This is a genomic window from Bacillus sp. ABR (assembly GCF_056172715.1).
In genome coordinates this window covers 862,205-919,875 of record NZ_JAOYSL010000001.1, presented here as the reverse complement: position 1 = coordinate 919,875, position 57,671 = coordinate 862,205, and the positions used below count along the sequence as shown (strand labels likewise).

The 57,671-nt window shown below is 41.2% G+C and carries 60 protein-coding genes and 1 pseudogene (2 of these 61 running past the window's edge); 12 read left to right on the top strand and 49 right to left on the bottom strand.

What is annotated here, in order from left to right; translation table 11 throughout:
* The 4 genes from OIT90_RS04670 to degQ all read right to left on the bottom strand — a co-directional run.
* A protein-coding gene (locus tag OIT90_RS04670; protein ID WP_474892300.1) for a sensor histidine kinase crosses the window boundary here: on the bottom strand, window positions 1-625 show its start. It extends 1,688 nt beyond the left edge of the window; 625 of the gene's 2,313 nt are visible here — the first part of the coding sequence; the start codon lies at window positions 623-625; the stop codon falls past the left edge of the window.
* A gap of 57 nt (window positions 626-682) precedes the next feature.
* The gene (locus OIT90_RS04665) at window positions 683-850 is read right to left on the bottom strand and encodes a competence pheromone ComX (RefSeq protein ID WP_080696376.1); all 168 of its coding nucleotides are present in this window, start codon (window positions 848-850) and stop codon (window positions 683-685) included.
* On the bottom strand, window positions 847-1,761 hold the full coding sequence (locus OIT90_RS04660) for a polyprenyl synthetase family protein (protein WP_474892299.1): 915 nt from the start codon (window positions 1,759-1,761) through the stop codon (window positions 847-849). Before OIT90_RS04660 ends, OIT90_RS04665 begins: the two co-directional genes overlap by 4 nt.
* Window positions 1,762-1,912: 151 nt before the next feature.
* A complete protein-coding gene (gene degQ, locus OIT90_RS04655) occupies window positions 1,913-2,053 on the bottom strand; it encodes a degradation enzyme regulation protein DegQ (protein ID WP_003213123.1) in 141 nt (46 codons plus the stop codon).
* Between the two features lie 505 nt (window positions 2,054-2,558).
* Here degQ and OIT90_RS04650 point away from each other — a divergent pair.
* Complete coding sequence (locus OIT90_RS04650; RefSeq protein WP_039181132.1) at window positions 2,559-2,915, top strand: YuzC family spore coat inner layer protein; 357 nt, start codon at window positions 2,559-2,561, stop codon at window positions 2,913-2,915.
* 35 nt (window positions 2,916-2,950) lie between these two features.
* Here the strand turns inward: OIT90_RS04650 and OIT90_RS04645 are convergent, their stop codons facing one another.
* The 9 genes from OIT90_RS04645 to OIT90_RS04605 form a co-directional block, all read right to left on the bottom strand.
* Window positions 2,951-4,177 (bottom strand): EAL and HDOD domain-containing protein, encoded by a 1,227-nt coding sequence (locus OIT90_RS04645; RefSeq protein ID WP_047203313.1) that lies wholly within the window; start codon window positions 4,175-4,177, stop codon window positions 2,951-2,953.
* A 137-nt stretch (window positions 4,178-4,314) separates the two neighbouring features.
* Window positions 4,315-5,787 (bottom strand): nicotinate phosphoribosyltransferase, encoded by a 1,473-nt coding sequence (locus OIT90_RS04640; protein WP_341084369.1) that lies wholly within the window; start codon window positions 5,785-5,787, stop codon window positions 4,315-4,317.
* Between the two features lie 17 nt (window positions 5,788-5,804).
* Entirely contained in the window at window positions 5,805-6,356 is a 552-nt protein-coding gene (locus OIT90_RS04635; protein WP_024425949.1) for a cysteine hydrolase family protein, read from the bottom strand.
* Window positions 6,357-6,416: 60 nt separating this feature from the next.
* Window positions 6,417-6,824 (bottom strand): YueI family protein, encoded by a 408-nt coding sequence (locus OIT90_RS04630; RefSeq protein ID WP_474892298.1) that lies wholly within the window; start codon window positions 6,822-6,824, stop codon window positions 6,417-6,419.
* 27 nt (window positions 6,825-6,851) lie between these two features.
* Complete coding sequence (locus OIT90_RS04625; RefSeq protein WP_098677647.1) at window positions 6,852-7,100, bottom strand: YueH family protein; 249 nt, start codon at window positions 7,098-7,100, stop codon at window positions 6,852-6,854.
* Window positions 7,101-7,196: 96 nt separating this feature from the next.
* Window positions 7,197-7,418, bottom strand: coding sequence for a spore germination protein (locus tag OIT90_RS04620; protein ID WP_024425952.1), 222 nt, complete (start codon window positions 7,416-7,418; stop codon window positions 7,197-7,199).
* A 98-nt stretch (window positions 7,419-7,516) separates the two neighbouring features.
* Complete coding sequence (locus OIT90_RS04615; RefSeq protein ID WP_003213446.1) at window positions 7,517-7,738, bottom strand: spore germination protein; 222 nt, start codon at window positions 7,736-7,738, stop codon at window positions 7,517-7,519.
* Window positions 7,739-7,804: 66 nt separating this feature from the next.
* A complete protein-coding gene (locus OIT90_RS04610) occupies window positions 7,805-8,908 on the bottom strand; it encodes an AI-2E family transporter (protein ID WP_039181146.1) in 1,104 nt (367 codons plus the stop codon).
* Between the two features lie 183 nt (window positions 8,909-9,091).
* Window positions 9,092-9,328, bottom strand: coding sequence for a YuzF family protein (locus OIT90_RS04605; protein WP_034282580.1), 237 nt, complete (start codon window positions 9,326-9,328; stop codon window positions 9,092-9,094).
* Window positions 9,329-9,504: 176 nt separating this feature from the next.
* Between OIT90_RS04605 and OIT90_RS04600 the strand changes: the two genes are divergently transcribed.
* Window positions 9,505-10,992 (top strand): esterase/lipase family protein, encoded by a 1,488-nt coding sequence (locus tag OIT90_RS04600; RefSeq protein ID WP_338592519.1) that lies wholly within the window; start codon window positions 9,505-9,507, stop codon window positions 10,990-10,992.
* On the opposite strand, the gene OIT90_RS04595 is transcribed toward OIT90_RS04600, so the two are convergent.
* From OIT90_RS04595 to OIT90_RS04560, 8 genes are all read right to left on the bottom strand, one after another.
* Complete coding sequence (locus tag OIT90_RS04595; protein WP_024423336.1) at window positions 10,989-11,522, bottom strand: HD domain-containing protein; 534 nt, start codon at window positions 11,520-11,522, stop codon at window positions 10,989-10,991. The two genes, OIT90_RS04600 and OIT90_RS04595, sit on opposite strands and share 4 nt — an antisense overlap.
* 299 nt (window positions 11,523-11,821) lie before the next feature.
* On the bottom strand, window positions 11,822-12,565 hold the full coding sequence (locus OIT90_RS04590; RefSeq protein WP_342503261.1) for a (S)-benzoin forming benzil reductase: 744 nt from the start codon (window positions 12,563-12,565) through the stop codon (window positions 11,822-11,824).
* Between the two features lie 99 nt (window positions 12,566-12,664).
* Entirely contained in the window at window positions 12,665-13,150 is a 486-nt protein-coding gene (gene essA / locus OIT90_RS04585; protein ID WP_039181152.1) for a type VII secretion protein EssA, read from the bottom strand.
* Complete coding sequence (esaA, locus tag OIT90_RS04580) at window positions 13,140-16,037, bottom strand: type VII secretion protein EsaA (protein ID WP_474892297.1); 2,898 nt, start codon at window positions 16,035-16,037, stop codon at window positions 13,140-13,142. Before esaA ends, essA begins: the two co-directional genes overlap by 11 nt.
* Window positions 16,034-20,509: a type VII secretion protein EssC gene (gene essC / locus OIT90_RS04575; protein WP_474892296.1), complete on the bottom strand. Its 4,476-nt coding sequence runs from the start codon at window positions 20,507-20,509 to the stop codon at window positions 16,034-16,036. Before essC ends, esaA begins: the two co-directional genes overlap by 4 nt.
* A gap of 51 nt (window positions 20,510-20,560) precedes the next feature.
* On the bottom strand, window positions 20,561-21,874 hold the full coding sequence (gene essB / locus OIT90_RS04570; protein ID WP_024425959.1) for a type VII secretion protein EssB: 1,314 nt from the start codon (window positions 21,872-21,874) through the stop codon (window positions 20,561-20,563).
* A gap of 14 nt (window positions 21,875-21,888) precedes the next feature.
* A complete protein-coding gene (gene yukD / locus OIT90_RS04565) occupies window positions 21,889-22,128 on the bottom strand; it encodes an ESX secretion system protein YukD (protein WP_003213579.1) in 240 nt (79 codons plus the stop codon).
* A 95-nt stretch (window positions 22,129-22,223) separates the two neighbouring features.
* Window positions 22,224-22,517 carry a WXG100 family type VII secretion target gene (locus OIT90_RS04560; protein ID WP_003213769.1) on the bottom strand — a complete coding sequence of 98 codons (294 nt, stop codon included), beginning with the start codon at window positions 22,515-22,517 and terminating at the stop codon, window positions 22,224-22,226.
* A gap of 406 nt (window positions 22,518-22,923) precedes the next feature.
* Here OIT90_RS04560 and OIT90_RS04555 point away from each other — a divergent pair, with 406 nt between their 5' ends.
* From OIT90_RS04555 to OIT90_RS04545, 3 genes are all read left to right on the top strand, one after another.
* Window positions 22,924-24,153, top strand: a complete 1,230-nt coding sequence (locus OIT90_RS04555) for a PucR family transcriptional regulator (RefSeq protein WP_039181162.1) — start codon at window positions 22,924-22,926, stop codon at window positions 24,151-24,153.
* Window positions 24,154-24,263: 110 nt separating this feature from the next.
* Entirely contained in the window at window positions 24,264-25,400 is a 1,137-nt protein-coding gene (gene ald, locus OIT90_RS04550) for an alanine dehydrogenase (protein WP_034282594.1), read from the top strand.
* 117 nt (window positions 25,401-25,517) lie between these two features.
* Window positions 25,518-26,114, top strand: a complete 597-nt coding sequence (locus tag OIT90_RS04545) for a biotin transporter BioY (protein ID WP_034282595.1) — start codon at window positions 25,518-25,520, stop codon at window positions 26,112-26,114.
* A 39-nt stretch (window positions 26,115-26,153) separates the two neighbouring features.
* On the opposite strand, the gene OIT90_RS04540 is transcribed toward OIT90_RS04545, so the two are convergent.
* From OIT90_RS04540 to OIT90_RS04530, 3 genes are all read right to left on the bottom strand, one after another.
* The gene (locus tag OIT90_RS04540) at window positions 26,154-26,930 is read right to left on the bottom strand and encodes a sporulation protein (RefSeq protein ID WP_039181164.1); all 777 of its coding nucleotides are present in this window, start codon (window positions 26,928-26,930) and stop codon (window positions 26,154-26,156) included.
* Between the two features lie 159 nt (window positions 26,931-27,089).
* A complete protein-coding gene (locus OIT90_RS04535; RefSeq protein WP_024425962.1) occupies window positions 27,090-28,418 on the bottom strand; it encodes a Na+/H+ antiporter family protein in 1,329 nt (442 codons plus the stop codon).
* A gap of 140 nt (window positions 28,419-28,558) precedes the next feature.
* A complete protein-coding gene (locus OIT90_RS04530; RefSeq protein WP_474892295.1) occupies window positions 28,559-30,049 on the bottom strand; it encodes a leucyl aminopeptidase in 1,491 nt (496 codons plus the stop codon).
* 324 nt (window positions 30,050-30,373) lie between these two features.
* Here OIT90_RS04530 and OIT90_RS04525 point away from each other — a divergent pair, with 324 nt between their 5' ends.
* Complete coding sequence (locus OIT90_RS04525) at window positions 30,374-30,850, top strand: divergent PAP2 family protein (RefSeq protein ID WP_474892294.1); 477 nt, start codon at window positions 30,374-30,376, stop codon at window positions 30,848-30,850.
* A gap of 40 nt (window positions 30,851-30,890) precedes the next feature.
* Here the strand turns inward: OIT90_RS04525 and OIT90_RS04520 are convergent, their stop codons facing one another.
* The 4 genes from OIT90_RS04520 to OIT90_RS04505 all read right to left on the bottom strand — a co-directional run bounded on the left by OIT90_RS04520 (window position 30,891) and on the right by OIT90_RS04505 (window position 33,515).
* Window positions 30,891-31,535 (bottom strand): 3D domain-containing protein, encoded by a 645-nt coding sequence (locus OIT90_RS04520; RefSeq protein WP_474892293.1) that lies wholly within the window; start codon window positions 31,533-31,535, stop codon window positions 30,891-30,893.
* Between the two features lie 99 nt (window positions 31,536-31,634).
* Window positions 31,635-31,955, bottom strand: a complete 321-nt coding sequence (locus tag OIT90_RS04515; RefSeq protein WP_039181171.1) for a YuiB family protein — start codon at window positions 31,953-31,955, stop codon at window positions 31,635-31,637.
* 81 nt (window positions 31,956-32,036) lie between these two features.
* Window positions 32,037-32,162: a YuiA family protein gene (locus tag OIT90_RS04510; RefSeq protein ID WP_158333015.1), complete on the bottom strand. Its 126-nt coding sequence runs from the start codon at window positions 32,160-32,162 to the stop codon at window positions 32,037-32,039.
* Between the two features lie 135 nt (window positions 32,163-32,297).
* The gene (locus OIT90_RS04505) at window positions 32,298-33,515 is read right to left on the bottom strand and encodes an NAD(P)/FAD-dependent oxidoreductase (protein WP_200900219.1); all 1,218 of its coding nucleotides are present in this window, start codon (window positions 33,513-33,515) and stop codon (window positions 32,298-32,300) included.
* 391 nt (window positions 33,516-33,906) lie between these two features.
* Between OIT90_RS04505 and yumC the strand changes: the two genes are divergently transcribed.
* Complete coding sequence (yumC, locus tag OIT90_RS04500) at window positions 33,907-34,905, top strand: ferredoxin--NADP reductase 2 (protein ID WP_039181175.1); 999 nt, start codon at window positions 33,907-33,909, stop codon at window positions 34,903-34,905.
* A gap of 46 nt (window positions 34,906-34,951) precedes the next feature.
* Here yumC and OIT90_RS04495 read toward each other — a convergent pair whose 3' ends face one another.
* The 6 genes from OIT90_RS04495 to OIT90_RS04470 all read right to left on the bottom strand — a co-directional run bounded on the left by OIT90_RS04495 (window position 34,952) and on the right by OIT90_RS04470 (window position 39,419).
* Window positions 34,952-35,158: a hypothetical protein gene (locus OIT90_RS04495; protein WP_024423352.1), complete on the bottom strand. Its 207-nt coding sequence runs from the start codon at window positions 35,156-35,158 to the stop codon at window positions 34,952-34,954.
* A gap of 177 nt (window positions 35,159-35,335) precedes the next feature.
* Entirely contained in the window at window positions 35,336-36,706 is a 1,371-nt protein-coding gene (locus OIT90_RS04490; protein ID WP_474892292.1) for a reverse transcriptase domain-containing protein, read from the bottom strand.
* Between the two features lie 12 nt (window positions 36,707-36,718).
* Window positions 36,719-37,315 (bottom strand): SLATT domain-containing protein, encoded by a 597-nt coding sequence (locus OIT90_RS04485; RefSeq protein ID WP_474892291.1) that lies wholly within the window; start codon window positions 37,313-37,315, stop codon window positions 36,719-36,721.
* A 305-nt stretch (window positions 37,316-37,620) separates the two neighbouring features.
* Entirely contained in the window at window positions 37,621-37,983 is a 363-nt protein-coding gene (locus tag OIT90_RS04480; protein ID WP_024425967.1) for a HesB/IscA family protein, read from the bottom strand.
* 74 nt (window positions 37,984-38,057) lie between these two features.
* Window positions 38,058-38,912: a diaminopimelate epimerase gene (gene dapF / locus OIT90_RS04475; protein ID WP_039181179.1), complete on the bottom strand. Its 855-nt coding sequence runs from the start codon at window positions 38,910-38,912 to the stop codon at window positions 38,058-38,060.
* A 270-nt stretch (window positions 38,913-39,182) separates the two neighbouring features.
* Window positions 39,183-39,419, bottom strand: coding sequence for a YuzB family protein (locus tag OIT90_RS04470; protein ID WP_008346813.1), 237 nt, complete (start codon window positions 39,417-39,419; stop codon window positions 39,183-39,185).
* A 255-nt stretch (window positions 39,420-39,674) separates the two neighbouring features.
* On the opposite strand from OIT90_RS04470, the gene OIT90_RS04465 reads away from it, so the two are divergent.
* Window positions 39,675-40,742, top strand: coding sequence for an NAD(P)/FAD-dependent oxidoreductase (locus OIT90_RS04465; RefSeq protein WP_034282611.1), 1,068 nt, complete (start codon window positions 39,675-39,677; stop codon window positions 40,740-40,742).
* A gap of 50 nt (window positions 40,743-40,792) precedes the next feature.
* Here OIT90_RS04465 and OIT90_RS04460 read toward each other — a convergent pair whose 3' ends face one another.
* Window positions 40,793-41,023, bottom strand: coding sequence for a hypothetical protein (locus OIT90_RS04460; RefSeq protein WP_039181181.1), 231 nt, complete (start codon window positions 41,021-41,023; stop codon window positions 40,793-40,795).
* Window positions 41,024-41,122: 99 nt separating this feature from the next.
* Window positions 41,123-41,452 carry a YuzD family protein gene (locus OIT90_RS04455; protein ID WP_047203329.1) on the bottom strand — a complete coding sequence of 110 codons (330 nt, stop codon included), beginning with the start codon at window positions 41,450-41,452 and terminating at the stop codon, window positions 41,123-41,125.
* A gap of 121 nt (window positions 41,453-41,573) precedes the next feature.
* On the opposite strand from OIT90_RS04455, the pseudogene OIT90_RS04450 reads away from it, so the two are divergent.
* Window positions 41,574-41,873: pseudogene (locus tag OIT90_RS04450) on the top strand (NifU family protein).
* A gap of 199 nt (window positions 41,874-42,072) precedes the next feature.
* Here OIT90_RS04450 and OIT90_RS04445 read toward each other — a convergent pair.
* The 6 genes from OIT90_RS04445 to yutH all read right to left on the bottom strand — a co-directional run bounded on the left by OIT90_RS04445 (window position 42,073) and on the right by yutH (window position 49,927).
* On the bottom strand, window positions 42,073-44,043 hold the full coding sequence (locus OIT90_RS04445; RefSeq protein WP_144490164.1) for a S9 family peptidase: 1,971 nt from the start codon (window positions 44,041-44,043) through the stop codon (window positions 42,073-42,075).
* Window positions 44,044-44,346: 303 nt separating this feature from the next.
* Complete coding sequence (thrB, locus tag OIT90_RS04440; RefSeq protein ID WP_024423360.1) at window positions 44,347-45,279, bottom strand: homoserine kinase; 933 nt, start codon at window positions 45,277-45,279, stop codon at window positions 44,347-44,349.
* Window positions 45,276-46,337: a threonine synthase gene (gene thrC / locus OIT90_RS04435; RefSeq protein ID WP_024423361.1), complete on the bottom strand. Its 1,062-nt coding sequence runs from the start codon at window positions 46,335-46,337 to the stop codon at window positions 45,276-45,278. The genes thrB and thrC overlap by 4 nt, the downstream gene beginning before the upstream one ends.
* Window positions 46,337-47,638 carry a homoserine dehydrogenase gene (locus tag OIT90_RS04430; protein WP_047202460.1) on the bottom strand — a complete coding sequence of 434 codons (1,302 nt, stop codon included), beginning with the start codon at window positions 47,636-47,638 and terminating at the stop codon, window positions 46,337-46,339. Before OIT90_RS04430 ends, thrC begins: the two co-directional genes overlap by 1 nt.
* Before the next feature lie 223 nt (window positions 47,639-47,861).
* Complete coding sequence (locus OIT90_RS04425; protein WP_144490158.1) at window positions 47,862-48,830, bottom strand: 2-hydroxyacid dehydrogenase; 969 nt, start codon at window positions 48,828-48,830, stop codon at window positions 47,862-47,864.
* Window positions 48,831-48,904: 74 nt separating this feature from the next.
* Window positions 48,905-49,927, bottom strand: coding sequence for a spore coat putative kinase YutH (yutH, locus tag OIT90_RS04420; RefSeq protein ID WP_330545505.1), 1,023 nt, complete (start codon window positions 49,925-49,927; stop codon window positions 48,905-48,907).
* A 132-nt stretch (window positions 49,928-50,059) separates the two neighbouring features.
* Between yutH and OIT90_RS04415 the strand changes: the two genes are divergently transcribed.
* The gene (locus tag OIT90_RS04415) at window positions 50,060-50,560 is read left to right on the top strand and encodes a phosphatidylglycerophosphatase A family protein (protein WP_025094161.1); all 501 of its coding nucleotides are present in this window, start codon (window positions 50,060-50,062) and stop codon (window positions 50,558-50,560) included.
* A gap of 39 nt (window positions 50,561-50,599) precedes the next feature.
* Here the strand turns inward: OIT90_RS04415 and OIT90_RS04410 are convergent, their stop codons facing one another.
* From OIT90_RS04410 to OIT90_RS04400, 3 genes are read right to left on the bottom strand one after another with little or no spacing between them, the layout of a single operon-like run.
* On the bottom strand, window positions 50,600-51,373 hold the full coding sequence (locus OIT90_RS04410; RefSeq protein WP_099663641.1) for a TIGR01457 family HAD-type hydrolase: 774 nt from the start codon (window positions 51,371-51,373) through the stop codon (window positions 50,600-50,602).
* An 18-nt stretch (window positions 51,374-51,391) separates the two neighbouring features.
* Window positions 51,392-51,826, bottom strand: a complete 435-nt coding sequence (locus OIT90_RS04405) for a DUF86 domain-containing protein (RefSeq protein ID WP_039181197.1) — start codon at window positions 51,824-51,826, stop codon at window positions 51,392-51,394.
* Window positions 51,827-51,845: 19 nt separating this feature from the next.
* Window positions 51,846-52,121 (bottom strand): YutD family protein, encoded by a 276-nt coding sequence (locus tag OIT90_RS04400; RefSeq protein WP_039181199.1) that lies wholly within the window; start codon window positions 52,119-52,121, stop codon window positions 51,846-51,848.
* Window positions 52,122-52,241: 120 nt separating this feature from the next.
* Here OIT90_RS04400 and OIT90_RS04395 point away from each other — a divergent pair, with 120 nt between their 5' ends.
* Window positions 52,242-52,877: a YhcN/YlaJ family sporulation lipoprotein gene (locus OIT90_RS04395; protein ID WP_034659879.1), complete on the top strand. Its 636-nt coding sequence runs from the start codon at window positions 52,242-52,244 to the stop codon at window positions 52,875-52,877.
* A 39-nt stretch (window positions 52,878-52,916) separates the two neighbouring features.
* On the opposite strand, the gene lipA is transcribed toward OIT90_RS04395, so the two are convergent.
* Window positions 52,917-53,813 (bottom strand): lipoyl synthase, encoded by an 897-nt coding sequence (gene lipA, locus OIT90_RS04390; RefSeq protein ID WP_008360456.1) that lies wholly within the window; start codon window positions 53,811-53,813, stop codon window positions 52,917-52,919.
* Between the two features lie 325 nt (window positions 53,814-54,138).
* Here lipA and OIT90_RS04385 point away from each other — a divergent pair, with 325 nt between their 5' ends.
* Window positions 54,139-55,086, top strand: a complete 948-nt coding sequence (locus OIT90_RS04385) for a M23 family metallopeptidase (RefSeq protein ID WP_228280212.1) — start codon at window positions 54,139-54,141, stop codon at window positions 55,084-55,086.
* A gap of 27 nt (window positions 55,087-55,113) precedes the next feature.
* On the opposite strand, the gene yunB is transcribed toward OIT90_RS04385, so the two are convergent.
* The 3 genes from yunB to OIT90_RS04370 form a co-directional block, all read right to left on the bottom strand.
* Window positions 55,114-55,884 (bottom strand): sporulation protein YunB, encoded by a 771-nt coding sequence (yunB, locus tag OIT90_RS04380; protein WP_082672222.1) that lies wholly within the window; start codon window positions 55,882-55,884, stop codon window positions 55,114-55,116.
* Between the two features lie 69 nt (window positions 55,885-55,953).
* Window positions 55,954-56,259, bottom strand: a complete 306-nt coding sequence (locus tag OIT90_RS04375; protein ID WP_024425980.1) for a YunC family protein — start codon at window positions 56,257-56,259, stop codon at window positions 55,954-55,956.
* Between the two features lie 67 nt (window positions 56,260-56,326).
* Window positions 56,327-57,671 carry the 3' portion of a bifunctional metallophosphatase/5'-nucleotidase gene (locus tag OIT90_RS04370; RefSeq protein ID WP_474892290.1) on the bottom strand. It continues 29 nt past the right edge of the window, so the window shows 1,345 of its 1,374 coding nt (coding positions 30-1,374); the start codon falls outside the window, past its right edge; its stop codon occupies window positions 56,327-56,329.

Below are 57,671 nucleotides of genomic sequence, written 5' to 3'. Positions count from 1 at the left end.
TTAGTTTTGGGTTCGTTAAGTGCACATCAAATTCTTTGAAGTATTGATAGATAAAATGAATATATAAGATGGATACACTCGATAAACACAATAAGAGAACATAATGGCTAAATCTATCACCAATTCCTGAAGTACCTGCACTCAGATATCCAACACAAATTGACAATAAGAATAAAATTAATAAAAATGCAGATTTTCGTTGCGGCTCTTTGTTGATTTTAATAATAAAAAAGATACAAAATAAGCATATTGAATATAGAAGAAGAGGGATTAAATAGATAAATAAGCTTTCTCGACCAATCAATGTTTTATTTTTAAGTGATATAATTTGGTTTCCTCTTTGAATATCAATTCTTTGTACATTTCTAAGCTTACCATTAATCATATGATCTTGAATTAAATTAGATTGTCCGTTTATTTTTAAAATAATATCTCCTTCTTTTAACCCTGACGAATAAGCTAAAGAAAGATATTCAACGTCAACAACTTCCGTTTGACCATTTTCATTCTTTTCTACACGTGCACCATTAAAAATATCAAATACATAGATATATGAAATATAGATCACAAATAAAAAAGACAAAAACACAAGAAATGTGGACAATTTTGTATAGGTAAGCTTCATGTTTAAAACATCCTTAAGAAAAGATCATTAAATAATCATACAGGTTGGATCTTAAAATTAATACTCCCAGATGTATTTCGCACTCATGTATCCTTTTTCTACACCTTTTATAATGGCTGCGGTTGTTTGTGCATCTGCATGAATTAAACTTGCATTTCCAGATTTCAATTCATCGATCACAACTGGGTTCTTCATTAGATGTGCAATGATATTTTGAATGTTCAATCATTGCCCTCCTTTGTCATAAATGCATATAATTGTTCCTTCTTCGTTTTAGGTAAATCAAGTTGTTCAATTCCTCGCTTCATTTTTAACAGCATAATCTCTCTCATCGATACCATGTACTGAGTCAAACCAGCTTCAAGTAATTTCTGCTTCAGTTGAAACGGCTTTTGCTCTGACTCATCCAGCCGGTTAGAAAAGAAGGAAAGAAGCTCTTGACTGGCATCGTTAAAACGTCTTTGTAAATAACTGAATGCCAGCGTTTGTTTTTTTTGAAAATCTCCGTTTGATTTTGAAAATAACGCAAAAAAATCGTTACTGATCTGTTCAGCAACACCATAATATATTGAATAAGATTCCACAGTGGCGCTTATTTTTCCTGTCGCTAAATAAACACCCAGTACGCTAGAAAGAGCTGTTAAAGATCCTGATTTTCTCCTTAAAACCTCTACACACTCTTCTTCTGTTCCATGCAAATGACGCAAATCCTCGTGCTGCCCTTCCATTGACATTTTGATGAAATGGAACAATTTCTCTATTAGTTGAGCATTATTTTCACATATTGATGTGATGAATTGGATACTCACCGTATACAAATACGTAGATGCATTGATGGCCACTCCTTGGTCGACGTTCATCCAAGGATACGAATCATTGTCCTGATCTTCAATATCATCTAATATATCGGCAGATAAAATGAGAAGTTCAATCCCTGCTGCCAGTTTTGAAATCGCTTGCTTGTCTTGTCCGCCAAATGCCTCATAATGCTGGTAAGCCAATTGACCAAGAGGAAATTCTTTTTTTCTATCTGTAAATTTCAGAAGCAGCTTTTGTAAATCATTCTGCCTGACTGCATGTTGAATAAAATCAGACATATTCTGCTTGATTTTTGTATTCTCTAGATAGTTTAGCATACTCGATCTTGTACCTCACCCTTTCGTCTTTTATTTTACTAAAAAGACATAAGCAAATGTCCAATGACATCGCTATTTAACAATTATATAATAATATATCCTTTTTTTGTATGTATTTGGATAAAAAAAAGACTTGATGATTATCAAGTCTTTAAGAAATTTTCACATATTCATATTTGTCGTATTGATCAATGCTTTTGTTAATGTTATGAAGAGAAGCCGTTGTTTCTCTGATTTCGTTTTCAAGTTTCCATAATAATTGTTTAAGTTCTTCGATTTCATACTTTTCCATCGATTCCACTCTCCTTTTTTGGAAGATCAATGTATTTGTGTATGGTGATTGGGTCATAAGTATTTGATCTGTTACTAACAGTGTAAATGTAATTGAGTATTTTTTCACCGAAAAGTATGCACAAAACGTGTGCGCGATACCGCAAAATTCAATAGGTCTTTTTTCATCATTTTCTGACTTTTCAAATCATACTTTTATCTCAATTTCAAAGGAATTGCGTCATTTTTGCGACAGGAATAGGCATCATTCGTCACACTTCTCTCCTGACAGAACGTACGATCCCCTCTATATCTTCGGTTTTGCGTGTCATAGGTCAGACGACAGACGCTATTGTGGACACCGCAATTTTTTGGCGACATTCACCGAAATTGACCGCAAAAGTACCTATTTTTATGCTGGAATTACAAAGATAGAAAGATCATTTTGATTCTTTATTCTGATTTTCTACATACATTTAGAACAGATATCCGTCCAATTTCACGCCAATGAGAGAAGAGGTGACCATGTGTTTTACTATGTACCTTATCCTGCTTTGCAGGTTCCCGCAATGAACAACGCATACCCGCCGCGCACGCCAATGACTTTTCCTCCAGTTGATGCCCACTCATTTCAACGAGCTGCAAAGGAATCAGCCCGTCTCGTTGCTGATGCTTCACTCATCACGCAGCAAATTTCCAGCTCCCTTCCGTTTGCGCAGCGCATCATGGAGGCTGCTGAGCGCTCTGATTCGACAAGTGTCATCCGAATGCTGAAGCAAATCGGGGTGAAAAGCGGCATTGATATCCGCTTTAGTCCAGAAGGTATTCGAATCTACTTGTCTCTTGCCTCCAGCAGACTTTTTCTTCTTTTACAGTGGGCATGACAAAGAAAAAGCCACTCTCACGCGAGCGGCTTTTCTTAAGATTCAAACATTTTATGGCACCATTCAATGGCTTCTATATAACAGCCATAGGCTTCCTGTTTCGGGAGATTTCCATCGAACATTTCATCATCCCATTCATTTCGTTCAATACGTTTGGCCACACCTAGCACAAAAGAATAATCATTTTCATAGCCAAGCAGTGCCTCGCCAACTTCATCAGAAAGCGGCAGCTCCTTCACAAGTTCTGTAATATCTGCCCTGACAAGTGTATCAATGAGAGAAAACATGCCTGTCAGCATATAAGAGGCAGGGTGCTCCCGTTCAGTCCGATAGGCAATCAGTTCACACGTTTTGGCACGAATGAATGACATTTTGATAATTTCTTTTTGGCTTGAGTTAGCTTGGACATTCAGTTCTTTAAACGAAAGGATAAAGATCCAGCGCCGAATTTCATTAAACCCAAGCAGGATAATCGCCTGCCGGATACTCTTAATTTGATATAGACGTCTCATGCCGCCTGAATTCAGCATTTTTAATAATTGATATGATAGCGAAAGGTCACTTTCAATAAAATGGGTCACGGTCTGGATATTCGGCTGGTCCTTGCTTAACTCATTTAAAAGCTGATGGTACGCATGGAAGCTGGTCGATAATGCTCGTCCTGATATCACATGCGGCTCACTAAAGAAATACCCTTGAAACAGGTGGAAACCTGCTTCTAGCGCTTCTTCATATTCTCTTCTCGTTTCTACTTTTTCTGCTAGAAATCGAAGGCGATACTTTTTATACGTATTCAGAATAGCTCTTCGTTCTTGCGTTGTCGTTTTCAGAAAGTCAATTTTTAAAATATCAATGCAATAGAGGAGTTCCTCAAGCAGCTTGTCACTATAATGTGTTCCGTTTAGGAAGAAATCATCGAGTGCAATCGTATATCCCCATTTTTTTAACTGCTTACATCTCATAATAAGTGCCGGGGTAATCGGTACATTTTCTAATATCTCAATCACAAGCTGATGCGGATCAAAATAGGTGAGCAGATCAGATGAAAGCAAGCTTTCGGTGAAATTAATGTAGCATCGTTTTCCTTCTGTCAGTGTTTCGATGCCGATATTTAGAAAACTGTTGATAATGAGGTCCGTTGTCGCTTGATCACCGTCTTCAGCGCTATATGTATTGGTTTCACTATCTCTATAAAGCAGCTCATATGATACGACTTGTTCTTTTCTGTTAAAAATAGGCTGTCTCGCAACAAACACCCTCAACTGCTCCAATCCTCCTTTATGCCATGACAAACAAGATGTGCTTTCAGTATACCAAATGATTGCGCTTTTAGTTCATTTTCAATCGGTCAAAATAAAAAAAAGAGACCATCTGGCTTGATGATCTCCCTTTCTTCTAATCATTCGCTTTCATAAAGCTCTTTTTTGATTTTATTTTTCACATCATGGATAAACTGCATTTTATTATCCCAGCATTTTTGACTCAAATCGACTGGATATTCTTCTGGTTTGCTGATTCGTTTGTATTCCTCCCAGAAGAGTCCAAGACTGTCCTGCACGTAGGCTTGAATCGTTTGAATATCTGGATTGTCATAGACAAGTTTACCTTGTTCAAAAATCGGTACGTGAAGATCTTTCGCCACAAAGTTTGTCACGAATTTACTAATAAATGTATGCACGGGATGGAACATTTTTAGTTTATCCTCACTATGAACATCTTCCTCTTCAAGTGCAATGTAGTCACCTTCAGAATGATGGTTCAATTGATTAATAATGCGGTACACCCGTTTACGGCCTGGTGTTGTCACTTTCTCTGGGTTAGATGAAATTTTGATGGTATCATTCATTTTGCCGTTTTCTTCAATGGACACCAGCTTATACACTGCACCGAGGGCTGGCTGATCGAATGCTGTGATCAGTTTTGTCCCAACACCCCACACATCAATTTTGGCGCCCTGTGCTTTTAAATTCATAATGGTGTGTTCATCAAGATCGCTTGATGCAATGACTTTTGCCTCATGGAATCCTGCTTCATCCAGCATTGTTCTAGCTTTTTTAGACAAGTATGCAAGGTCCCCGCTATCAAGTCTGACACCAATGAAGTTAATTTTGTCTCCAAATTCTTTCGCTACCTTAATCGCATTCGGTATACCTGATCTGACAGTATCATACGTATCAACTAAAAAGACACAGTCTGTATGTGTTTCAGCATATTTTTTAAATGCTGTATATTCATCACGGTATGCTTGTACAAGTGCGTGAGCATGTGTTCCTGATACAGGGATGTTGAAGCGTTTCCCAGCACGAACATTACTTGTTGCCTGGAAGCCGCCGATGAGTGCCGCTCTTGCTCCCCACATCGCCGCATCCATTTCATGTGCACGTCTTGTTCCGAATTCTAAAGCTGTCTCATCTTCAATGATTCCTTTAATCCGAGCCGCTTTTGTTGCAATCAGCGTCTGGAAATTCACGATATTGAGCAATGCCGTTTCGATTAACTGAGCTTCAACAAGCGTTGCCTCAATGCGCATAATCGGTTCATTCGCAAAGACAATTTCCCCTTCTCGCATTGAATGAAGTGTACCTGTAAAGGACAATCCGCTTAAATAGTCAATGAAATCGCTTTTATAACCAAGTTCATCTTTTAAATATGCGAGATCGCTTTCAGTAAAGGAAAAGTCCGATAAATATTCAATCGCTTTCTCTAAGCCAGCAAATACAGCGAAGCCATTGTCAAATGGAAGCTTTCTAAAGAAGAGTTCAAAGACTGCCTTCTTCTCATGTATGCCGTCTCTCCAATACGTTTCTGCCATGTTAATTTGATAAAGATCTGTATGTAGTGATAAACTGTCGTCATTAAACCGATGCTCCAACTTCCATTCTCCTTCCCTTACTTAACCACTTTCGCACCAAGCGACTGCTCAAAGTGAGAAAGTGCCCACTCGTGCCCCGCTTCATTAAAACTCGCCACAGCATTTTGGTGAATTACAAGTTCAAAGCCTTTATTGTACGCATCAACAGCTGTATGAAGTACACAAATATCGGTACATACGCCGGCTAAGTGAAGTTCCGTGATGCCGCGCTCGCGCAGTTTCATTTCTAATTGAGTGCCTGCAAAAGCAGAGTATCTTGTTTTTTCCATATAGTAGACATGTTTTAAATGTTTTGACGTGTGAAATAGTGAACTTAGTTGTCCATAAAGTTCAATACCCTCTGTTCCGCGAATATTATGGGGCGGAAATAACTTTGTCTCTGGATGATAAGGGTCCTCTTCTTCATGATGATCGACAGCAAAGACGACAAAGTGGCCTTCATCAATAAATGAAGAAGTGATCTCTGTGATCTTAGACTCAATCGCCTGTCCAGGCTTTCCGCATGTCAGTTTTCCATCGTCTGCAACAAAATCAACTGTATAATCAATACAAATCAACGCTTTGCCCATCCGCATCTCTCCCATATGCTCTTTTGAATCATTATATCTTATTCATTTCACTAGGGAAACCTATTCAACAGATTCATGAGAAAAAGCTTTTTGAAACAGTTCATCCTCTATATAAATGTGCTCCTGATTCACCGCACTTGGCATCTCTATGACAAGACCAAATGGAGAGTGCGCTTCATGATGATTCACCACTTTAAACGAACATCCAGCGGCATTTGCCATTTTCACATATTGAGAATAAGAAGCATAGGACAGTTCACCATTTAAAAGAAGGGAGGCCTGTCGATTGGCCTTCAATACTTGCTCCACCTCTTGATACGGTTTATTTCTTGATACCTGTCCCTTTGTGAGGGCGAGAAGCGCTCGTTCCCTTAATGAACCAAGAAACATCCTTCGTTCATCGGGTTTTGTTTCAGCATGTCCAAATATCCCCTGCTGCAAATAAAAGTCTACGGATTCTTCTTTCATCGCTGTGTTCACTCCTGGTTTCTATTTTTACATTTCTGTGACCCAGTGCACAATCTTGAGTGCGAGGTCACGGGCTTCGTCTGTTTCTACTCTTTCCATTAAAGATTGTTCAAGCGAATGGATGAGCTGCTCTTTTTCGTCCTCATACGCAATGGAAATACTCCATTCAATGTCAGGTACGGCTACAAGCGTTTTATATTCTTTTTTATTTTCATGTAAATATACATTGTAGGTCTTTGGTTGTCCGCTTGTGATGTGTGCTTTTCTAATTTTCATTTGACTCTGTTCACACCTCTTTTTTCTTCTTACATCCATATCCATTGTACCATAAAAAAAGACAGCTTCTGAAAAGGAATTCCCTTTCAAAGCTGGCTACGCATTAAAGCTCTTTTGCTGGCTGATCAGGTCTATATCCCACATAAACGTAACGTTTGGACTGCTAAAAAATTGGACAAAGTCCCCTGCATTATAGGTACCTGAACCACCGGCGGAGTGATCGACACTTTTTGGCGAAATGGCAAAAACATCACCGAAATGTGCAGAACCATTTCCAATCACACGGTCAATATGAATAGGTCCAACAATCGCTGGCATCTTTCCACCACCTTTTCTCCCCACATCATATGCCCAGCTTAAAAATACGTGTATGAAAAATAAAAAAGACAGCTGATCTGTAATCATCAGCTGTCTTTCTATGCGTTAAATGATTGAGGCTGGCCAAACAATGTGAAGTCCCAAAGCATTGTGGCATTCGGATCACTTGTAAGTGACATATAATCACCTGAATTAAAGGCTCCCGCTCCGCCAGTAGAGTGGTCTACAGCCAAAGGGGCAATGGCCAGGACATCACCGAAAGTAGCTGCACCGTTTCCTCCTAATGACTCGATATGAATAGGTCCAACGATTGCAGGCATCAGAATCTCCCCCTATCTGCTTATCTCAATCATCTTATGCAAAAAGGGAAAAGGTGTGCATCTGTCCTAGACGTTTAAATGCTGTTCCTTACGAGATCGCTGACGCAGCTGCACCAATCTGACAATATTCAAGGTGATGGCTTTGAGCAGTGCATAAACAGGAACCGCAAAGATCATACCAAGAATTCCGCCAAAGCTTCCTGCCCCAATTAATAGCAGGATAATGGTCAAAGGATGTGTGTTGAGGCGTTTACCAATAATCAATGGAGAAATGACATTTCCATCAACTTGCTGAACGACAAGAATCACAATCACTGTCACCACAGCTTTTCCAGGCGAATCAAGAAACGCAATAAGCACAGCTGGTGCCGCGCCAAGATATGGCCCAAGGTAAGGAATCACATTCGTGACCGCAATGATAATACCGAGAATGAGCGCATATTTCACACCAATTAATAAGTACCCGATAAAACAAGCCACTCCAACAAATAAACAGACAACAATCTGCCCTTGTATGTAAGCCGCAAGCGTATCGTTTAATTCTTTAAAGATTTTCAATCCTTCTTTACGGTAAGGCATTGGCAAAAATTGAACAAGCTTGTCCGGAAACTTATGTCCGTCTTTCAACATATAAAACAAAATGAACGGAACTGTGATCACAGCTAAAGCAATATTGGCAATCACGCCAAACACAGCAGACATACTTGAAGCAATATTTTCCGGCAAATCTTTTAATGTCGAAACAATTGTCTGTTCAAACTTCGAGACGGAGACATAATCTTGGTTCATCATCCAAGTAAATGTTTTAGAATGCGAGAAGTCATTCATAAATTTCTGCATATCCGTCACATAACCAGGGAAGCTTTTGACAAGTCCACCGACCTGCGTGACAATAATCGGTCCCGCAGCATTCACAATGAACGTGATGAGTCCGATGAACAAAAGATAAATGATCAGGATAGCCAGTGTCCTAGGAATTTTCTTGGACAAAAATCGAACAATTGGATTAAAGATGAAAAAGAGAATTCCAGCCAGCAAGATGGGAACAAACAAGGTTGAAGCAAATAAAATAATCGGCTGAAATAAAAACGAAACCTTTGTTGATACATAAACAATGAGTAAAACAAGTAATATTTGGAATGTCCAAAAATGAACTTTAGATTTTAACAAAGATGCTCCTCCTGTTACGTATTGATCTTATTAAAAAACTACTATTCAACCCACCTTCTGTCAACTGCTTCTTGTTTTAGAACCTTATTTTTTGTAAAAAAAAGAACAATTGGTATATCATGCACTTTTTCCAGATATACATTCTGTAAGCATGAAAAAAGCAGACACCTTTGCGTCTGCTTGTTACACTCTTTCACTGTGATCAGGCATCACCGATACAATTTGCTGGATCCGCACATAAAAAACTGATTTTGTCCCCGCCTCAATGACAATATGATCCGGCATGACTTCTTTCAATTTTCCACGCACCGTATCTTTCACTGTTTGAACAATTAATCTCATACCGATTACTTTTTGCAATGTTTGATAAACATATGGATCAACTAATGAAACAAGCTGTGGACTTCCTTGTTGTGCCATCCTACCTGCCCCTTTACTTGTGTATTTACCCACAGCGTATGCAATGACCCATGTGAATGTCACTCAGGGCAAACCCACAACATAAATACCATATTTTAACATTTTATGTTATTTTACATCTTTTGGAAGTATAATAGATTGGTGCTGCCAACAACTTAAATCATTTGAAGAGGTGAATGATCTTGAAAAAACTCATCTGTCTCGCTGCTGTCATGCTCTTTTTTTCCTTTGCAAGTTATGCGTATGCAGGATCAATTGGAGATGAACCTGGGACACCGGGGAAGTGGTTTAAAGGAGAAGCGCCAGTTCAAAAAGACGAGTCAAAACCGCCACTTGTTTTTGTTCACGGCATTAACAGCTCCTCCTCCACATGGTTCGACCGAAACGACATGGCAAAGCAAGCTGTTCTGAACGGATACGAAAGCGCATTCATAGATTTGTATCCAGATCAGGATACGAAAAAGAATGGCAAACTATTAGCAGAAAAGCTAAAAGAAATCTATGATGTGTTCGGTCGAAAACTCATTGTGATTGGTCATAGTAAAGGCGGGGTGGATACACAGTCCGCACTCGTGTATCACAATGCCCATCCATATGTAGAGAAGGTCATCACACTTGGCTCCCCTCATTACGGGACGCCGCTTGCAGATTTAGCGTATAGCAAGGGCGGAAGCTGGCTCGCGGAAATTCTTGGACAAAAAAGCGATGCGCTCTATTCTTTGCAAACGGGGCTCATGGCGGCTTTTCGAAGTGAAACCGACAAGCTGGAGAAGTTTCCTCAAAAATACATCACTTATTCGGGATCGGAATGGGGCACATTTGGCGGGGTGCTGTACTTAGGCGGCATGTATTTAAAGAGCTTTGGTGCAAACGATGGCGCCGTCACGGTAAGCAGCACAAGACTATCATATGCAAACAATATTTTAACAGGGAAATGGGATCACAACTCCATTAAAAACGGCACAAGCATGTTCCCTGTGTTCCAGCATCAGCTGCTGGCAAATGCCGCAAGCACTGGAAGTGAAAATATAGAGAGCCCGAACTCTACTGAGCTGAATACAGATGTTTATGTGAAAGGCGGAGAAAGTGAAAAGGATAAAACAGAAGCGTTCTATGTAGAGGAAGGAACGAATGGCTTATCGATTCAGTGGTTAAATGAAAGGCAGGAGGCGCGACCGGAAATCATCGCCCCAAATGGAGACGTCTTAACAAATCTGAAGACATCGGAAGCATCTTTCCCATATGAAGGCGCATTTTCGCACCATGTGCAAATCAATAAACCCGTTCCTGGAAAATGGACAATTCGATCAAATTCAGAAAAAATGACTCCTTATTTGCTGCTCGTATCCTTTGATTCACCATTAAATGAAGAAATCATAGCAGAAGCAGCGAAATCAGGGGATGATGCATCAACCCATTCAAGCGGTCTGATTAAACGATTAAGCAAGAAAGTAGAAACCTTTTACTTTAAGGATGCCCAAAAAGATCATCCTCTCAAAACAACTGCTTCATCAGCTGTTCAATTGAAAAAAGAAGGTGCTTATTCTGTCACGGTTCATTACACTGGACTCACTGCATCAGGTACATCAGCATTTAACCGTACCGTTATTCGCACATTGTATGTCGATCAGCATGGAAATATTCATGGTGACATTCCATACTAAACAGAGCGTTTCATGGGCTGAAGTGCCTGTTGCACTTTCTGATCCAATTCCGTGATTTTTTTCATTGCAAGTGATTCGTCTATTTGTCTGTAATGGTGATGCCCGCCAGGCTCTTCATCCATTTCATCTGCTTTCTTAACGATTTGCTGGAGTGTGTCCTTATGAAGGTCGCCCTCTGGCAAATATGAATCCGTATGAAGCAGAATTGCAAGCGCAATATCTTTGGCTGCCTTTGGTTCCTCACCGAGGCGTATGAGCAGTTTGTGAGCACGCTCTGCACCTTTAATGGCATGAATATCATTCCGTCTATATGTCTCGTAATCCCATTCTCCGCCAGCTGTATACCATTCATAGTGGCCGATGTCATGCAAGAGGGCTGCTTTCACAGCGAGATCTGGATTAATCCCAGCCTGCACCGCCAGTTTGAATGCGTGATAAGCACAAGCAATCGCATGGGCTTTACCTGAACGATTTAAATATTTTTGAGCGACTGGATGGGTGTAAACATCCATTAATGTAACCTTTCTCATGGAAACCCCTCCTTATCTATATTTTTAGCATCCTAACATATTCTGAAAAGAAACTCAAATGTTCTGTTATATTTTCTATGAGTCTCAAAAATAGCTTATGTCAAATGAGCTGTTTTTGCTTGTACAATACGAAAAAAGCAGTCGTTATGACTGCTTTTTTTCTTCTTTTCAGCGTGATATGAAAACCCTTGAAGTCTAGGAAGGCCGAGTACTGGCGCGGAGCGAATTTGACATTCGTGAGCACTAGCACGCAGGCCTGACACCGAATGCAAGGGTTTGTCTTTACGCTGCAGCAGTCGTTATGACTGTTTTTTCACATACTCACGTGCATCGTAGACACATCCGCCAGCTGGATCATCTCCTAAAAGATCGAGCAAAATACCTGCGACTTCATCTGGACTCTTCAGTGTGCCTGTTTCATATAATTGCTGAAAACGGTCTATTTGTTCAAAGTCTTGTTTTGATGACTTCCGAATTTCCCCCTGCATATCTGTATCGATCGTGCCGGGTGAAAAGGAAAACGTGTTGATCGGATGCGCCTCGTCCTGCTGTTCCTCATGAAAAGTCCTCATAAACATATCGAGTCCTGCTTTTGAACTGCAATACGCACTCCAGCCTTTGTATGGGTTTTTCGCCGCTCCAGAAGAGAGATGAACGATCGTTTTCTTCCCGATAAAAGATTGAGTCTGTTTGGCAAACACATGGCTCAGCAAAACAGGAATGACAAGATTCAACTTGTAATGCTGATGAAGCGTATCCTGTCCGCCTTGTCCAACGCGTTTGATAGGTGTAACCATTCCTGCGTTATTGACGAATAAGATGTCATCAGCATCTGCCAGAGTTTGCGGCATGAGACTATGTTGAAGCCATTTGGCCGCTGCTTCTTCATCCGTCAGATCGACCTGAGTATGTGTGAGCTTTGGATGGGATATCGGCGATGCACTTCTTGCTGCTGTGTACACATGATCCCCGCGTGAAAGCAGCCTGTTCACAAGTGCTAGGCCAAAACCTTTTGATCCGCCTGTAACGATTGAAATTCGAATGACAATCTCCTCCCTTGATATCACTATTTTACGTAGTGAAACGGTGGGACATCAAGCAATCTGCATAAAGAAAAGCCTGCCTCTTTTAAAAGAGACAGACTATTTCTTTTCAGCCTTCGCATTCACCTTTGGAATCAGGATAATCATCACGACGAGACCAAGGGCTATCAAGAAACCAAAGATAATCGGGAGCAGTGCTGATGTCTGCTTCTCATGTTCATCCTCAGAAGGTGCTGATACAGCCGAATCACTAAAAGAGATATTCATCTCTTTCATCATGTGAGCTGGTGTTTTGGGTGGGTTCTCTTTTAGATCACTGAAAAGCTGCGGAGAAAGAGATCCACCCGGGGCTTTAGGCGGTTCAGCAAAATGAATGTCTGTTTTGACCTTTGACGTTGTTTTACTTTGTTCATATTTCGTTTGATCCCTCAATATACTCGAGTTAATATTGAGCTCCTTTTCCTGATATTCATTCGGCTTGACATTCGTATCCGTATCTTCACCAGCAGCAAAAGCGGCAGGGATGAGGAGAAAAAGGGAAACGGCAGCGAGTGCCGCCCCTTTCACGAATAGATTAAGCTTCATGAGTCACATCACGTTCCTCTGTTTTATCTTTCCATAGCTTTTTCACAAGCGGTACGACCATGAAAAGGACAGTTAAAATCACTAACCCTGTGACGCCCATTCCAAAGGTGTCTCCATTTCCATATTGGATCGACAGGTACACGTCTGTCACTGGATTGGTAAAGTGGAAATTCGGCATCACCAAATCAATTAATGGTGCGACAAAGAAGAAAATAAGCGCCGTTGCTGCCATCCATCCGGCAATGGAACCGAAAAGGAAGGCCGTGCGAATAAAGGCAGAGCACGCCACTAATAACAAAATGGTGAAGATCGACCATTGAATGGCTTGATCATCTGCAAGCTTGTAAATGTTCAGTCCAAACAAGCTGATCATGAGTCCGACTAATAGATTTAAGATGCCAAACAGTGCACCTTTGACCAGCATCGGAGCTGACGCATAATACGAGCTGAAAAAGCCAATTAACAAACTGCTGATCATCACAATGACCAAAATGACGACCGGCGGTACAGTCTGCGTTTTTTCTTCCGGCACATCGCCGCTGATTTTCAGCGGATTGGCTAAATGGTTATACACATAGTTGCTGTTGCCTTGATCACTTAATGTATTTCCTAAAATACCTTTTAAATCTTGCTGAACAAGTTTTGTAGAGTCGACATTCTTGCTCCAGTTTTCATTCAGCGTATCTGCTTTTTCTTGTACTGTTGTGACACTCTCTTCAATGTTATTCGTATAATCCGCCACCCCTTTTTGGCGGTCGGTTAACGAACTCATATTTTCAGAAAGACGAAGCACTTCCTGACCAATTGAATCCTGTGCACTGACAACAATTGAACTGCCTGCAAGGTCTGCTGTATATACCGCATCTCCTTGATCAGCCATTTGCTCAGCTACATTGTCCGCACTTTCAGCAATTGTCTGTAATTCCTGTTCCATGCTTGCCTGCTGAGTCGTGATGTACTCCGCATAGCCATCTGAAAACTTCTGCATCTCATCAATAAAAGTAGACACATCATCGTTTGATGTCAGCATCTGGTTTTTGAGCTTATCCCAGTTTTCTGTTTCTTCTTTTTTGATGGAGAGGATGGATTGGATTTCTTCTCCTTTTGTGTCATATAGAGAAGAGTTATTAGATGGTTGATAGACATTTGCGATCATCAGCTCTAGCTGAGAGAGTTGATTTGAATAGTCCATTAATTTTTTAGTTCTTGTTGATTTCGTTTCAAATTTTTTCTCAAAAAGATTATCGCTAAAGACATTACTAATCGGTGAATTTCTGCGCTTCAGCTCTTTTACTTTGCTGACAATGGATGATTCCTGATTTTTGATTTCATTTGGAATGACATTATATCGATCTTGTAACGATAGAATCATCTTTTCAAGTTTATCTACTTTTTTCGTCAGACTCTCAAGCTCTTTACTCATTTGACTCACTTTATCTTTCAATTCGTCATTATGAGCAGCAGCTTTTTCTTGAATTTTCTTTTTCACTTCATCTAAGCGAGTTGAGAGTGCTTTTAGGTCATCCTGCGATGAATTCTTACTGCTAGTATCTGGCTGAGCAGGATTTTCACCGCTTTCACCTTGTTCCCCATCTTCAGTCGAAGGCGGTGTTTCCGGTTCTCCTAATTGATCCGCAAGCTCATTCATCTCTATTGAAATTTGTGAGAGTTCATTTGTTTCTTCATCTAAGTTAATCCCAATCTCTTCTGGGTTTTCATTATCTTGGTCTGATGGCCCGTCATCATCAGAATCAACTGGCGGTTCCGGCTCGTCCATTAACTCTTGCCTTTTTGCTAATAGCTTTGTCTGCAGGGCTGATATTTTATTTCGATAATCTTCTAAGTAACGCTCTTCATACTTTTTAATCAGTTCTTCCTGAGACGTCTTCACAAGTTCCGTTAATCCCGTTGATTGCTTAGGAATAGCCTCTTCTCTCGACCTTTGAACAGATTGGATGGCGCTGTCAGTTGTTTTCAGCTGGCTTTGTACCCCGTTGATGTCTGTTTTAAGTCCGCCCATTTGATCACTAAAGCTGCGGGCATTTTGGTTTTGAATGTCAGCGAGCTGTTTGAGCCCTTGCTGGATTTGCTTTTGGCTTGTTGATTGCGCTTTGATCAAGAGATCCTTTTGTTTGTCTTGATACTGCTGGTATTGATCGACTACTTTCACAAAGTCCTTTAACTGGTTCTTTGCTTCTTCTGTTGTACTCAAGCCGTCTTTATATTGTTTCTGTGAATCGGCCATTGCATTCTTTAATTCTTCTATTTGTTTCTTCTGCTGCTGTACGGCATCTGATAGTTTGTTCGAGTTCGGTTTATAGAAGTTGTACATCGTGTTTTGGAATTCGACTTCTTTGCCGACAATATGCTCAAACTCTTCTCTCACATTGCCAATTTCCTGTGATACAAAACTCCAGTATAACGTCGACATCTGTTCATTCATTTTCTTTTGTGCATTTTCCAGCTCTCTTTGCACTTTCTCTTTATTGACTGCATTGAGCTGATCTTGAATCGAAAATTGAATGGACGCCTTTTCCGGATGGTCTTTATCATAGCTCAGCACATTTTTAGAGAAGTCAGACGGAATATAGAGGACAGCGTCATACTTTCTGTTTTTCAGTCCATTTTCCGCCGCACTGCGATTCACTACAGTCCATGTATAATCAGGACGCTCTGACAATGCTGCCACAACATCCTGTCCGAAACGAGCCGTGTTTTCACTTTCACTCGCCCCCATATCCTCATTGACCACCGCAATATTTCGTGTGGCATTCTTCTTCTGCTTTGCCGGATCATCTCCAATCAGGTGGAAAAACAAAACCGGCAGCACAAGAATTAATATCATGGTGGATATGATTTTGATGGAGCTTTTTTGCTGCTCTGTCATTGAACACTCTTCCTTTCTACCGCACATAAAGGAACCTGGATTTTCTTCTCTTTCCCGTTTTCAACCAAATAGCCGAAGCCTGGCTGAATGTCTGGTTCTTGTCTTGCATACGGAAGCGGTATGATGTTTTGCTCTGATTTTTTCATGAGTAACATGGCATGACGAACTTGTTTGATTTCGTTTGTGAGTGCATCATAACCCTTACTGAACTCGGTATGATTCCCTGATGCAATCAGGCTGAAGCCTAAGTGTGCATATGACTTCATGAAATCAGCCAATTGATCTTGAAGACGCGGATCGATCGTCTGCTGAAAACGCGTAATGCCATCAATCACAAGCACAATTTGAGGAAATGACAGCTGATCGGTCTCTCCTCGGCGTACAGCTTCGACATACATCTCTTCCCGCACCTTGAATAAGCGGTCCATTTCTTCTGCCCATTCGGTGATATCATCCTTTGTTTCAAGGTAATCAATGTTCTCTTCTTTTGCATAATTGGATAGACCTCGATCAATTGAATCAAAAACAGCCAGCTTTTCAGGCTTTGCCATTAAAAGCTGATCAAGCATCAGTTTTGTCACATTTGTTTTCCCACGCTGCGTTTGACCGATGATGAGGCAATGTTTATTCTTTTTCAAGTCAAAATAAACAGGTGCCACAGATTCCTCATCTAATCCGACTGGAATGTCATAAGGCGGTTTTTGTTCATCTAAACGACTCTCAAGCTCCCAAACTGTCAGCTTATCAGGAAGCATTGGCACAGGCTTTGGTTTTTCGGCTGCTTCAAAGCGGTCATGAAGAAGCTGTATCTCTTGTTTCAGATGCTCAAACAATTCGAGATCGTTCTCTCCTTCAACTGGCAGAAACATTTGCGCAAAATAAAGCTCTTCTTTGTTGATAATCACTCGTCCTGGGATCGGCTCTAAACTGAATTTCGGTCTGCCAATAATCGAGTACGCCTCTCCTTGATCCATTAAGTAATGGACAATCTTAGTTTTCAGATTGTTCATCAGCGATTGACGCACTGCATTTACCCGAGTAGCTGTAATCAAGAAGTATATACCTAGTGATTGTCCGTCACGGCTCAGCTGAATAAATTCAGATTCGAGATCATGCATTTCGTCTTTGACAATGTCAAAGTTATCAATCACGATAAAAATGAACGGAAGCTTTTTCTCATTTAAGGCATTGTACATTTTGATATGACTCATTTCTTGCTGTCTGAATAACCGCTTGCGATATTCAACCTCTTCCCGCAGACGCTTCATTGATTTTTGAATCTTTCTCATCTGATCCATTAAGAAATAATCCGCCGTATGTGGCAGTTTTGCTAACGGAAGCAATGTTCCGTTTCCGAAATCATAAATATATGCGTGCCATTCTTCAGGTGAATACCTCTCCGCAAAGCTCATCAATAGTGTTGTAGCAGCAAGTGATTTGCCGTAGCCGGAGGAACCAAAGATGCCAATGTTCCCATCTTCCATCATTTGATAAGAAAGTGGATGCTGGCTTTGCTGATCTGGTTCATCGACAAGCGCAAAATGGAAGACATGCTCTTCACTCGACGCATACCGTGTTTTTGGAATCCGCTCTTCAAGCGGTGGAAGCCATGGACTTGGCAGCTTCTCAATTCCAAGCTCTTGCTGCATACGTTCAATTTCATCCACAACAGCAGAAATTTCCGTCACTGTCTCTTTTTTCACTGCTGGCTCTGTGCTTACTCCTGATAACGGAATAAGACCAGTATCAGTCACAATGGCAATATCATCTTCTGACCCGTAGCCATCTTCCATATATGGTGCACCGCTCCAAGCTGATTGGAACAATTCATAAATTTCATTATTGCCCACTTGTAAATAGCCGCGGCCTGTGACGGTAATGGACGCTGCATCACTATTTTTCAAAATTTCCTTACTGTCTGACGCATCTTGCACTTTGAGTGCGACCTTAAAGCGGGAGTTACTCCAAATCTGGTCATCAATGACCCCGCCTGGCTTTTGGGTAGCTAAGATAAGATGGACCCCGAGGCTTCGGCCGATACGTGCAGCACTGACAAGCTCCCTAATAAAGTCTGGCTCTTCACTTTTTAATTCAGCAAACTCATCAGAGATTAAGAACAAGTGAGGCATTGCCTGCTCAGCCTTTTTCTCCTTATAGAGCTTCGTATAATCATTGATGTGATTCACATGATAATGATCAAACAGCCGCTGTCTTTTCTTCAATTCACTTTTAATTGAGGCAAGCGCTCTTTCACTAAAGTTCTTACTGCCTTCAATATTGGTGATCGTTCCAAGTAAATGAGGAATATTTCGGAACGGCTGCGCCATTCCGCCTCCTTTGTAGTCAATCAACAGGAAAGCAACTTCGTGCGGGTGAAAATGTACAGCGAGCGATAAAATATACGTCTGTAAAAATTCACTTTTCCCTGATCCCGTTGTTCCCGCCAATAGTCCGTGCGGGCCGTGTGCTTTTTCATGCAAGTTCAGATCGACAATGTCGTTTTTCCCTTTATAACCGATTGGCACTGATAATGATTTGGCCGTTTCTGAAGTCAGCCATTTTTCACGAATGCCAATGTCATCTACCTGTTTGGCATGGAAAAGATCAAGGAATGAGACCGTCTCAGGAATCGAATTGGTCATACCGACTTGATGATCTAATGTTCTCAGGGTTCTGGCAAACAGTTCATTGTCCCCGCGCTGATGTGTATCAAGCTGAAACGGAATTCTTACTGCCTTCTTGTGCTGAATGAGAATATCTCCTTCTTCTTCGTTAATATAACGGACAAGCGTCGAAATATTTTCAGCTAAACTTTCCTTTGTTTCTGCTGCAAAGATGATGGAAATGCCAAGATCTGTCCGGCTGCCTTCTAAGTATTCTAAAATCACATGCTCGGCAATGAGCTCATGATTTGTCACGATGAACACAAAATGAGGCGTAAAGATTTTCTTCTCTTTTTCTTCTTCTAAATCACGCTCACGTAAAATTTCATAGATTGAGGACAACAGCTGATCGCGTGTTTGTTCGTTGTAAATAAACCCTTTGCCATATGTATGAGGCAGCTGGAAGTGCGGAAGCCATTTCATCCATTCCCAGTTCTCATACTCCTGCTCATGAAAGATAAAGACAAATCTCAAATCGTGATAGCTGTGCGAGAAAGCAAGCTGCCCGACAAGCTGATGAAGCTCATTTTTCACAATCGCAGGCTTCCCAATTAATCCTGTTGGACCATCCGCAAGACCGAATGTAATCGGGACATTCTTCACTTCACGATATACTTTTTGCATGTGCTGCGTTTGTTCCATTAAGTCATCAACATCCCGGTTAGCCATATCGCCGCCGCTCATCGATAATTCATAGCTTGATGGAACTGCGCCCGTTCCAAGACGCAGATGCAAGAAGTCGTCACTCACAAGCGTCTTTTCCCAAATGCGGCCGCTGATTTCTGATGTTAAATATTTCATTTGTTCAAATGACGGATAATGATACGTCAAAATATATTGCTGGCGGTCATACAGCTCCTGCAGCTCTTTCCGCTTATTTTCTAAATAAAGAGAATAGACTCGCTGCCGCTTCTCTTCTCGTCTTTTGCGCTGTGATTTTTCTTTAAAGTATTGAACGGACGATGTAATTAACGTCATGATAAACATCGCCATCGACACGACAATAAAGATTCCGCGCGGCTGGATAAGGGCGACAATCCCCATCACAAGGAGCATGACAAGCGGCGGAAGGACAACAAGCCAAAGCCCTCTGCTGTTATTTTCACTCTCCTGCGAAGGAAAGCTAAAGGATACCCGGTCATCTGGTAAATCATAAATCAAACGCGGTGTACGTCTGTATGAAGGGTATTTTTGTTTTGTTTCGGTGCTTGGCGGTCTTGTTTTTTCCAAGCGTGTTTGAAAAGGTTCGTAAGCTGTCACCTGTAATAAATCATCATCTATAAATGTCACCGTCAGAAAGTTCCAGAACAGCTCATCTCCGGCATAAACCTTCTCTGGACCGTTGATTTTCTTTCCGTTCACGTAAATCGTCTCGTCCTGAGGCATGACATACCATGTTCCTTCGATTTTCTCTAAAGTGAACTGGCTGGCATCTTGAAACATGGAATGAGCTTGTTCTTTCCACACATCGACCTCATCTTTCTCATCACGTGAGAAAGATAGCTCAACTCTATTTCCTAGGTAATAAATATGCTGATCATGATGTGCATCCATTAAAATAAATGTGAGTGAACCAAGCTGATATGGTTCATGTGGAAGTAATTTGCCTTTCTTCTCATTCCCCTGATAAATAGTAAAACCATCATTCGATTCATCAGGAGATAAACGAATTGTCCCTTCATCAAATGAAAGTGAAGGGATTGTCACCGTATGCTCTATTTCAGGTCCAATCAGAGCTTCTCGATTGAACTGCTCATCTAAACGGACGGTTTGATAATCCTCCTCATAAAAAACCCAAAGAAGACTCAAACGCTCCACCTCCTCATCGGACAGCACCAACTGTCAGTTGTATCGAAAGAATTATTTTTTCTCATCTTTTTTTGTCTGAGAGGTTTTCTTTTTCGCTTCAGATTCTTTCTCTTTTTTCTCTTGATCGGCTTTTGATTGCTCTTTTTGTTCAGCTGTTTCATCTGTTTGGCTTGCGCCCGAGGAGTCACTTGTGCTTGTCTCGGTTGTTTCTTTTTCTTCATATTTCGCCATTTCTTTAATGATTGGATCTAGCTGTTTTTGTTTTTCTTCAGCAGAAAGGCTGTCATCGTTTTGAATTTCATTGCGGTAGGCGACGAGTGCCGTGAATATGTACCTGTCGTCTCCAAGCACCCGTGCAATATCAAGTGCTTCCTTGCTATTGCCTTGTCCAATATGAATCCAGAATAGGAAGTATTGCGGATCTGTCTGTAATGTGTACGTTTCTGTGATTTCTTTTTTATGCTGATCAAGTAAGAGGCTGCCTTGATTCGTTTGTACATACGAAATGGCCAGTTCATATTGAAGAGAGACTGGCATTTTATTGGCTGGATACTTCTCTAACGTATCCACCACTTGACTGTACTGCTTGTTGAGATAATATTTGTTTGCCTCGACGTATGCTTCTTGTTTTGGCATGGCAAAAAAGAAGGTGTAAATGGTGTACACCAATGCAGGGATTAACAGAACAAGCAGACCTAGTCCGATGTATCGCTCTATCTTCCATTTCTTTTTAGGGATGGTTAATAGCGTTTTTTCTTTCGTATCGATTGCTTTGATCTTTTGCTCAATCAAAGCTGACAATTCTTCCAGCGACTTCGTTTCACTAATTTCTTTTGCCAGCTCAGATAATTTCAACGTTTCATTGTAAGCCACATATTCTTGAAATTGATATTCATGGTCAACCACTCGAAGAACGACGGCCTTGACCTCTTTTAACAGGCGATGCTCATCAGTTTCATATGGCGGGATGCTTTCTTTGACTCCATAATGCAAAAACGCAGGAGCTAAGCCTTGATGAAAAACAATGTTTTCAGGAGAAACAATAGGATGCAGCCGCTTCACGTCGTGTTTAAGAACTGCATCGACAAGCTGGTATGAAAAAATCCATTTGCTTTTTTCATCCTTTGCATGGATGAAACGAAATTCCTGATAGGCAGGAGGCGGTTGAATAGAAATGATGACCTCATCTTCAGTTAATTGAATCTCTTTCTGAAATGAAGGATTGATGTCTTTGATCGGTGCCGCTTCTAAACCGTCTAAGAGTTTAATTGTCTCTTTTTGAAAAATAAAGGTATAGGTGCCTCCCTCTTTTTTCATGACTGCTTCTAATTGTTCTTCTAAATAGGAACTCTTTTTATCTGCCATTTACAAAAGTCCTTTCATAGTATTTCCAGCCTGTCTCCTGTGGTAATCCCGCAGTCTGACAGCTTATATTCGCCTGAAAACACAGCTTTCTTATTGACTACTCGCACCCATCCGCCTTCCCGCTTTGGAAGAGAGATTTGTTTTGCCTGCCAGGCGATATGGATGACTTGTTTAATATGTAAATAATTTGATAGTCTCAAATCAAACACACTGCCATCATAATTTTTTAAGTCGATGGTAATATCGATATACACAAATTTCCACCTCACAAAATAGAAAGAGCGCCGGCATCCATTGACAGACTCGGCGCTGTTTCTGCTTTTCACACTTAGAAAGGAAATCCCCTTGATTAGCCGCGGATTTGGCTTGCGATGTCTTGGTCAGTGCTTTCAAGTGTATTTGCCGTTTGATCAAGCTGATTGCTGACATCTGTTAATAGATCAGACATTTTGATAAATGAAGGCTTAAGCTGTTCGTATTGATCAGCAAATGCTTCACTAGAAGCACCTTCCCACATTCCTTTTAAATCAGAGATCATTCTATTTAGACGATCAACTTGGTTTAACACTTCTTGACTTTCAACACCATATTGCTTAGCGGTCGCTCTTAGTTCTTCTGGGGTTACGCGAATAATTCCTGACATATTCCTCATTACCTCCCGTGCATAGCCGCCATATAATGGGCTAATCCACTTATTTTTTGACGTTATTATTATAAAAACAGAAATGATACACAGTCAAACAAATCTGTTTTTATTTTACAAAATGAGTCTATAGAATTACTGTTTTTTCGCTTTTTATCTAGTATTTAACAGTTTTTTGGTCATATATTCTTAATAAGTATCCACCGACTTTGGTGGACCTTTCCGCCTATTGATTTTTTACTACGTTATTATTGTACTATTTCTTTTTCATCGTGCTTCAACATCCACTTGCTTGCTTCTCACACTTTTTGTTTTTTTAAGTTTATGGCAGTTTTTTGTTGATTTACGTACCTCATTCTCTTCATAATGTAAGTACGTGAAATATTCGAAAAAGCAGGGGTTTTTTATGACAAAAAAGACAGATCCGTTTAAGTATAGTCTTGATCGTTTAGAGGATGTGGCAGACCAAATAAGTGATGTGCTCAATTGCCCTATTACTATAGAAGATACTCATCATCGATTATTGGCATATAGCACACACAATGATTTTACTGATCCCGCCAGAACTTCAACCATTATCTCCCGCCGGGTACCGGAAAAAGTCATCAATCGGCTTTGGAAGGACGGCATCATCCCTACACTCCTTAAAACAGACGAACCGCTTCGTGTCCCTCAAATTGCAGAGGTGGGTTTATCTAGCAGGGTCGCCATATCCATCTGGAAGGACAAAGAAGTGCTCGGATTTATTTGGGCGATTGAATCTACGCAGCCATTTTCAGAAGAAGAAATGGACCTTCTCAAAATGGCAGCACATGCCGTGAAAAACAAATTACTCAATTTACAAATTCGAAAAACGAAAACAGAGGAACGCAATCAGGAGCTTTTCTGGAAGATGCTTACGGGTCATATTCATGAAAAGGATGAGATGCTCGACCTTTTTTTAAGACTTGGCATCAGATGTCCAGACACATATGCCATCATCATCTTCCGTCTTCGTGACGAACTCACAGAGGAGACAGAAAAAAAGCTGTCCTATCTGCTTGAAACAACACAGCAAGTACAGGTATTGTTAACGACTGTTGATTTTCACGAATTCATTATTCTTGTCTCACCAAAAACAGAACATCCGCTTCAAGATATTAAACAATTCACAAGCGGCATGCTGCAGCAACTTGCGGACCGGTATCATATTCAGCATGTTCAGGCAGCAATTGGAGGAATTTACGATAACATCTCTCAAATTCAGCCTTCCTATAAAGAAGCACTGGCTGTATTAAAAACGAAAGAACGCTTTCCAGTTGAAACAGAACGTTTAAACAGCTTTTCTGAACTAGGCATTTATCAATATCTTGATGTGCTTGCTGAGAAGCGAAAGGGCTCTTCTTACTCCAGTTACTCTTTATCGAAGCTGGAGGATTACGACCTGAGGCATCATTCCAACCTTGTCGAAACACTTGAACGGTTTATTGACTGTGACAGCAATGCCAATATTGCCGCAAAGCAATTAAATATCCACATCAATACCTTAAATTATCGATTAAAACGGATTACAGACATCGCAGAAATTGATTTAAAAAACATGAATGAGAAAATGACGATATACCTTGATATGAAGCTAAAAAACGTCCATTTGTGAAATTTCACAAAGAGGCGTTTTTTTATTTTTTATTTCAACCGAAGAATTTTCTAAACTTTCAGGATACACTAGACATACAATATGAATAGATAAGCATAGGAGGAATAAACATGATCATCGGCATTCCGAAAGAAATTAAGAACAATGAAAACCGAGTGGCATTAACACCAGGAGCAGCTTCTCAATTGCTTTCAGCTGGACATCAGATTTTGATTGAAACAAACGCTGGTTTTGGAAGCGGATTCACTGATGACGATTATGTATCTGTTGGTGCAGAGATTCTTGATCAGGCGAAAGATGTATGGGCATCTTCTGATATGATCATGAAAGTAAAAGAACCATTACCTGAGGAATATCCTTATTTCAGAGAAGGACTCATCTTATTTACGTACCTGCATCTAGCCGCAGAGCCCTCCTTGGCTGAAGCATTAAAACAAAAAGGCGTTACAGCCATTGCTTATGAAACCGTAACGGACGGAAAATCACTCCCTCTTCTCACACCTATGTCTGAAGTAGCAGGCAGAATGGCCGCTCAAATAGGTGCACAATTTTTAGAAAAGCCAAAAGGCGGAAAGGGTATTTTACTTGCAGGTGTACCAGGGGTATCAAGAGGAAAGGTCACCATTATTGGCGGCGGAGTTGTTGGAACAAACGCAGCGAAAATGGCAATCGGACTTGGCGCAGATGTCACCCTGATTGATGTAAATGCAGAACGCCTGCGTCAGCTGGACGACCAATTTGGCCATCAAATGAAAACGTTAATGTCCAACCCTGTCAACATTGCAGATTCAGTCAGTGAAGCAGATCTTCTCATTTGTGCTGTGCTGATTCCTGGTGCCAAAGCACCGACACTTGTGACAGAAGAAATGGTGAAACAAATGAAGCCTGGTTCTGTCATTGTAGATGTAGCGATTGATCAAGGCGGCATTGTCGAAACCATTGATCATATCACAACCCATGACCAACCTACTTATGAAAAACACGGCATATTGCATTATGCTGTCGCCAACATGCCAGGTGCGGTTCCGCGGACATCAACTGTTGCGTTAACGAATGTCACTGTTCCATATGCACTGCAAATTGCGAATAAAGGCGCTGCTAAAGCCATTAGAGAAAACAACGCCATCGCAGAAGGCGTCAATGTCATGAACGGACATATCACGTACGAAGCGGTTGCTCGTGATCTCGGCTATGATTACGTACCTGTCAGCAAAGCCATCGATGCCACTTTTATGACTGAAGCTTAATCAACTACCTGCCCTCTTGATGGGCGGGTTTTTATTGTTAACTTAAAATAAAAAAAAGTTGACAAAATTTCTTCTTCCCCTTAATCTATTTGTACAGATAAGACAGGGGGAAACATCATGCAAAAGAAGACACGAACTGCTGACTTTGTGCTAGTCGGAATGTTTGCTGCACTCATGGCTATCGGGGCCAATATCACATCCATTGTGCCGTTTTTACAGGTGGGCGGAATTCCACTTACGATGCAGCCGTTTTTTTGTGTGCTTGCCGGTCTCTTACTAGGCAGACGGCTCGGGGCATTAGCTATGATTGTCTATGCCTTGGTTGGAATTGCTGGTGCACCAGTATTCGCTCAGTTCTCTGCGGGCTTTGGGGTCATTTTAGGCAAAAGCGGCGGCTTTGTATTATCATACATCCCTGCTGCCTGGCTTGCCGGATTCATTCTAGAAAAAAGAAAAAACCCTGGCTTTGGCCGCTTTTTGCTTGCAGCCATTGCTGGTACGACCGTGATGTATGTGATTGGAACGACCTATACATACCTCGCATTAAATGTATGGCTCAATGCACCGATTTCCTATCAAACCACATGGTTCTTTATGATCTGGTTTATGGTAAAAGACTACGCATTGACTATATTACTTGCGATGCTGGCACCTAAAATTTATCGCTCTGTATCCAAAGCCACATCCTTTCGAAAACAAGAAGCTGTATCATAGAAAAAAGAGCCTGTCATCATTCAGGCTCTTTTTTCATCGTTACTCAGCGTATTGATCTATGATTTGTTCTAGCATTCCTTCAAGCACTTCTACATTTTCAAGATCTGATGGACTGAAGCGGTAGCGCGCAAGCTGTTCTCCTTCATTATACATCTCTTCGAGCCATCCTCTCAGGCCTCTTGCTCTGCGGTCGACTTCAAAAACAATGTCTAAGCCGCCTTCATCTATCAGAAAAATCAGCTCTAGCTCATCAAGCATATAGCGATAGTAGTCTGATGTCGGAATGAACTCGAATTCTTGGACGAATGGCAGGCGCCGCTGAAAGTAAGGTGCTTGCTCACAGTCTGCTTCGTTCAGGTGGAAGCCAAGATTTCTAGTGGCCTGCAGTACATTTCTCACCCAAGGATGTGCTTCAACGAAAATGCGGTCATAGTCAGATTTATCGATTCCGCCTTGGATATCAAGGTCTGTCTCCACTGCAATTTCTACTTTTCCGATCGTCATCGGGGTATCAATAGGAAGAATAAATGAAAACGGAAATTCATGCTTTTCTCCAGGCTGGATGGTAAAAGAATCCGCCACCCGGACAGAATGGATGTTGGCATATTTTCTACGCTCTTCATCATCTTTTACAATCACATACTGTGTTTCAATTTTAACATTGATATGACGGATTTCCTGAGAGATTTTCCCGCCCTTTACATGGACAGTTCCCTTTACTTCTTGTCCTGGATAATAAGCGTTTTTCTCTAAAATGGTATCTACTTTTGCTGCACCAATCCCAGCACTTGCCGCTAGCTTTTTAAAAAATGACATATCCCATCTTCCCCTTTTCATTTTTATCAGCATATATACGTAAGATAGAGGAAAAAAGATTCATTTAATTCATACTTTTGTCCTAATTATTTTTTCATCTACGAACAACAAAAAAGCTTATAGAAAAAACATCATCGTTTTCTCTACAAGCTTTTCATTTTACAGAATAATCGCCGCCAGCCAGCCGAACAGAACAAGCGGAATATTATAATAGATAAAAGTCGGGACACAAGTTCCCCAAATGTGGTGATGCTGTCCATCCATATTCAATCCAGATGTTGGTCCAAGCGTACTGTCACTTGCAGGTGAACCTGCATCTCCAACAGCCGCAGCAGAGCCAATAATGGCAATGGTGGCCATTGGACTAAATCCTAAGTGTAAGCAAAGTGGAACAAAGATGGTTGTAATAATCGGAATCGTTGCAAATGATGATCCGATCCCCATTGTCACAAGCAGGCCGACAAGCAGCATTAAAATCGCTGCAAGGCTCTGGCTGTTGCCGATAAATTGGGAAGATGCTTTGACAAGAGATTCAATGTCTCCTGTTTTTGTTAAAACGTTGGCAAACCCAGCGGCAACAAGCATGACAAAACCGATAAATGCCATCATATTCATTCCAGATGTAATAAGTTCATCTGCTTCATCGCGTTTCATCATTCCAGTCACAAACAAGACAAGCAGTCCTGCGAGTGCACCGAAGATCATTCCTTCCACACCAAGGCTTTGCGATAGATAAAGCTGGACAATCAACGAAACGAGAATAGCAAGACCGGCAAAGAATAAGCTTTTTTTCGTATAAGCCGATTTCTCTACATCTGTAATTTCACGATTCTCATATACCTTCGGCTTTCGATATACAAAAATGGAAACGATCAAGCCAAGAACCATTCCTGCTACAGGAATCAGCATCGCATACGGAATATCTGCAAGGTTTACGGTCAGACCCGCTTCCTTCATATTGTCACGAAGCATTCCGTGGAAAATCTGTCCAAAACCGACTGGAAGTAATATATATGGTGCAGTGAGTCCGAAGGTAATGACACACGCTAGCAGTCTGCGGTCAATCTGAAGCTCGTTAAACACCTTTAATAACGGCGGAATGAGGACTGGGATAAAGGCAATGTGAACAGGAACGACGTTCTGTGAGAAACAGGACACGATCAAAATGACAAGAACGATGAGCACTTTTGATAGTGTTTTCCGTCTTGAATCGCCTTCTTTTCCTAGAAGCTTCACTGCTCCTTCAACCATGGCATCTGGAAGACCTGTTTTCGTCAGCGCCGCAGCAAATGCCCCTAATAACGCATAACTAATCGCCACGGTTGCATTTCCTCCGAGTCCATCCGTAAAGGCGTCCACTGTTCCTCCCAAGCCTAATCCACCTGCAAGTCCGCCAGCTAAAGCACCTATGGCCAGCGCAATCACGACATTGACCCTCAGCAAGCTTAATATCAACATTAAAACAACCGCTAAAACAACTGCATTCATGGTGAAACCTCCGAAATCCTTTAGTTTACTAATGTAGTAGATAATTAAAGTACCAACGTATGTTACCATAGAAAAAAAACTTCGTCAAATGGCGTATGTCCTACATAAAAAAGCTCTGCCATCCGGCAGAGCCTTATTCTTTATTTTGTTCCTTCAAATCGTTCCACAAATGTAGCAAGTGATCTTACCATCACACCTGTTGCCCCTGTTGGCCCAAAGCATGAAGGTTTTTCTGTTGTTACAGTTCCTGCAATATCTAAGTGAACCCAAGGCGTATCCTCTGCGAATTCACCAATGAAAGCACCTGCCATGATCGCATGACCATCACGGCCTGGTGAGTTATTGAGATCAGCCATTTTGCTGTTTCGTACTCGTTTCTTATCTTTTTCCGTGATTGGCAGCTGCCAGATCATTTCACCGCATTCTTCTGATGCTTCTTTAAACTGAGCGTACAGCTCATCGTTATTGGTCATTACGCCTGTTGTCTCATTTCCAAGCGCCACAATGACACCGCCTGTTAATGTGGCCACATCTACAAGGACAGAGGCACCGTGCTGCTTCGCATATGTCACCCCATCTGCTAAAACAAGACGGCCTTCTGCATCTGTATTGAGCACTTCGATTGTTTTCCCGCTTAGTGACACAATGACGTCGTCTGGCTTCATAGCGTCTGCGGAAATCATATTATCCGTTGAGGCGATGACCGCAATGACATTTTGCTCTGGGCGAAGTTCCCCGATGATTTCCATTGCGCCTAAAACAGAGGCTGAGCCGCCCATATCTGTTTTCATGCCAACCATACTCGCTCTTGGCTTTAAAGAGTAGCCGCCGGTATCATACGTGATGCCTTTACCGACAAGACCGATGACGTCTGTCCATTCTTCCTTGCCTTGATATTTCAGCACGATGAGTTTTGGTGGTTCTGTTGAGCCTCTATTGACGGCTAAAATACCGCCCATTCCGAGCTCTTCCATTTGTTCTTTATCTAAAATTTCAATCTCAAATTCATATTTATATGCAAGCTCTGCCGCATACGAAGCGAGATCAGAGGATGTGAGCATGTTCGGCGGCATATTCACAAGGGTACGGGCCGAATTGACTGACTGTCCGTATACTTCCCCGACTTTCAGACTCGCTTGAATTTCAGCTTGATCATGCTCCGTCGTTGCATAAACAAACTCGATAAAGCGATCTGGTTCATTTGTTTTATGTTTAAAATCCTGCAATTCATATGTAGCTAAAAGGCAGCTTTCAGAAAGGGCATGGGCTGCATCTTGAGCAGGCAGATCCTTTCCAACAAACGTATCCAGCAAGACAGAAACCGCTTGCTTTTTATCTTGATGAAGCTTTTTAAATAAATGGGCAAACACTTCTTTTGCCTCTTCAAACGTGTAATCTGATTCCTTCCCAAGCCCGACAAAATAAATGCGTTTGATGCCTGTTTCAGGGGATGGGAAAAACTTCGAAAGCTGATTTCGTTTGGATGAAATGTCGCCTTCTTTTAATAATTCAGTGATTCTTCCTTCAAGTAATTCATCCATTTCTTTTGCTTTTCCTGATAATTGGCTCTTTTGAAAAAGTCCGATCGCCAGTGTATCTTTATGCTGCAATTCATTTGTCGAGAAAAACATATTTATCACACGCTCCTTAATGAACTCCATTTTTCACATTGGAACTTCTATTATATCAAAATTTGCGTGCCTATACGATCATTGCCAGTCTGTCTTTACTTGATGAACATTTATATTTTCACACGTGGAAGGGCATCATGAAAAAGCACCGAAAACCTAAGTTGCCTGTCCGTGTTCTCCTCGTTCCACATCTAGTTTCTTTAATGTTATAATGAACATGGACTTGGCAGCATTTTTTACTGCTATCATTTTTTCATCATACTAGGATTTTTAGTTCATCATTTCGCACGATATTTTTTCTTAAAGAGAGGATGTTTCTTGTTCATGAGCGTACTGACGAATTTTCCGCTGCTTGCCAGCCTAGCAGCCATCTTTTTTGCACAATTTGTAAAAGTACCGATTCAATTTATTATTTCTAGACGACTAGATTGGTCGCTCATTACAAGCACAGGCGGAATGCCAAGTTCACACTCCGCAGCAGTAACAGCACTCTCCACAGCAGTGGCTTTAGAGCACGGGCTAGATACATCTATCTTTGCCATTTCCGCCATCTTTGCCATTATTACTATGTTTGATGCGACAGGCGTTCGCAGACAGGCAGGAGAACAGGCGACTGTTCTCAACAAGCTCGTAACAGATTTTAACCGATTTGTTTCCGAAGCAAAGAATTTCCCAAATGTGGAAGAAAAAGAAAAGCAAAAGAAATTAAAAGAGCTTCTTGGTCATAAGCCGATTGAAGTCTTCTTCGGCGGCTTAACAGGGATCTTGCTGACACTCATCTTAGATTATTACTTCATGTAGAAGCGAAAAAGCTTTGGACCTTAAACGGCCCAAAGCTTTTTTATTCTTTATTGGCTTGAAACTGCTGACGGAATACTTGCATCGATTCTGCTTCATTGAGCTGATTTAAGTCTTTTTCCGTTAACGTCCCTTCACCCTTTTTGATGATATACACATCGAGCACTTTTTTACCCCATTCTCTATACACATCATCAACGGTTTCATAGTATAAATCAAGCTTATGACCTTTAATGGCTTTCCCGGTATCTGCAACGACACCGTAGCCATAGTTTGGGATAAACAGCACCGTTCCAATCGGAAAAACGGATGGGTCGGCTGCCACTGTTGAATATAAATCACGTTTCACTTTGACGCCTGAATATGTAATGCCATATGCATGATGTTCCTTCGTTTTGCCTGTTGATTCCACACCTGCTGTATAGCCGGTTGCCACAACCTTCTGCTTCGGATAATCGTTCCAATTAAACGCTTCTTCGAGAGAAACAGATCGCGAATCTTCACTTTTGAGTGCCATCGCTTCCCTTTTTGGCTGCTGAAAAAAAGAAGACACTTGCTTGCCCGCATCGGTCTCTTTCACCCATGCAGCTAAATCACTTGGTTCGACTCCAGATATGCCCGTAAAGCTTGTCAAAAGTGCAATCATGAATAGCGCTGTCATGAACAATCGTTTCATCCATGTTTTCATCTCTATTTGTCACTCCTCTACCCATCTATTTGTTTCCAAACAAAATGGAAACTATGCAAAGGAGAAACAAAAAAACCCACTTGCGTGTCCACAAGTGAGTTAAAACATTTGATACCCTCTTTTTCGAAGTGCATTAATGACAAAACCTGATGCGATCGCACCAATCAGGCCGCTTAATAAGATGATGATATCTGCCGCAGCGAGTGAGACGATCCGGTCTCCTATTCCTGAAAAAGCAGTGCCAGGCTCTCTTACATAAGCGATCATCTTTTGATTGTTAATAATGAAAAGGCATACAATTGGATATAAAATAGCCATAATCCATGACATTCTCAGCAGCATATTGAGCAAAAAACCAATGCCAAAGAATAACACGAAAAATAAAATAACTGAAATGATAACGACTGGTAAACTGATCACTTCATCTCCACCCCCAAATATCCCATCATTAGTTTAACTTGGAAATAGAGATGAAGTCAATCAATGGAAAAAGCAGATCGATTAACGCTTCTTTCCTGTCCCTTTACATTCCTCACACGTTTCAGATCCGCCGAGCAATAGCTGAAAATACCCTTTTCCTGAACAATATTGACAGGCTGATGTTTTTTCCTTTGTTTGTGCATTCATATTGCCCACTCCTTAATCTAAATTTTCTGATAATTCATCATAACATATTTTTCTGTCCAGTACCAAGTGAGAAAATATTCCGTCAAACATGAAAAAACGTGTACCACAGGGATACACGTTTTTGTCTATATCGGTTTAGAAGAACTTGAATTTTCCTTTTTTCAGAACAAGTCCTGGTCCGCCAACCATGAATAATGAACGGTTGTCGATGATTTTTTTCATTGCAGAAGCTTTTGTTCCTTGAAGTTTTTTACCAAACGCAACACCTACAGCGTCGTGTTCACCAAGAGAAGCAACTGTTCCTTTGATGTCTGGCTTAAAGCTTTCAAGAGATCCACCTTTTACTAGTGCTGCAAGGTTTTTCGCTACTGTCTCACCTTGCTGCATAGCGATTTGTGCAGTTGGTGGGTATGGACGGTTGATTTCTTCATTGATAATCAATGAACAGTCACCAATGATGAAGACATCATCATTTTCTGGTACACGAAGATCTGGAGAAACTTTTACGCGGCCGCGCATGTTTTCAAAACCAGCTTCTTCAACGATTGGGTTACCGCGTACACCTGCAGCCCAAACAACAGTTGCAGCTTTGATTTCTTCTGTATCATCGTCTTTTCCAACAATGATACCTTCAGGCGTACATTCTTTGATCGCTGTACCGATTTTGAACTCAACACCTTTACCTTGAAGGTAGTTCATCGCATAGTCGATCAATTCTGGATCGAATCCAGGAAGAGCTGTTGGCGCAGCTTCTACACAGATGATACGCACGTCTTTTTGATCAATGTCATACTCTTTGCAAAGCTCAGGCACACGGTTTCCAAGCTCACCAAGGAACTCAATACCTGTGAATCCTGCGCCGCCGACAACGATTGTCAAACGCTCTGGACGTTTTTCAGCATCCGTATTATACGTTGCAAATTGAAGCTCGATGTGCTCACGAAGCTGACGAGCAGAGTTGATGTTAGAGATTGAGAATGCGTATTCTTTCAATCCTGCAATACCAAATGTTTCAGGAACAGCACCAAGTGCAACAACAAGGTAGTCATAAGAAAGTTCGCCATCTGATGTCACAACTTTCTTCGCATCCTTATCAATGCTTTCAACTGTTGCTTGTACAAAGTTGACACGGGAACTGTTAATTACATCTTTGATTTGATAACGACAGCGGTCATGATGAAGTGTACCTGCACTTGCTTCATGTAACCATGTTGTTTCGTAATGATAATTATGCTTGTTCACAAGAGTAATATCCGCATCATTTGTGCCAAGCTGTTTTGTTAATCTTGTTACAGTCATTAATCCGCCATAACCTGCACCTAATACAACGATTTTCGGTTTATTCACTGGAATCACATCCACCTTTTTTAAATTTGCTGTAAAACGGATAAAGAATTACATATCGTTATTCTCAACCGCTTTGCGGCATTTTATGAAATTTAAACAAAAAAATAAGTTTGTGAAAATCTGAACTTTCACCTACATAAAACGAAAGCATTTGACCGTATCCGACAAAAATTCATAAAAAATTAATATTTAGTTCCCTTAACAATAATAGCGAGTTCTGCTCCAATTTTCAAGGCTTTAAACTGAAAATCCTTATGATAAACGGTCTTTCTCACTTTTTCCTCCTTTTCAAAGCTTCAGCATCAAAAAACGACAAGTTTTTCAAAACAAGTCAAACGACGATATGTGGTATGATATGATATAGTGATAACAATTTTCATTTGGGAGGATTAAAGGAATGCAAGAAGATTCTAAGGTATATGACATTACCGTTATCGGGGGCGGCCCAGTTGGATTGTTTACTGCGTTTTACGGAGGCATGAGACAGGCAAGTGTGAAAATCATTGAAAGCCTTCCTCAGCTCGGCGGTCAACTATCCGCTCTTTACCCTGAAAAATATATTTATGATGTGGCTGGTTTCCCAAAAATCCGCGCACAAGAATTAGTTGATAACTTAAAGGAACAAATGGATAAATTTGATCAAACCATTTGCTTAGAGCAGGCAGTTGAAACAGTTGAAAAGCAGGCAGATGGGATCTTTAAACTTGTCACAAATCAAGAGGTTCATTACTCTAAAACGATCATCATCACAGCTGGTAACGGTGCATTTCAACCGAGAAAGCTTGAATTGGATACAGCAGAATCATTTGAAGGAAGCAACTTGCACTACTTCATTAATGACTTGAACCAATTTGCCGGTAGACGCGTGGCCGTTCTTGGCGGCGGGGACTCTGCGGTGGATTGGGCACTCATGCTTGAACCAATCGCAAAAGAAGTATCCATCATTCACCGCCGCGATAAATTCCGCGCACATGAGCACAGTGTAGAAAACCTGCACAACTCGAAGGTCAATGTACTGACTCCATTTGTGCCAACTGAGCTCATTGGTGAAGACCGCATTGAACAGATCGTGCTAGAAGAAGTCAAAGGCGACAAAAAACAAGTGCTTGATGTGGACGACGTGATCGTCAACTTCGGTTTTGTTTCCTCCCTTGGACCAATCAAACAATGGGGCCTTGAAATCGAAAAGAACTCCATCGTAGTGAAATCTACAATGGAAACAAACATTGAAGGCTTCTATGCGGCAGGAGACATCTGTACGTATGAAGGAAAAGTCAAATTGATTGCAAGCGGATTTGGTGAAGCACCAACTGCTGTCAACAATGCGAAAGCCTACATGGACCCGAAAGCCCGTGTACAGCCTCTCCATTCCACAAGCTTATTTGAAAACAAATAAGAACGGATCAAAAAAGGAGTTCCCACTCGCGGAACTCCTTTTTCGTTTATTTAAAAACCCCAATATAGGCATTTGCCATTCCAAGTACCATTGCAGCAAGCAGCACCACAACAATCCCTGCCACAACCAAAATCACCCGATCCTTCACACGTTCCTTTTTCGGAAGCGGCTTCTCAATCCCGCAAGATGGACACGTTTTGGAACGATACGGAATCAATTCATGACAGTTCCTGCAATTGATTTGTTCACTCAAACCTCAGCAACCTCTTTTCTCACTACAGTTTATGTTTGGTTTTCATGATACTCTTTTCGAGTGGAAATAGCCAGTTGTTCGGGCAAGCTGTAACAAAATTGAGCGATTTTGAAATCTAAAAATTCATTTCCTTTAAATTTATTATAAAAGCTAAGTAAGATGGGATCCAATAAGGTTCTAGGAAATAATACTAGAAATATCTTTTTCATATTCTAAAATTGGTTTATAAACCAATTTACTATAAATTTTTTCTATGTTGCGTTCGTTATTTAAATCTTTATTGGGTACCTTAAAGATACTCTCCAACAGTGCTTTTTTTTCTTGAACATTCAAATCATCAGGTCTATGTATATAAGTACTCTCTTTAAAATTATATTTTATTTCATTAAAGGCTTTTGAAAACTTTTTTATCTTCTTTTTATCTATATGATCCAATTGAAATTTATCCAACAAATTTCTGACAAACCAGTCTAAATGATATAAAAATTCTGTATCCTCCATTTGAGAAAAATAAAATAGCCAACCATATCTGAATTCTTTAGTTTTATCACCGTTTACCTTACTGCTAATAGAGCCTGTTATCTTATTATTAATTGTAAAGATAAATTGTTCAGGTGACATTCTCTTAGAATGTTTATATTTCGCGAATATTTTAACTATTGAATTCTCAAATCGTTTACTATTTGATTCTTTAACAGTTAATTTTGGTGTACCATTAGACGAATTTTTTAAAGCATAGCCTAAAAAATTAAAACCGTTCTCTTTAATATCACCTTTTTCTTCTTTATCAATATTTAATTGAAGGTTATAAATTCCTTCCAATTCATACTTAATTTCTTTATAAACTTTTTTAAAATTTTCCTCTGTGCACATAATTATAATGTCATCAACATATCTAATATATTTTAGGTCTTCTCTTTCTTGAAAATCTAAATCTAAATTATGCAAATATATGTTTGCCAAAATATTTGATATTGACAATCCTTGGGGTACCCCCTGGGTGATTATCTCCTGAGTTTTTCCACCATCACCTAAATATGTCGGTGTTGTTATTGCTTCTTTAATTAAAGATAGGATTTCTTCTTTCTTAATCTTTTTCTTTAATTTATCAATCAGTATTCCATGTCTTATATTTCCGTAAAAATCAGAAATATCCAATTTAATAAATTTATTGAATTTATCCTTGCAATTTTTTATATCTTGAATACATTCTTGTGGTAATGGCTGTTTTATTTCACTAAATGTATTAGATAAAACCAAGTGTAACGATTTCAAAACAAGTTTGTCTCTAAGAGTAGGTATTGAAATAAGCCTCGGGTATGAATTTCTAGATTTTAATATTAGTTTTTCCTTATAAGCAGTAAATTTATATGTACCCAAAGTGACTTTCCTATTTATAATTTCAAATATTTGTTTTTGATTTTCCACAAAATTATTATAAGTCATCTTATCTATACCTAGTGCACTATCATGTTTAATATAAAGTTTAAATACCTCTTCTAGCTTATAAATAGAATAATATTTTTTAAACTCACTACTCGCTGACAATTAATTCTCTCCTTATAAATTCATGATTAAATAAATTATTGAAAGAACAAATGGAATAATTAATAACAATATTATAAAAGTATAATAAACAACCTTGTTAAAATAATAATATGCAATCGGCCCAAAAGTAATATTTGACTGATGTTTTAAACGCACTTTAATATAGTCAACATCTTTATGATTATCTATCTTATTCAAAATATTATTATATTGCATCTCATATTCTTTAAGTTTTTTAATAAGTTCATAAATTTCGAGTGAATCAGAAATTCTCAGTAAATTGTTTAGTTCAAATTCCAGTTCATTTAAATTTGAATAAGAGTCTTTGAACTGAAGCGCTTTTTCCCTAAAGCCGGCTGAACTCACGAAGATAGATACTCCAAAAAGCCCTACTGAAGCAATGACTGTTAATAGAGACATTACCTTATCTTGTGAAACTAGAGTCCAAATGGAAAAAGCCAAAACAACAAAGGTATAGTAATTAACTAAGAGTTGTGCAAAAAGATTATTTCGGTTCAATCTTGCTTCAGCTTCCATTCTTGCTTTTTTTGTAATCCATATTCTATTGTCTTTTAAAGATTTAATGTCTTCTTTAATATCGTCTATCATAATTTTTATTTCTCCAAATTTATTAAGACACAGAGCTTTAAAAAGTTGAATAGTTAATATTCTTTTAAAGAATCAATGTTCCAAAGAAATTAGCTTACCTTTAAAACTTCAAGGTCCAGAAGAAAGTCTCTGTGTCTATTTATAGATTCGCACAATCTTCATCATTAGTCAATAACTGTAAAAATAAATATAGTAATATTGTATGAAAAAAAGTGTATTTTTCCATGTGTTATTTCAAATATACATTATTAATAACAAACAACCTCCTCTAATTGAGAAGGTTGTTTGTTATTAATGTTATGAATTTAACACTCTTCCGGCGTACCGGTATTCGTTGCTGTTCTGAAAGAAGAACCGCACCCGCATGATGCGATGGCGTTTGGATTGTCAATCGTGAAACCGCCGCCCATTAGTGATTGTTTGAAATCAATGATGGTTCCATTCATGATATCAAGGCTTTCGGAGTCGACAAGGACATTTATGCCGTGCTGCTTGAACTGCGTGTCTTTCTCTGAGACTTCATGGTCAAAGCCCATGCCGTATGAAAGACCGCTGCAGCCTCCGCCTTTTACGCCCACTCGAAGGAACGCATTTTCTTCTTCATGTTCTTTCATCATATCTTTAATCTGCAGTGCAGCAGCTTCTGTAATGGTTACTGGTGTACTCATGATCATCCCTCCTTTTGACTGGATGTTTCTTTTTCAATTATAAACGTGATGATGCCTTTTCTCAAATAAATGGTTTAGAGATAAAATGTCCCGTCACAAATGGTCTCCGCAGGACCTGTCATAAGCACGTGGTCATTGTCTTTCCAGCGAATGATGAGGTCCCCGCCTGCTAAATGAACTGTCATGTCTGTTTCTTTTTTCGCCTTCCCATTCACAATCGTGGATACAGCCGCAGCACAAGCCCCTGTTCCGCAGGCCTGTGTAATGCCTGAGCCTCTTTCCCACACACGAAAATGCAGTTCGGTTTCACTGACAACTTCAACAAATTCTACATTAACGCCTTCTGGAAACATATCGTGTTTTTCAATGATCGGCCCAAGTGTATGAAGAGGTGCTTTTTCAATGTCCTCTAAATAAAAAACGATGTGTGGGTTTCCCATTGAAACGGCTGTTCCATTTAAATTCGCAGTGCCGAAATCAAGCGGCTCATTAATTGTTGTGCTGGCCGGTTCACCAAGCATCGGCATCGCTTCTTTTTCAAAACGTGGTTTTCCCATATCTACTGTGACTAGCTGAACATGACCATCTTGAGCGTGAACGGTAGCTTCAACGAGTCCTGACAATGTCTCAATCTGGAACGTTGTGTCCGTCACAATTTGATGCTCATACACATACTTTGCGACGCAGCGCAGCCCGTTACCGCAGTTTTTGCCCTCTGATCCATCATTGTTGAAAATGCGCATCTTCACAGGTGCAACATCTGATGGGCAAATCAGGATCATCCCGTCAGAACCGATTCCTGTATAAACAGAAGAAACGCGAATCGCTATCTCTGATAGCTGCTCTTCTGGAAGCTGTTCCTTCATCTGATTAACGTAAATATAATTATTTCCTAATCCGTGCATTTTCGTGAATTGAAATGATGTCATGAGCTTCCTCCAAAAATGTTGTTTCTTTATAGTATAAAAGGAGTCGATTCAGGAGACAATCTTATCATCCCCCGTTTTTCATACATAGAAGCTCTTTGCTGCCATGGCAAAGGGCTTTTATTATGCATATGCCTCTTTTTCTCTCGTGTGATGTTTCATATTGATGATATTTTATTAGCATAACATATTGAATACGTTTTCCATTCATTCTCCTTAAAAATGGAAGGTGGAAGAGTGAAAAAAATGCACCTCATGACCCATGTGGTGCATTTAAAACATGTCGTTTTCCTCTATAAAAGCATAAATACGCTCGACTAGCTGCTCTGCATTTTCTCCTGAAACAAATTCTCCATTCACAAGTGCAAATGGGGAGTCCATACATTTGCCGCAATAGCTTAAACAGCCGTATTCCATTACGTCTAGGTTTGGGTCTTTTTCAAGCTTCTCTTTTGCTTCTTGAGACCCTTGTGCAAGATTACTTACACAAAATTCGATCAGTGGAAACACTGTGCTTCACCTCACATTGCCTTACCATCCTACCGAAATTCCTTGTATTAGTCAAAATATGAGCTTCATCTGTATCGTTACGCCTATTCCTCGTAAAATGTTTTACTATTTAGGACTAACTGATGAATATGTAGGTTATTTTGAAACAATTATTGTGGTTTCACAGTAAATTCGATATAATTTTATTTGGTATTTTAACTTAAAGTTTTTTAGTATAAGTGTTTTTCAATGTCTACGGGGAAAAGGAGAATCGTCATGAAAAATTTAGTCTTGATCGGCGGAGGTTACGGGAATATGCGGGTTCTCCACCGCTTATTGCCAAATCAATTACCTGATGATGTCACTATCACATTAATTGATCGAAATCCTTACCACTGTTTAAAAACAGAATATTATGCACTTGCTGCTGGAACGATCTCTGATCATCACATTCGAGTATCTTTTCCAGAGCATCCGAAGCTGGATATTCAATACGGGGAAGTAGAAAAAATTGATATTGAAAACAAACAGATCTTATTCAGCGACCGTGAACCGATTCCGTATGATGATACGGTGATTGGACTCGGCTGTGAGGACAAATATCATAATGTCCCTGGTGCGAAAGAACATACATACAGCATTCAAACCATTGATCAGTCAAGACATGCGTATAACAAATTAAACAATTTGAGCGCAGGTGCAACGGTTGGCATCGTCGGTGCTGGACTTAGCGGGGTAGAGCTGGCCAGTGAACTAAGAGAAAGCCGTGCTGATTTAAACATTATTCTTTTTGACCGCGGAGAGTTGATACTATCAAGCTTCCCAAAAAGATTAAGTTTGTATGTGCAAAAGTGGTTTGAAGAAAATGACGTAAAGATCATTAACTGTGCCAATATTACAAAGGTTGAAGAAGGTGTCGTTTACAACCATGATGACGCGATTGAAGCTGATGTCATCGTGTGGACAGCAGGAATACAGCCAAGCAAAGTGGTACGAGAGATGGATGTTGAAAAAGACGCACAAGGCCGCGTCGTATTAACTCCTCATCATAATCTTCCAGGGGATGAGCATGTATATGTCGTAGGTGACTGCGCAAGTCTGCCTCATGCCCCAAGTGCACAGCTTGCTGAGGCACAGGCAGAACAAATCGTCCAATCTCTGCAAAAACGCTGGAAAAATGAGCCGCTTCCTGAAGCTTATCCACAGTTTAAGCTAAAAGGTGTTTTAGGTTCTTTAGGAAAAAAAGCCGGCTTTGGCTTAGTCGCTGATCGTCCACTTGTTGGCCGGGTGCCAAGACTCCTGAAATCTGGACTCCTTTGGATGTACAAGCATCACAACGGCTAAAATCTTGTGAATTTTTTCTCAAAGCTCCTTCGTGACGAGGGAGCTTTTTTCTATGAAACGGCATGTGCCGATGAGTTGGTCCATTTGATCGGAGCAAGGGCAAGAATGCAGTCTTTACGAAAGGTTCTCATCGTCTTCTTCGATAAACAATACGCTTGGATAAGCTGATCCGTTTGACGGTGTACAATGATTTTTCTCTTCGTGCACTCTCCATTTTTCTTCATATAAATCATCTCAATCGGTACTTGCTGATGAAGAGATTGTTTCAGTAAATAATTCATGATGCTCACGCTCCTTTCATTTCATTATAAACGAACAAGTGTTCTTTTTCAACACAAAAAGGAACGTTTGTTCGTTTTATACCGCAAAAAAAGAACAGCTTATTCACTGTTCTCCTTGTACCCGTATTTCTCCATTTCTTGATAAATGTCTTTTAATTTCGGATTGCCCTCTCCAACGATTTGATCCTCTACTAAGACAAGTGGATAAAAAAATTCATCATCAAGAATTCGTTCAGACAATTCCTTTTGTTGTTCGTTTTCTGGCGGGTGCTCAATATCAATATATGTGATGCGAAATGGCTGATTCGGATATTTTCGTTTTAATGCTGCATCTAACCATTCAAATGTATCTTTTGAAGAAGGCAGATTCACGCAGCTAGCGCACAGTACATCTCTTCCATATACATAAAGATCGACAGTTTTGTTCATTTGACAAGCCCCCTATTCTTTCTTCATTTTAGCTGAATTTTCTGGATGAAAAAAGTCAAAATCACTTTTTGTTTCAAGATGAGATTGTGCTATAATGAGAAGGAAACTTTGAAACCAATCAATAGATTTTTATCGTCCAGATGAATATAATGGTGATATGTTGTGAAAGGAGCGATTATATCTAATGACTGAAGTCGAAATGAAAGACCAAGTACAGGAAGTACTGGACAAACTTCGTCCATTTCTATTACGTGATGGTGGAGACTGTGAGCTTGTAGACATTGAAGATGGCATTGTGAAATTACGTCTTCTTGGTGCATGCGGCAGCTGCCCAAGTTCAACCATTACATTGAAAGCCGGTATTGAGCGCGCATTATTAGAAGAAGTGCCTGGCGTTGTAGAAGTTGAACAGGTTTTCTAATTCATATATGACATGAAAACGACCCAATTAGGGTCGTTTTTTTCATGATTGACAAAGGCTTTAGCCCTTTGTCTTCTTTTCAGCATGATAAGAAAAGGACGAGTACTGGCGCGGAGCGAATTTTCTATTCGTGAGCACCAGCACGCAGGACTGACACCGAATGCGAGGGTTTGTCAGCACGCTGAAGGGTCGTTTTTTATTAGGCTAGCTTTTCTCTAAACCATTCCTTTATAAAGGTCAGTCTTTGAATACGCTGCCCCGGGTGGCCGTTTCTGGATAAATCATGAGATGCCTTCGGGAATTTGACCAATCTTGTATCTTTCCCAAGCTCCTTCAATGCCACAAAAAGCTGTTCTGCTTGATCAACTGGGCAGCGATAATCTTCATCGCTGTGCAGGATGAGAAGCGGCGTATTCATCTGCTTCACATATTTTAGCGGAGAACGATCCCATAGCTTATCGACAGAATCATAAATATCCCCATCAATCTGCCACCTTGTAAAGAAATAACCGATATCACTAATGCCATAAAAGCTAATCCAGTTTGAAATGGAGCGCTGTGTGACAGCTGCGCGGAAGCGGTCGGTCTGACCGACAATCCAGTTGGTCATAAAACCGCCATAGCTCCCGCCAGTCACGCCGAGTCTTGTTTCATCAAGGAAATCATAGGCTTTGAGCACATGATCAACAGCCTGCATAACATCGTCATAATCAACGTCACCATAACTTCCTCTCACACGGTCGGTAAACATCTGTCCGTATCCATGACTTCCGTGCGGATTGATATACACGATGGCATAGCCTTCAGAAGTAAGCATTTGAAATTCATGAAAATACGTATAACCATACATCGCATGCGGTCCGCCATGAACCTCTAGAATGAGTGGATATTTCTCCCCCTCTTCCATCTTGGAAGGCTTCATAAACCAGCCATGCACCTCGTCGCCATCTTTTGACTGAAAAGAAAATGGTTCAGGTTCGGATACGACATACTCCTTTAGAAAATCATGATGCTCAAACGTGATTTGTTTTAGTTCTGTCTCCCCTAATGTCAGCTCATACAGCTCACTTGGTGAAACAGGTGAAAGCTGGCTGAGCAGCAGTTTGGTTTCATCTGGATGAAGGCTGAAATTGGTGATATGTTCCGCCTCTAGTCGAACTGGATAGGCTAAACCTTCTATAGAGAAATAATAAATCCCTGTACTACCTTGATCAGAAACAAGCGTATAAAATCCTTGGCTGTCTTTTGTCCACTGTGGAACCTGATAGGCCTCTCCCATCACGCTATCTCCTGCCATACAGTTTCCAACATACATATCGAGCATTTCTGACAGCTGAACCGCCTTGTCTTCTTTCAGATCATACAGCCATAATGATGGGAAGGTGGCATTTTGAAATTCACGCTCATGTCCAATATACAAAAGACTCTCTCCATTTGGAGAAAAAGATACGGTGGAATAAGCGCCGTTTGCTTGTGTGATCTTTTTTGTCTGACCATCTTCTAATGACAGAAGACACACGTCACTTATGTAAGGTATCTGTGGATTTAATTGAATAAAGGCAAGCCATTTTCCACACGGGGAAACGGTATGATTCATATGATGAACCTGCTCGCTCGTGACAGGCTCTACCTCTCCTGAACGGATATCCACTTTCACGATCTGTGTGACACGCCCATCTAGAAAGCCTCTTCCATCTGCTTTATAGGTCAAATCATCATATACCGCTGGAGCAAATTCATCTTGCTCTTCCTTTTTTTCATCATGAACAGATTCTGATTGTTTCAATGACACAGCCGCATAAATGAATGCTCCGTCGGGAGAAAAGACAGGGTGAGATACTCCGTATGGAATCTTCGTTAAAGTACGTACGCCGCCTCCTTCGCTCTTTATGAGTGCGAGCTGAGGGACTTCCTTTGGCTTTTGCAAAATAAAAGCAAGCTGCCTGCCGTCCTTTGACCAAACTGGCTGATGATGCTTTCCATCCTCAAATGTCCATTGTGCCAGCTCCTCTGTCTCTTCATCTCGAACCCATAAGTGGATGTTGTAATCGTCCTTTTTCTCATTCACAGTGACTTTTGTAAAGACTGCCTTTTTTCCATCTGGTGAATAAACCGGATGAGAAACGGAAACAATCTTCGTTAAATCTTCTGCCGTCATCAATTTCTTCATGAATGTATCTCCCCCTTATATGCATAAAAAATAGTTCGATCCTCTAAATAATAATCCCTGCTTCTTCCCATAAAAACAAGCATAAAAAAGAACGTGCAGATTCACAGCACGTTCTCAGATTGCTGAAAAAGGGCTAAAATGATCTTTATTTTAGCTCTTTTTCTTCTTTTCAGCGTGATTGAAAACCCTTGAAGTCTAGGAAGAACGAGCACTGGCGCGGAGCGAATTGAACATTCGTGAGCACCAGCGCGCAGGACTGACAAAGAATGCGAGGGTTTGTCTACACGCTGGGAACGTGCAGATTCACAGCACGTTCTTTACTTGATTAACAGGATGATGCTGCACGACAACACCTTCTACAGGTACCGTCAGCAAATCGACTTCGCAATGCGGGAAGTTTTGGGCAAGCTGTTCTTTCAGTGCTTCTCCCTTCCCTTTTTCCACTAATGTGAGGATCGTCGGCCCAGCACCGCTCAAAGCTGTTCCATACGCTCCTTTGAGCGAAGCGACATGCTCTACCTTCGACAGCTCAGGAACGAGCATTGTGCGGTAAGGCTGATGAAATAAATCCTTATTCATCATTTCTCCAACAAGCGGCCAGTTTTGTGTCATTAAGGCGGCAACAAGGACGTTGCTTACAGCACTCGCACTAACAGCATGCTTATAGGAAAAATCCTCTGGCAGAACATCACGGGCATCCTTTGTGAGCACTTCATAAAAAGGAATCACCACGACAACATCTACATCCACATGCTGCACTTTAACGGCATGGGTTTTGTCTTCTTCATGAAGACCAATCAGTAAACCACCGAATAAAGAGGCACCCGCATTATCTGGATGACCTTCTACCTCACTTGCATAAAAGAGCTTCTGATCATCTGTCATGTTTAATTCAAGAAGCTGATTGGCGAGTTCAATGGCGGCCACGATGGCAGCAGCACTGCTGCCAAGCCCCCGTGCCAATGGAATATCACTCCACACTTTGACATGAACAGGCGGGAGTGTTTTTCCAAAGTCATCTGCGACCTTTTTGGCTGTTTGATAAATCAGGTTGTCGGTGCCTGATGGAATCCCAGACACAACATCTGTTTCTGCTTCAAACAGCCAGCTATCATGGTCATAGACCGATAGCTTTAAATAGCGGCTGAGTGCCATTCCAACTGAATCAAAGCCTGGTCCTAAATTGGCAGTGCTTCCCGGTACTGTGATTGAAAAAAGCATGGAGGCTTCACTCATACGCGTGCGGCCTTTTCTAAGTGTTCAAGAATTTGATCTTCATCTGCATCGAGTGTAACCGGCTTGATTTGTGAAATATCAATAGCCGTATTTGGATCTTTCAGTCCGTTACCTGTTAGTACCGCAACAACTTTACTGCCTGGCTTGATTTCACCAGATTTCACCTGCTTTAACACGCCCGCAATCGATGCACATGAGCCCGGTTCTGCAAACACACCTTCTTCACGTGCAATCAATTGATACGCATGAAGAATTTCCTCATCAGTCACTTCATCAATCTTTCCGTTTGATTCATCTGCGGCTGCCACAGCTTGTTTCCAGCTCGCTGGATTTCCGATACGGATAGCTGTTGCCACTGTTTCTGGCTGCTCAATCACTTCATTTCGAACGATTGCCGCTGCACCTTCTGCTTCAAAACCACGCATGACAGGCAGTCCAGTTCCTTTTTTCTCGTGATATTCCTTGAAGCCTTTCCAGTAGGCTGTGATGTTCCCGGCATTTCCAACAGGAATCGCTAGTACGTCCGGGGCAGAGCCTAGCTGCTCACAGATTTCAAATGCTGCTGTCTTTTGTCCTTCAATTCGATAAGGATTGACCGAGTTAACAAGAGCGATCGGCGCTTTTTCACAGATACTGCGGACGATTTTCAGTGCATCATCAAAGTTGCCGTCAATGGCAATGATCTCTGCTCCGTACATGACAGCCTGTGCAAGCTTACCGAAGGCAATTTTCCCGTCAGGAATGATGACAATACATTTCATATCAGCACGGGCTGCATATGCCGCTGCTGCTGCAGAGGTATTCCCTGTTGAAGCGCACATGATTGTATCATTGCCTTCTTCTTTTGCCTTCGCAACGGCCATGACCATTCCTCGATCCTTGAAAGAACCTGTTGGATTCACGCCTTCTGTTTTCACATGAAGCTCGATCCCCAGCTTTTCTGAAAGCTTGGCGAGATGGATCAGCGGTGTATTCCCTTCATTTAATGTTAGTTTAGGTGTAGATTCGTTTACTGGTAAGAATTCTTGAAATTCTTCAATGAGTCCATTCCATTTCATCAGCTTAAACCGTTCCCTTCTACTCGGTACGTGCTCTTCACTTGAACCACCACGTCGAGGTCGTTTAATTTTTGCAGGATATTTGAGAAATCTTCTTCTGAGGTCTGATGTGTAATAATCACAATTTCAGCCAGCTCATCGTGTCCTTTCACAGGAAGCTGAAGGATCTTTTCAAAGCTGATGCCTCTTTCAGAAAAAATAGATGTAATGCGGGAGAATGCCCCGACTTGATCTCTGACATGAATTCTTAAGAATTGCTGAGCAAATACTTCTGATGACGATTTGATCTTCTTCTCAAACTGCGGTGCGATAAATCCGCTTCCGTTCACGCCAAGGCGCATGTTTTTCATTACTGCAACTAAGTCTGATACAACAGCTGTTGCCGTTGGCAGACTTCCTGCTCCAGGTCCGTAAAACATCGTTTCTCCTACAGCACTTCCGTAGACATACACCGCATTAAATTCATTGTTAACGGATGATAATGGATGATGATCAGGAAGTAAGGTTGGCTGAACGCTGACCTCTACTTTCTCTCCGTCCCGCTGAGCAATTCCAATCAGCTTCATTGTATAGCCAAACCGCTTACTGAAATTAATATCCTCATCAGAGATATCAGAAATACCTTTCACCTTGACGTCCTCTAAATCTACATTCATGGAAAAGCCGAGTCTTGCAAGAATCGCCATTTTCCTTGCTGCATCCAGTCCTTCTACATCAGCTGTCGGATCCGCTTCTGCAAAGCCAAGATCCTGTGCTTCTTTTAAGACATCCTCATATGCGCTTTTATCGACATTCATTTTCGTTAAAATAAAATTCGTTGTACCGTTCACAATCCCCATCATCTTGGTGATTCGGTCAGAGGCGAGCCCTTCCTCCAGCGTGCGCAAAATCGGAATTCCTCCGGCGACACTTGCTTCATAATAAAGATCACAGCCATTTTCTTTCGCTACATGTAAAAGCTCCGTACCGTAAAGTGCCATTAAATCTTTATTCGCTGTAATGACATGCTTCTTCTCATTCAACGCATCTATTAAATATTGTTTTGTCTCTTCAATGCCGCCCATCACTTCAATGATGACGTCGACCTCTGGATCTCTAATCACATCGTATACTTCAGTTGTGAAGACCTCTCTTGCGACATCCACATCTCTTTTTTTATCGGGATTGCTCACAAGCACTTTTTGTATTAATACCGGACAGCCGATTTGGTGCATTAATTTATCCTGATGATCTTGAATAATTTTTACGACACCGCTCCCCACTGTTCCTAATCCTAATAGCCCAACTCGAATTGCCTTCACCTGAAATTCCACCTTTCTCCATAAATGTCCTCTCTAAAAAGACATTTGTTAACCTTACACAGACATTCAATGTACACACATTATAAAGGGGTATCCTCATTTTGACAAGGTAATAAAATAAGAGATTGTCAGAATGAAACCGCTTAACAGCTATTTATATCAAGATTCTATATTTTCAAAATATTTTTGTCAGAAAAGCTCCCGAACACCGGGAAGCTTTATATTATGAACGAACCGGCGTTTTGGCTGGCTTGTCTTGTAAGACAAGTGCAATATTCTCAGCACATAAACGCATCATCGTTTTTCTCGTTTCGACACTAGCACTTCCAATATGAGGGAGGACTGTGACGTTAGGTAATGTCGTTAATGGATGAGATGGACTGACAGGCTCTTGTCTAAATACATCTAGACCTGCTCCGGCAATTTTTCCTGTCGTGACAGCCTCGTATAAAGCATCCTCATCCACAGTCTGTCCTCTTGATACGTTAATGAAATAAGCAGAGTTCTTCATCAGATCAAATGCTTGTTCATTAAACATGTCTTTTGTTTCCGGGGTTAACGGCGTCAGACAGACGATGAAATCAGACTGTTTGAGCAGTTCCTCAAAATCCGCATATGTCACACCAAGCTGCGCTTCTGCCTCGGGTTTTCTGGAACGATTATGATAAAGGATATTCATATTAAAGCCTTTGGCCCGCTTGGCTAGTGCTGTTCCAATGCTACCCATTCCGACAATCCCGAGCGTTTTGTGATGAACATCCGCACCGGCAAGAAGAAGCGGCCCCCAGCCTGTCCAATTTCCATCCTTAATCCAATCACTCGCCTCAACAATGCGTCTAGCTGACGCCATCAGTAGGGCAAAGGCTAAATCAGCCGTCGATTCTGTTAAGACATCTGGTGTATGACATACGGTGATTTCGCGCTTTTTGGCTGCTTCAACATCAATATTGTCATAGCCAACAGCAAGGTTTGCGACCACCTTGACATTAGGGGCCTTTGATAAAAGGGGCTCATCTATTTGATCTGACAGCATGGTGAGAAGCGCATCCGCTTTAGCAGCCTGTGTTTCTAACTCTTCTCTTGGACACGGCTCATCCTCGCTCGGCCACATCTCAACATGAGCGACTTCTTTTAATGGTGTAAGTGATGCTTCATCAAGCTTTCTTGTGATATAGACATAAGGTTTCGTCAAGAAGAACACTCCTTTAATCGATTTCTTTAAGCATAACGAAAAACGTCTCAAGAGAAAAGAGACGTTTCGTCTGTTCACTGAAACTTCAAATCAGCTGCAGGCTGAATCCAGCCAATAGCCGGAATGGGGCTACCACCGCTTCGCATGGCGCTCATTTCTTGAAAAACCTTTAGAAAGTATTCATAACGATTGGCATCATTTAAAACGTAATCTAACCTCTCTTCATAATATGCTTTTTCATTTTCTCCAGACATGTAGTAGCCCTCTACAATTTCAAAATAATGAAGCGGGAACAGCAGACGGCTGTATAATAAACGCTTTGAAAAGGAGGAAAGAGGTGTCACCTGTTCATATTGCTGAAGAAAGGAAAAGCCTTCTTCCACTAAATCTTCCTTATGCTGGACAAAGGTTTCTCTTAAATATTCTGCAATATCACGGGTTGGATGATCAAAGACCCAATCCACAGGTAAACGAAGCGGCTGCTCATGCGGCCATGTCATACGTGAAAAGCGCTGATGACAGACAGTGCCTGAGTCACCTTCTTTCGGTTCATCATCGAGCTCAGTATCGACTAAATATTGAATGGCATTCTCCGTTAATCCAAGATAATACGGAAACGATTCAATGAATTTTTGTTCAAACCGTTCCAGCGGTTTTTGATGCATTTGCTGCATCCAAAAGCCTTCGAGCTGATCTAATCGTTTTGCCCACAATTCCTTCCAGGCACCGACACGTTTTGTTTCGGATACTTCATATGGAAAGCCTCTTCCCCTAACATGAAAGGCCGCCAGCTCTGACGCTTGCTGAAACGAGCGGCTTGAGATCGGAGGCGCTGCTTTTAATAAAGCGTACTGCTCCTTCCCATGAGTAAAGGTGGGCTTTTCTTCATTTGTTAATTCAAACACAGCGACGTATGGGTCTCCAGCATTCAGTAAATACTGACTGATATGATACATCTCTGCGAGTTCTTCTTCTCGCAAATGAGACACAGGAACAATGAGGAAGAGAGCCTCCGCCGTTTGAAAGCTCTGATAACTGCCATATGGCATAAACTGACGAACATCAATACCAAATGTGTGATAAATGGTTTCTTTCATGTTTTCACCTGCGTTCCTATGATCAATCTCTTATCATATCGTAGTCGCAGGTTGAGGGATTTATGAATACTATTTACTATCCGAAGCTTTTTACACGTTGTGGACAAATTAAGAGGATTGGGTGAGGAATACATGCCGCATCATCATGAGATGAACGAAGTAGAAAAAACAGCAAGACGCCGTTTACAAGAACGAGGCGTAACCATTCAAGATATAGCAGACCTTGTCTACTTTTTACAGGAAAAATATCATCCTGGCTTAGACATGACAGAGTGCATCCACAATGTGGAGCGTGTCATCGCAAAACGCGAAGTCCAAAATGCGATTTTAACGGGCGTCGAACTAGACGTACTCGCCGAGCAAAAGAAGCTGACTGAGCCGCTTCAATCAATACTTGAAACGGACGAAAGCCTGTATGGCGTTGATGAAATTTTATCCTTTGCTATCGTCAATATTTATGGTTCGATCGGCTTTACGAATTACGGATATATCGATAAAGAAAAACCGGGAATTCTCGGAAAACTCAACGATAAATCCACAGGCGAATGCCACACCTTTTTAGATGACATCGTCGGCGCTATTGCTGCTGCCGCATCAAGCAGGCTGGCACATAGTGCGAGAAATGCAGAATAAAGAAAAAGAGGACGCGCGCGTAACGCTTGTCCTCTTTTTTTATGATAATCGCTCAATCCACTCGGATAATGAATCAATGACATAGGTTGGCTGCTTTTCATACTGCTGAAGCAGCTCTTTTGTTGTCACACCTGTATGGACGAGTAATGTGTCCATCCCTGCATTCATTCCTGCCATAATATCCGTATCATAGTTATCACCCACCATGAGCGTCTCAGACACATCTGTTCCAAGCACACGCATCGCTTGTTCCATAATAATGGATTCTGGCTTTCCGATAAATGTCGGCTGAACTGTTGTTGTCACGGTCAGTACAGATGTTAATGAACCGTTCCCTGGCAAAAGCCCTCTTTCTGTTGGGATGGCAATATCTCCATTTGTTGAGACAAATTGTGCGCCTTGACGGATGGCAATCGCACCTACTGCTAATTTTTCATATGTAATGCCCCGATCAATTCCAACAACAACAAAATCTGCGTCTTCCTGACCAAACGTCAGCCCTTTTTCTTCAATCGCCTGCTTGATTCCTTCTTCACCGATCACGTAAACTGACGCATCTTTCTTTTGCTCAGCAATATAATTGGCCGTCGCCATACTTGTTGTGAAAACTTGTTCTTCTGTGGCTGGAATATCGAAGGAAACGAGTTTTTCCGCTACCTGCTTTGGCGTGCGTGATGAGTTATTCGTGACAAACAAGTAAGGGATGTTCAACTCATTTAACTTCTGAACAAATTGACCTGCTTCTTCGATCTTTTCTGTTCCTTTATACATTGTCCCGTCTAAATCAATTAAATAGCCTTTGTATTTCATGATGCTCACAACTCCAATGGTTTATTTAAACGCTGATACTGGGCCAAGCTCCTGCTCCAAGTAGGTACGGATGCGGCTTGGAAAGACCTCTAGCGCCTGCTCTACTTCGCTGATGACCTGCAATAAGTCATGATGATCCACTTCCTGATATTGCTGCACAAGTGTTTTGCGGGATGAGACAAGCTTTTTCAGCTGACTGCCTTCACCTTCTGGTACGACCTTTTCATCAACAAGGATATCCATGATGTCATCATAGCTTCCTGGGTCACGCATAATAAAGCCATCAATCATGTCATTTCCAGTATCAAGAATACATTCGACGAGCAAATGAACAATTCGTTCCAGTGCTTTTTTTTCTAAAGGGCTTGTCCATGTTTGATGACTTTGCATCAACTCATATTGCTCCTCGAAAAAACGTAATGTCTCTTCAATCTTTTTTCTGTCTACGAAATACATTATGACGCTCCCCTTTGCGTTATTTTCTGATTCGTTTTAAGACAAAATAGGCACAGCCAAAATTACAGTATTCATAAATGTATTCATCGAGTGTGCTGATTTTAGTATCAAATGTGGCCTTTTGGTTTTGGTCATCAAAGAACCCTTTCAGCCTGAGCTGATTATAGCCCCAGTCCCCCACAATATAATCATACTTATTTAAAATATCTGAGTACCTTGCTTTAAACGCTTCTTCATTAAAGCCGTCTTTGATATCTCTTACAAGATCAAAGGTAGCATTCTGAATGACGATCATCTTCTCACCTCTTTTTAAACGATCCATCTTTAATGATAATTCATTGGAAGAACTCCATCAATTGCTAAAGCATGTTTTTTCCGATTTAGCCGAAGCTAAAGGAAAAAGGAGGTCACATTTATGAAGAAACAACTGACAGCCGCGATTCTCCTCAGCATGCTTTTAGGCGGGTGCGGCTTTCAATCAGGTATGAACCGGCAAGTGGATGAAGATTCTTCAAGTAAAACCATCCGTCTGTCGGATCGTCATGAAGGAAATAATTCCAACATGCCAGAAGCAGACACAAACAGAGCAGGATATGTTCGTTATCAGCGCCAGCAAGTAACGGATCAGAAAGAAAGAACCCCTGCTTTAAATCGTGAGCATCTTGCCCACGTGATTACAAGTTTAACGGTGCAGCTGCCAAACATCAAAGATGCTGCGACACTTGTGACAGATGAGGATGCACTCATCGTGTATCGAACAGGAAACAAAAACCGTGATGAATCTGCCGATCAAGTAAAGAAAACGGCGGTTTCTGTTCTCCCTCGTTATTATCATGTATACGTCTCTGATAATCCAGAGCACTTTCAATCCATTGCCAATTTTTCACGTCTTCAAACCAATTCACGTGATTTTGACCAGATTTTAACCAAAACAATTCAGCAAATGAAGTACTCCCCTCAAGGTGGAGATATTTCAACGAAAGAAGATGCAAATGGGATGACGAATTCCGACCGTACGATGAGAAGAAACGCCCCTTATGGCCAAAATTAATATGAGAAAAAACGCCAGAGAGCTCTGGCGTTTTCTTTGTTATGCTTGCGCCTGACGCTTTTTAGACGCTTCGTTTACTTGTTCATCTGCATGGTAGGAAGAGCGCACAAGCGGCCCAGCTTCACAGTGGCTAAAGCCTTTTGACATCGCAATTTCCTTCAGCTCTGCAAACTCATCCGGATGATAGTATTTTTGAACTTTCAAATGCTTTTTCGAAGGCTGTAAGTACTGACCAATCGCCATAATATCCACGTTATTGGCAAGAAGATCATCCATGACTTCAATGATTTCTTCCTTCGTTTCACCGAGTCCAATCATAATGCTTGATTTTGTTGGAATGTCGGGCTGCATTTCTTTTGCACGACGCAAGAATTCTAATGAACGATCATATGTAGCACGCGCACGAACTCTTGGCGTTAATCTGCGCACTGTTTCAATGTTGTGATTTAAAATGTCAGGACGAGTGTCCATTAACGTCTTCAAGTTATCATAATTACCGCCCATGTCTGAAGGGAGAACTTCAATTGTCGTGAATGGGCTTTTTCTTCTAATCGCACGAACGGTTTCAGCGAATACACCTGCTCCGCCATCCTTTTGATCATCCCTTGCAACCGCTGTTATGACAGCATGCTTTAAGTTCATTAATGCTACTGAATCTGCCACGCGTTCTGGCTCTTGTAGGTCAAGCTCAGTTGGAAGTCCAGTTTTCACCGCACAGAAACGGCATGCGCGCGTACAAACAGATCCAAGGATCATAAATGTAGCGGTTCTTCTCACTGCCCAGCATTCATGAATATTCGGACATTTTGCTTCCTCACAAACGGTATGCAGGTTGTTTTCCCGCATCATTTTCTTCAAACCGGTATAGTTTTCATTCGTATTCAGCTTAATTTTAAGCCAGTCCGGTTTTCTTACGTGCTCTTCCTTCTTTGCCAATTCCATCATCTCCATATGAATTCGTTAAAGGTGCATCTACAAAAATCTTCCTGCTATATACGATGGATGCAGCCAAGAAGCTGCAAAAAATTGAATCTTCGGCCTAAAGCCTTTTCTTTAGACACTTTAACATAGTACAGATTGAACAACAAGGGAATGAGCTGCAAAAATACCCAAAAGCCTCCTAAAAAACCGAAGAAAATTACTAACATTTTCTTCTTATGAAATAGAGTGATCTAACCACACTAAACGGTAGAAGACGATGCTCGATGAAAGGAGATGGACGTTTGTGAAAGTGGTTTTAGCCATCATGATTGCTCTTTCAATGCTCCCTTTACCTGTTCATGCAGAAGGGACCGGCAAACAGCCAGATGAATTGAAGCAGAGAATGGCCCTATATGAAAAAGTCTCCATCACAACACAGGTTCCATGGTATGTACTTGCTGCAGTTGATCAGTATGAACACAATATTCGAAAAAGCAGAAGAGATTTACCGAAACAAAAAGGCGTCATTGGCATCTACATTCCCCGGGAAATGTGGATTGGACCAGAAAACCCGAATAAACAGGATACCTCTCCTTTAAGCATTAAAGTGTTTGACGGAATTGGTCTTGATGGGAATGGGGATGGCAAAGCAAGCAGCGATGACGATGAGGATGTATTATTCACGTTTGCTCAATACTTGCTTCACTACGGCAGCAGCATTGATCAATTAAAAATTGGCTTATGGGACTATTATGGACGTGATCAAACCGTTGGAATCATTTCATCTTTTATGAAGCTATATAAGCACTACGGCCATCTTGATCTTGGAAAGCATGCTTTTCCTCTACCAGTTGGAGCTGACTACAGCTACCGAAGTACATGGGGAGATGCGAGAGGATTTGGAGGAAGAAGAATTCATGAGGGAACCGATTTATTTGCCCATTATGGACTTCCCGTTCGTGCGACATCGTATGGCGTGATTGAAATGAAAGGATGGAACCGCTTTGGCGGCTGGCGGATAGGCATTCGAGATATTCATAATCATTATCATTACTTCGCTCACTTAAATGGCTTTGCGAAAGGACTTAAGACAGGTCAAATTGTTGAACCAGGTCAGGTGATTGGATCTGTCGGAAGCTCCGGTTACGGCCCTCCAGGCACCGCAGGAAAATTTCCGCCGCATCTTCACTATGGCATGTACAAAGACAACGGTAGAACGGAATGGTCATTTGACCCATACCCTCATTTGAGGGCGTGGGAAAGAGCTGAACGGAAACGAAAATCGTAAAAAAACAGCCCAATCATTGTTGGGCTGTTATTCCTTTTTCTCCTTTTTCTCTGGGAGAACAATTGGTGGAGCACCTGAGTTTGTTCCGCTGCCATTATAATAATCTGGTACGTCTCCTTGAACGGCTTGTATGGAGACAGGAACAGAGTTTTTGACTACGATTGTTTCAGAAGCAAATGGGATAATGACTCTTACCTTAACCTCGATCAGAACACTAATATCAATCAACGCATTGTTGATGCCATAAGGCTTAATGTTTTTCTCAACGTCCGTGTGCGGATCACCAATCACACTAAAGCGTACAGGTACTTTTGGTCCGAGGTTGGCGATGAGTGCATTTCCGGATGCCTGACCGAGCGGAATGTTATATATAATGCCGTCATGTCCATCTGCTTGATCCTTTAACGCTTCTTTTGCCTCTTTTTGAAAGTTCCCCTTTTCAATGTCCTCTAAATTTTTCTGAAGATGACGTGATAGGTCAGCCATGGCTTTCGATGTTGCTTGCGCATTAAAATCGATGGTCGTCACTTTTCCGTTCTCACTTGTATTCATGACCACCATATCCTTCATATTCTCCTGATCGTCTGCAAAGTCTTGCACTGAATATTGTATGAGGTGATTGGCGATGCGCTCTGTTTCTAGTTCAGCAATGTGAATAAGGGTTGGTTTAATGGATCGGTTGATAAAAAACAAACTAATCACGGTTGAGAGCACAAAGAATACGATGGCAAGCAGCATGACGTAACGAAATGGCAAAGGGCCCTTTTTGTAGGGGCGATAACGGCGGTTCATTCTCAATAAAAAATCCCCCCTTCTCCATTACATGTGTATGCAGACAGGCGGGGGGATAGGAATCATCTCTCTATTTTATTTCACCATTTTTAATAATGCATCTCTTCCAATTGTTCCAGCAGAGATACCCAGTGCTTCTGCGGCGTATGTCACAGATTCTAAAGGAGCATCGAGCAATTGCTCAATGGTTCTTACCCCAACTGCTCTTCCTGCAATAATTCCTCTATCTGCAAGCTTTTCATTCAAGAGCCCGACATCAAGTGCACCGCACATGATATACCCGTGTTCATTTGTTACTGCCATGAAATTTGTCTTCGGCAGTTTGACGGTGACCGCTGTAAAGGAATGGCCATCAATTGTAATAGGTGTTAAATTCACCAAATCCCTTCACTCCTCTCATCACAATCTATGTGAAAAGAGGGCGCGTGTTGTTAGGCTGAAGCGGATTTCATGTGGCTTCCTTCAAGCGCCATGTCAGAACATCACGTAGAAATTCAGGCATGAAATATTCAATGTGATCGTGATCACGGATATGAGGAAAAAGAGAGCCTAATGTATACATATCGACTGTGCCAACTGTATAGGAGGCGTCTTTTTTGATCAATTGACCATGTACAAAGACATCCTTCACCCGTTTGGCCTCGCCTTCTTCTAACGTATAGCTGAGTCCGCTATATAGCATTTTCCCCATCAGCTCACCTCTAAAGCCGAAGCCTTTAATGCGCAGCTGTTCCATTTTTTCTTCACAGCCCCGCCGAACCGTTTCGATGAGCTGTTGACCGGTAAGCGTCACCCGAATGGGATTAATAGGATGCGGACATATCCGGTGGATTTCTTCTCTTGTGACGATCCCTGCCTCTAATGAATCAAGCACCATACCCGCATTCATCATGCCAATATCTGCCTCGCCCCAATCTTTAATGGCATCTGTTAAGAGCTGCGGAAGCGGAGATTCGTCGAACCACTTCGTTTCTAGCTTCGACTCAATTGTTGTGACTTTTTCCTGCATGAGTGCTTTCGCTCTTCTTTCTGCCTGCTGTAAGGTGGTGATGGCTTCATCTGATTCACTGATGAGCTGATCCACTGACTGCACTGTCGCCTTTTTCTCTATCAGCTCTTTGCGTGCTGTATCGATTGTCAGCTCGACGCAGCCAATATAATGCCCATACTTTTCAGCGCATGCAAGAAGCACCCCATTGTCCATTTCACCTTGTTCTAACAGATGATGCGTGTGCGAGCCTAGGATGATGTCGATTTCAGGGAAGTCACGGGCGACCTCTCGATCATGGATAATACCGAGATGGGATAAGAGCACAATGACATCTGCCTGTCCCTTCACTTCCTGCAACATGTCCCGTATGCTGTCAAATGGATCAGTAATGTTCCAGCCCAGCTTTTCATAAACAGGTGTATACGCAATGGTCACGCCTAAGAGACAGAGCTTCAGTCCGTTTTCCATTGTGATCATATGATAGGGCTTTGCCCATGATGGCCTTTTGCCTTTCTCAAATAGATTAGACAGGACCACAGGAAATTGTGCATTCTCATACAAGTGATCAAGCTGATCATGAGGCAGCGTAATGCCTTCATTATTCCCGATCGTGACTCCATCATAGCCAAGCTGATTGAGGAGCTTGACGTTTACCTTTCCATAATCAGCTTCGGATACGAGGTTTACTCGATCCATATGGTCGCCAATATCAAACAAGAGCATCTGATCGTGAACTTGACGCTTTTCTTCAATATAAGCTGCAATTTTTGGCCAGTTCTCAAAGTGGCTGTGCAAGTCGTTT

Coding starts and splice junctions, on each gene's coding strand:
- OIT90_RS04660 (WP_474892299.1), bottom strand. CDS start 1,761: ATGCTAAACTATCTAGAGAATACAAAAATCAAGCAGAATATGTCTGAT.
- degQ (WP_003213123.1), bottom strand. CDS start 2,053: ATGGAAAAGTATGAAATCGAAGAACTTAAACAATTATTATGGAAACTT.
- OIT90_RS04635 (WP_024425949.1), bottom strand. CDS start 6,356: ATGGGCAAAGCGTTGATTTGTATTGATTATACAGTTGATTTTGTTGCA.
- OIT90_RS04630 (WP_474892298.1), bottom strand. CDS start 6,824: ATGAAAGAAGAATCCGTAGACTTTTATTTGCAGCAGGGGATATTTGGA.
- OIT90_RS04625 (WP_098677647.1), bottom strand. CDS start 7,100: ATGAAAATTAGAAAAGCACACATCACAAGCGGACAACCAAAGACCTAC.
- OIT90_RS04620 (WP_024425952.1), bottom strand. CDS start 7,418: ATGCCAGCGATTGTTGGACCTATTCATATTGACCGTGTGATTGGAAAT.
- OIT90_RS04615 (WP_003213446.1), bottom strand. CDS start 7,738: ATGCCTGCAATCGTTGGACCTATTCATATCGAGTCATTAGGAGGAAAC.
- OIT90_RS04605 (WP_034282580.1), bottom strand. CDS start 9,328: ATGGCACAACAAGGAAGTCCACAGCTTGTTTCATTAGTTGATCCATAT.
- OIT90_RS04600 (WP_338592519.1), top strand. CDS start 9,505: ATGATCTTGAAAAAACTCATCTGTCTCGCTGCTGTCATGCTCTTTTTT.
- OIT90_RS04595 (WP_024423336.1), bottom strand. CDS start 11,522: ATGAGAAAGGTTACATTAATGGATGTTTACACCCATCCAGTCGCTCAA.
- essA (WP_039181152.1), bottom strand. CDS start 13,150: ATGAAGCTTAATCTATTCGTGAAAGGGGCGGCACTCGCTGCCGTTTCC.
- esaA (WP_474892297.1), bottom strand. CDS start 16,037: ATGACAGAGCAGCAAAAAAGCTCCATCAAAATCATATCCACCATGATA.
- essB (WP_024425959.1), bottom strand. CDS start 21,874: ATGGCAGATAAAAAGAGTTCCTATTTAGAAGAACAATTAGAAGCAGTC.
- OIT90_RS04560 (WP_003213769.1), bottom strand. CDS start 22,517: ATGTCAGGAATTATTCGCGTAACCCCAGAAGAACTAAGAGCGACCGCT.
- OIT90_RS04555 (WP_039181162.1), top strand. CDS start 22,924: ATGACAAAAAAGACAGATCCGTTTAAGTATAGTCTTGATCGTTTAGAG.
- ald (WP_034282594.1), top strand. CDS start 24,264: ATGATCATCGGCATTCCGAAAGAAATTAAGAACAATGAAAACCGAGTG.
- OIT90_RS04545 (WP_034282595.1), top strand. CDS start 25,518: ATGCAAAAGAAGACACGAACTGCTGACTTTGTGCTAGTCGGAATGTTT.
- OIT90_RS04540 (WP_039181164.1), bottom strand. CDS start 26,930: ATGTCATTTTTTAAAAAGCTAGCGGCAAGTGCTGGGATTGGTGCAGCA.
- OIT90_RS04535 (WP_024425962.1), bottom strand. CDS start 28,418: ATGAATGCAGTTGTTTTAGCGGTTGTTTTAATGTTGATATTAAGCTTG.
- OIT90_RS04530 (WP_474892295.1), bottom strand. CDS start 30,049: ATGTTTTTCTCGACAAATGAATTGCAGCATAAAGATACACTGGCGATC.
- OIT90_RS04525 (WP_474892294.1), top strand. CDS start 30,374: ATGAGCGTACTGACGAATTTTCCGCTGCTTGCCAGCCTAGCAGCCATC.
- OIT90_RS04520 (WP_474892293.1), bottom strand. CDS start 31,535: ATGAAAACATGGATGAAACGATTGTTCATGACAGCGCTATTCATGATT.
- OIT90_RS04510 (WP_158333015.1), bottom strand. CDS start 32,162: ATGAATGCACAAACAAAGGAAAAAACATCAGCCTGTCAATATTGTTCA.
- yumC (WP_039181175.1), top strand. CDS start 33,907: ATGCAAGAAGATTCTAAGGTATATGACATTACCGTTATCGGGGGCGGC.
- OIT90_RS04485 (WP_474892291.1), bottom strand. CDS start 37,315: ATGATAGACGATATTAAAGAAGACATTAAATCTTTAAAAGACAATAGA.
- OIT90_RS04480 (WP_024425967.1), bottom strand. CDS start 37,983: ATGAGTACACCAGTAACCATTACAGAAGCTGCTGCACTGCAGATTAAA.
- dapF (WP_039181179.1), bottom strand. CDS start 38,912: ATGACATCATTTCAATTCACGAAAATGCACGGATTAGGAAATAATTAT.
- OIT90_RS04465 (WP_034282611.1), top strand. CDS start 39,675: ATGAAAAATTTAGTCTTGATCGGCGGAGGTTACGGGAATATGCGGGTT.
- OIT90_RS04460 (WP_039181181.1), bottom strand. CDS start 41,023: ATGAATTATTTACTGAAACAATCTCTTCATCAGCAAGTACCGATTGAG.
- OIT90_RS04455 (WP_047203329.1), bottom strand. CDS start 41,452: ATGAACAAAACTGTCGATCTTTATGTATATGGAAGAGATGTACTGTGC.
- OIT90_RS04445 (WP_144490164.1), bottom strand. CDS start 44,043: ATGAAGAAATTGATGACGGCAGAAGATTTAACGAAGATTGTTTCCGTT.
- thrB (WP_024423360.1), bottom strand. CDS start 45,279: ATGAGTGAAGCCTCCATGCTTTTTTCAATCACAGTACCGGGAAGCACT.
- thrC (WP_024423361.1), bottom strand. CDS start 46,337: ATGAAATGGAATGGACTCATTGAAGAATTTCAAGAATTCTTACCAGTA.
- yutH (WP_330545505.1), bottom strand. CDS start 49,927: ATGAAAGAAACCATTTATCACACATTTGGTATTGATGTTCGTCAGTTT.
- OIT90_RS04415 (WP_025094161.1), top strand. CDS start 50,060: ATGCCGCATCATCATGAGATGAACGAAGTAGAAAAAACAGCAAGACGC.
- OIT90_RS04405 (WP_039181197.1), bottom strand. CDS start 51,826: ATGTATTTCGTAGACAGAAAAAAGATTGAAGAGACATTACGTTTTTTC.
- OIT90_RS04400 (WP_039181199.1), bottom strand. CDS start 52,121: ATGATCGTCATTCAGAATGCTACCTTTGATCTTGTAAGAGATATCAAA.
- OIT90_RS04395 (WP_034659879.1), top strand. CDS start 52,242: ATGAAGAAACAACTGACAGCCGCGATTCTCCTCAGCATGCTTTTAGGC.
- OIT90_RS04385 (WP_228280212.1), top strand. CDS start 54,139: ATGCTCCCTTTACCTGTTCATGCAGAAGGGACCGGCAAACAGCCAGAT.